This window comes from Allobosea sp. P2_A10 (assembly GCF_056405115.1).
This window is the reverse complement of record NZ_JBFUCS010000007.1, coordinates 174,503-232,173: the sequence shown is the minus strand read 5'-3', so window position 1 is coordinate 232,173 and position 57,671 is coordinate 174,503. Positions and strand designations below refer to the sequence as shown.

Here is a 57,671-nt window from a genome sequence, read left to right as displayed (position 1 = left end):
CGACCTCCTCGGGCAGCAGGAAGCGCCCACGCGGGATCTTGGCGAGCATGTAGCCGATATGCTCGTCCGTCATCTGGTCGAAGATCCGGGTCTTGGCGGCGGCCGGCGTGATGCAGTTGACCGCGATGTCCTGCGTCGCCAGTTCCTTGCCGAGCGATTTCGTCAGCGCGATCACCGCCGCCTTCGAGGCCGAATAAGCGGAGGCGTTGGGGTTGCCCTCCTTGCCGGCGATCGAGGCGACCAGCACGAGCCGGCCATAGTTGCGCCTGAGCATGCCGGGGATGACGGCCTGGCAGCAATGCAGCGTGCCGTCGACGTTCAGGCGCATGACGCGGGCCCATTCGTCGAGCGGGTATTCCCAGGTCTTCAGGTTGGCTCCGGCGATGCCGGCGCTGGTGACGAGGATGTCGACGCTGCCGAGCCTTGCCTCGAGCGCATCGGTCGCAGCCTTCACGGCGGCGGCGTCGGTGACGTCCATTGCGAGCCCGGTCGCGGCGCCGCCGATCTCAGCAGCGGCTGCGCGCGCCAGATCGCCGTCGATGTCCCAGATCGCGACCTTGGCGCCGCTCGCGGCGAGCCGTTCGGCGACGGCGCGGCCAATGCCCTGCGCTCCGCCGGTGACGATGGCGACGCGGCCGTTCAAATCAATCTGGTTCATACTGGGCCTCCCGAAGCCAGACGGGACTGCGCCCGTACCCTCCGCTTTTGGCGGATCGGCAACCCCGGCGTCAATGCCGTCGGCAACGCGAAACGGCGCCCCCGGAGGCCGGGAGCGCCGTTTTGTCGTGCTTGCGAAAGGACCGCTCAGAGCGCGTTGCGATAGGCTTTCGAACTGAAGACCGTCTTGAGCAGAATGCCGAGATCGAGCCAGAACGACCAGTTGTCGATGTACCAGTGGTCGAAGGCGATGCGCTCGGCCATCTTCGCGTCGGTGTCGGTCTCGCCGCGCAGGCCGTTGACCTGAGCCCAGCCGGTAATGCCGGGCTTGACGTTGTGGCGGCGCGCATAGAGCGCGATCTTGCGCTGGAATTCATGGTCGTGCGCGAGCGCATGCGGACGCGGCCCGACCAGCGACATCTGGCCGCCGATCACGTTCAGCAGCTGCGGCAGTTCGTCGAGGTTGTAGCGCCGCAGGATCGCGCCGACGCGGGTGATACGGGGGTCATCGCGCGTCGCCTGCCGGACGACGTCGCCGTCGTCGGTCGTGGTCATCGTGCGGAACTTGAAGATCCGGAAGGTCTGCTGGTTGAAGCCGTGGCGACGCTGCAGGAACAGCACCGGCCCGGCCGAATCGAAGCGGACAAGGATCGCGATCACCGCCAGCAGCGGCAGGGTCAGGACAAGGATCGTCGACGCGACGACCACGTCGAAGATGCGCTTGGCGGCGACCTCGATGGCCGAGAGCGCCGGGCGCGTCAGGCGTAAGGAGGCGAGCGAGCCGACACGGACGATATGGGGGTTTTCGAAACGGTCCATGATCTTCTCGGGCGTCAGGTGGATCGCGACGGGAAGGTTCATGAAGGCGTCGACGCAGGCGTCGATGCTCTCCTGGTCCGACCACGGCATCGCGATGAAGACGGCGTCGGGCTTCATCAGGCGGCAGCGCGCGACGGCGGTGGCGAGATCGGCGGCGCGGGCGGCGGCAGGATCGTTGATGCGGCGCTCGTCGCCATCCTTGAGGAAGGCGACATCGACGATGACGAAACCGAGATTCCAGGGCTGGTGCCGCGAGACGAAGGACATCACGTCCTGTTCGCGCCCGATCAGGAAGACCCGCTCGGAGGTGATACGGCCGGTCTTGCTCGCCATCGAGATGGTGCGCACGATGCCCGAGCGCGCCAGCGCGATCAGCGGGATACCGGTGAGATAGGTGACGAAGACGACCGCGCGCGAGTAGTGGTCGACGATCTTGGCCATGAACACGATCGCGATGAAGGCGACCATGGTGATGTTCCAGACCGTGAAGGCCGAGGTCATCTGACCCTTGGTCGAGAGGTAGTTGCTGAGCTGGTAGCGCCCGCGCAGCAGGTTGGTGAAGACGAAGATGGCTGAAATCATCGTCGCGAGTTCGACGGTGATCAGCCGGTCGCCGGAATGACCGTAAGACAGAAGATGATAGGCGAGCGACGCCAGGGCGACGACGCCCAGTACGACGACGGCGTCGATCAGCGCGGTGACGAGACCGATCCAGTGCCGCCATGCATTGGCGCGCTCTTCGGTCGCCGTCGCCGCCGCATAGTTGAGATCGTTAACGCTCATCATCATTCCCGCCACTCCAAACTGGCCTGAACCGGCTGTCCGAAACGGGACAAAGGTGCGGTTCGAGGCGCCTTGGACGGGAAAGTCGCAATCGATATGCCGCTGCGGCATGACCCAAAACGTGGCGTCGCGATGGCCTTCCGGGAAGTGGCGACAAACCCGGAACGCGCGCCGTGCCATTTCGGGACGAGAGCCTCCCAGGCCGGCTGCGAAGCCTCTTCATCTTCTCTCGAATATCGCGGGAAGGCGGCGTTCACCTTTCGACCGGGTTCGCCTTGACCGGCCCGGTGCTTCGGCCAAGTGATGCTGTCCAACCCCTGTGGAAACGACGGAAAACCGTGACCGACATCCTCGCCTATCACCGCGCTACCGCAGCGCCGGCACCCGTGCCGGCCCGCATCGCGACGCGTGATATCGGCGGCGTCGTCGTTGCGGCGCTGAGCACGCAAGGCGCGCTGGCCGAGCTGTCGGAGGCCTTCGCCAACGGCCGCCACGTCAAGCTCGCCTTCTGCAACGCCCACCTCGTCAATCTGGCGGCACATGAGCCTGAGCTGCGCGACCAGCTCGCCGGCTTCCTGATCCTGCCCGATGGCATAGGCGTCGATCTCGGTTCGCTGATGCTGCACGGCGCGGCCTTCCCGGCCAATCTCAATGGAACCGACTTCACGCCCGCTCTGCTCGCGGCGGAGGCCCGGGCGCTGCGAGTCGCGCTGGTCGGCGGCAAGCCTGGCGTCGCCGAGCGCGCCGCGGCGAAGCTGGCGCAGGACTACCCGCGCCATCGCTTCGAAGCGGTGAGCCACGGCTTCTTCACGCAAGCCGAAGAGGTCGGCGTGCTGGCGCGGCTCGCGGCGGCCCGGCCCGACCTCGTGCTCGTCGCCTTCGGCAACCCGCTGCAGGAGCGCTGGATCGCGCAGAAGCTCACGCCCCTGCATGGAACGGTCGCCGCCGGCGTCGGCGCGCTGTTCGATTTCCTCGCCAACGAGGTTCCTCGCGCACCCGACGCGATCCGCGACTTGCGGCTGGAATGGCTTTACCGGCTCTGGCTCGAGCCCGGACGGCTGTGGCGCCGCTATCTGATCGGCAACCCCGTCTTCCTGATGCGGGTTCTGGGCCAGCGTCTGCGCCGCCTCGGCGGCCGCCGCGCGCCATGAGGCTGAGCCACGCCATCGCAACGCCAAGCTATGCCGGCGACATCGAGCGCTGCCGGCTGCTTTGCGCCAGTATCGACCGCTTCGTCACTGGTCATGCGATGCATTACATTCTGGTCGAGGATCGGGACGTCGCGCTGTTTGCGTCCTTTGCCGGCCCTCGCCGCCAGATCATCGCCGAATCCGCGCTGCTGCCGTCCTGGCTCAAGGCCTGGCCCGATCCGCTCAATTTCGGCAAGCGCCGGGTCTGGACCGGATTGGGCGCGCTGCGGCGCGGCGTACCGCCGTTGCGCGGCTGGCATGCGCAGCAGTTGCGGAAATTCGCGCTCGCCGGGGCCATCACCGAGGACGTGATGCTCTTTGCCGATTCCGACATGATGTTCCTGCGCCAGTTCGATCTCGGCGAGCTGGAAGTGGCTGGTGGCGTCCGCCTTTACGTCAAGCCCAATGGCATCACCCCCGACATGAGCGATCATGTGGTCTGGTGCGAAATGGCGGCACGGCTGCTCGGACTGCCGGCGCCCGCCATGCCCAGCGCCGACTACATCAACAATCTGGTGAACTGGCGGCGCGACTGCGTGCTGGCGATGCTGGCGCATATCGAGGACATGAATGCGCGCGACTGGGTCAGCGCGATCGCCTCGCAGCGGCATTTCTCCGAATACATGATCTATGGCTATTTCGCGGAGCGCGTGCGCGGACTCAAGGCGTCGGGCCATGTCGCCGACCGACATGAGCTGTGCAAATCCTACTGGGGCGGCGACGGCTCGGAGCTGACCGACCTGCACTCCTTCGAGGAGGTGCTCGACGACGGCCAGGTCGCCGTCGGCGTGCAATCCTTCATCGGCGAGCCGGTCGAGCGGCTCAAGGCCCTGTTCGAGGCGCAGTAGCCAGAAGCCGGTACGTCGTCGCAGCCGAGACGACATAGACCAGCCCGAACACCAGGTTGAGCCAGAGCGCCCAGGCGTCGCCTGCCCCAAAGCGCATCATTACCCAGGACATCAGCCCGGCCTTGAGCGCGGTCACCACGCAGAGCAAAGCGATGCGCGAGCCGGTGCGTTCGCGGGCATAGAGCAGTTCGGCATGGTATTCGACCAGATTGCGGAAGGCCGGCACCGCCAGCATCGGCAGGAAGAGATAGGCCGCTTCCGAGACGTTGCGGCCAAGCGCGCCCGGAAACGGCTGCAACAGCAGGATGATCGCCGCCAGCCCGCCGACCGAGACCGCAGCGATGCCGAGCTCGACCAAAGCGCGCCTGCCGACGCCGCCACCCAGTCCGCGCTGCTGCATGATCTTCTGCACCAGCATCTGGTTGAAGCTGCGCACCGGCATGGCGGTGAGGTCGATGACGCGCATCGCGATGGCGTAAAGTCCCGCGATACGCTCCCCGGCGAGCGCCAGCATCAGGATCTTGTCGAGCTCGGCCTGAATGTAGAAGACGATGTCGGCCGCGGCGGCATAGAGCGCATCGGCCATCCGGCGCGGATAGAGCCTGCGCGTGAAGCGCCAGCGCAGTTTCGGCATGAAGAACGCCAGCGCCAGCACCGCCGTCGCCAGCGTCGAGGCGAGATAGCCCCAGCTCCAGAGGCCGAGGCTCGCCTGTCCCGACAGATAAAACAGGATCGCCGCGAGCGTCCGCAGCGACGAGCCGATGATGACGAGCAGCGCCGCCTCCCTGAAGCGCCGCAGGCCGTTGTTGACGATGGCGACGACCTCGACCAGCCGCCAGCCGAGGATTTCGGCGAGCACGATCAGCGCGAAGGGCAGGACCGCGAGCCGGCCCTCGAACAGCGCCCAGTAGGCGCCCGCCGCCGCGAGCGCGATCAGCGGAGCCGAGAGCAGCGCGAGACCGGCGAAACCGGCGGCGTATGACCCCAGCAGACGCGGCTTCACCGTGGCCACACGGTAGAGCGGCGAGACGAAGCCGAAGGCGAGCAGCCGCGACAGGATCAGCCCGGTCGCGGAGGCGGTCGCGAAAAGACCGAATTCACCGAGGGTCAACGTATTCGCAACGATGAGGAAGTAGACAAGGGAGATGACGAGCCGGCCAGCCGAGCCGCTCAGGATCGTGAGGTAGGCGAAGATGGCGTTGCGATCAGGAAGCATGGGGCCCGTTTGCGCGGAAATGGCTGGCCCGGCCCATGCCTGCTCCATGCCGCGTATGCCGACTTCCTTAGCCCAGAGGCGTTGAGCGACCCTAAACGAAACGGAATTGTCCCGCCCGATGAACCCGCCCGCCCCTACCCGAGACAGGACGTCAATGACGCGGCGCGACGCGCTGCGCGCCGGCGCGGGCCTCGTCGCGGCCGGATTTGGCGCGACGCAGGCGCAAGCGAGCCGCGCGGCGATCCCTTTCGGTTCGGCGGCGCAGATCGAGACCTTTCGCGCCGACCCGCTCTATCGCGAGGCGCTGAAGCGCCATTGCGACGTGATCGTGCCGATGAACGATCTCAAATGGGAGGCGCTGCGGCACGACCGGGCGACATTCGACTTCTCCGGCGCCGACGAACTCGTCGGCTTCGCCCGTAAAAACGGGCAGGCGCTGCGCGGCCACGCCCTGCTCTGGGGCGAGGCGCTGCCGCCCTGGGCGAAGGCGATGACCAGCCGGGCCGAGGCCGAGCGCGAGCTGGTGCGCCATATCGAGGTCGTGGTCGACCGCTACAAGGGCAAGATCGCGACCTGGGACGTGGTCAACGAGGTCATCAAGCTCGTCCCGACCCCAGCCGAGTCCTATCGCGACACGGTCTGGCAGCGGCTGCTTGGACCGGAGCATATCGAGATCGCCTTCCGCACCGCCGCCGCCGTCGACCCCAAGGCCCGGCTCGTGCTGAACGACTTCAACTTCGAGCAGGTCCATTCCTCAGCCCCCGCGCGGCACAGAGCCGCGCTCGATATCTGCCGGAGACTGCGCGACAAGGGCATTCCGGTGCACGGCATCGGCATGCAGGCGCATCTCTATGCCGAAAAAGCGATCGATGTTGACGGGCTGCAGGCGTTCATGCGCGATCTCGCCGCGCTCGATCTCGATGTCGAGGTGACCGAGCTCGACGTGATCGACTGGAAGCTTCCGGCCGACCCCGCTTTGCGCGACCGCACGGCCGCGAACCTGGTCTCGACCTTCCTGGAGGCGATCGTCGCGGTTCGCCAGCCGAAAGCGGTCGTGACCTGGGGTTTGAGCGACCGCTATTCCTGGATCCACGAGACCTTCCCGCGCAAGGACAGCGCCCGAGCGCGCCCCCTGCCGCTCGATGCGAACTACAAGCCCAAGCCGATGATGACCGTGCTGGACCGCTACCGGCGGAGCGCGGGCTGAACGACCCTTGAAAAGTGAAGCGTAACTGATGTTCACGACCGAGGCGGTCACTGGTGATGCCAGCGAGAGACCCGAGCGGCGCAAGCCACCGGCCGCACCTGGCCCGGCGCCTGCGCCTGCGCTGGCGCGGCTGGCCGATCCGTCCTGGCTCGGCGCCACTCTATGGAGCCGCAAGGGCCTGATCGTCCTGGCGGCGATCCTCGGCGCGGTTCTTGCCGCCGCCGCGAGCCTGTTCCTGCCCCCGAAATACGTCTCGACCGCCCAGCTCTTCATCGACCCGCGCGATCTGCGCGTGCTCCAGAACGAGGTCTCGCCCAACGCGGTCAGCGGCGACCCGACTTCGATCACCGGCTATCTCGAAAGCCAGGCGCGCGTCATCGCGTCCGACAGCATCAAGTCGCGTGTCGTCACCAGCGAGGGCCTCGACAAGGATCCCGAATTCGGCGGCGAAGCGCCCAGAGGCGGGCTGTCTCGGCTGATCTCCGGCCTGCTGCCCAGCAGCGGCGCGCCCGAGCACGACGGCATGCTCTATGCGCTCGCCGCACTCGACAAGAACGTCGCTGTCCGCCGCGGCGAGCGCACCTTCGTGATCGACATTTCGGTGACGGCGCGCGAGGCGGCCAAGGCCGCGCGCGTCGCCAATGCGCTGGCCAACGCCTATCTCGACGATCAGGCTTCGGTCAGGGCCGACGCCGCCCAGCGCGCGACCAGTGCGTTGACCGGACGCCTCGAGGAGTTGCGCAACCGCCTGCGCATCGCCGAGGAGAAATCGGAGAAATACAAGGAAGCCAACAACATCGTCGGGGTCGGCGGCGGCAAGTCGATCACCGACGAGCAGCTTGCGCTCAACAACGCCCAGCTCGTGGCGCTGCGCACGAGGGTGACCGAGGCCAAGGCGAAATACGACCAGACGCTGGCGACGCGCGCCACCAGCATCGAGGCCGGCGCGGTGCCCGAGGCAGTCGCCTCCAACACCATGACGGCGCTACGCGCCCAGCTCGGCGCGGCGTTGAGCAAGGAGGCCGACCTGCTGGCTTCGCTTGGCGCGCGCCATCCGGCGCTGGCCGCCGCGCAGTCGCAGGTGCGCGACGCACGCCGCCAGATCAGCGACGAGCTGGCGCGGATCGCCCGCGCAGCCAAGGTCGAGTATGATCGCGCGGTCGAATCCGAACGCCAGATCGCGCGCCGGGTGCAGCAGCTGACGACCTCGCAATACGCCGCCGGCCGGGCTTCGGTGGAGCTGCGCGAGCTCGAACGCGAAGTCGAATCCTCCCGCGTCGTCTATGACGCCTTCCTCCGGCGCGCGCGCGAAACCGGCGAACTCGCCGGCATCGACACGACCAACGCCCGCATCATCAGCCAGGCCATGCCGCCGCTCGAAAAGAGCGGCATCACCCGGCGCACCATCGTGGTGCTCGGCGGCATCGGTGGCGGAGCGACCGGGGCAGCACTCGCCATCGGCCTGGCGCTGATGGCAGGCGCGCCACGCCCTGCCCGCGCTCGCGTACCCGCTCCGACTCCGGCTCCAGCGCCAGCCCGCGCGCCGATCGCTCCTGCCGCCGCTTCCCCGAAATCTGCCCCTCCGCCCAGACCTGTACCCGCGCCTGTTGCGCCGCCTTCGCCCGGGCATGCGCGCCGGTCGCGCTTCGAGGCCTGGCTTCGCCGCGACACGGATGAACCCGCCGAGGCGGCGGGGGCGCCCGAGATCAGGGCCTCGGTCCCCGCCACGATCCCGCAGCAGGTCGCCGCTTCGCCTGCGCCCGCTGGCAAACTCACAGGCTGGCGACGCTTCACCGCGATCCAGGGCGGGCAAGGCGAGCGCATGCCGGCCATCCTGCAGGCGGCCGCGGCCCCGCTTCTGGCGACGCTGCCAGCCGTACGGCATCGGCGCTGGCGGCGCAGCCAGGACGAGGCGCGCTCGGTCTTCCAGTCGAAGGCGCATCTCGTCGATGTCATCGACAAGCCCGATGCGGGCTTCGCAAAGGCCGTCCGCAGCGTCCGCTCGGCGCTCGCGCCCGACGACGCGTCGGCGGCGCGCCGCATCCTCGTCCTGGGCCTGCGCTCCGGCGCGGGGACCTCGACGCTCGCGCTCAATCTCGCATTGGACGCAGCGCTTGCCGGCCTGCCGGCCATGCTGGTCGATGCCGGTCTCGGCGAGAACAGCCTGACGAGCGTGTTCGCGCCCGACGCGCAGGCCGGGCTGCACGAGATCGTCACCGGCGCCACCGGGCTGGTGCGCGCCGCGCTTCAGGACGAGGGCACCGGCCTGTTCTTCCTGCCGCGCTTCGGGCGCACCGATCTCGTCACCTCCGAGCAGATCGCCGGCAGCTTCCTCCCTGCGGCGCGGCGCTTCGGGCCGATCGTGATCGATGGCGGGACGGTGGGCGCAGACGGGCTCTCGCAGCTTTTCGTCGAGGCGATCGACGATATCGTTCTGGTCGTGCGCGAGGGCGCGGTCGGGGCCGCCGATCTCGAACAGGCCAATGCGGCGCTCGGCCCCCACGCCGCCAAGATCCGCGGCTTCGTCGTCAACGCCGCCTGATGAGCGCGGCCGGCATCGAGGTCTCCGCGCCTCCCGTCGCTGGCGATGCCGGGCTCTATCTGCGCAGCGCCGTCTTCGTCGCGGCGCTGCTGCTGGTCTGGGTTTCGACCGGGCCGTTCAAGGGCACCTATGAGGTCGCCAACGACGACACCGCCAATGTCCTCAACCAGGTCAGCTTCTCGCTGGTCGCCGTGCTCGGCGTCGCCTGCGCGGCGCTGTCGGGGGGCGGACGGGCGGCGATGGCCTATCTCCGGCCAAGCTGGATCCTGCTGATCGCGTGGATGACGTTCGGCGTGCTGCAATCGGCCAACCCCGACGTCTCGATGCGCGCCTTCCGTTTCACGCTGGTCGTGCTGGTGATCGCCGGATCGATCATGCTGCTGCCGAAGGGGCGAGCCCATTTCGCGAGCCTGACCGGCAGCGCGGCCATGATCGTGCTGGTGATCTGCTATGCCGGCCTCGTGATCTATCCCGATATCGCGATCCATTCGGCCGGCGACGCGCTCGAACCCGAGCATGCCGGGGCATGGCGCGGCCTGTTCGACCACAAGAACATCGCCGGCGCGATCATGGTGATCCTGGCGCTGATCGGCATCTTCGTCACCACGACGTCGCCGCGTCTGGGGTGGGCGGTTTTCGGATTGGCCGCCTTTTTCCTGTTCTTCACGGGCTCGAAAACCTCGATGATGCTTGGCCCCCTCGTCGTTCTGATGGGGTACGCCTGCGCCCGCATCGGGAGCCTGTGGCTGCGGGCGTTGCTGGCGCTCGGCCCGCTCGCCTTGCTGGTGACGGCGACGATCGGTTCCGTGCTGTTCAAGCCGGTCGACGACATCCTGCAGGCGGCGAGCCCCGGCCAGACTTTCACCGGCCGCACCGAGATCTGGAAATTCGCGCTCGACCGGCTCTGGAACCGGCCGATCACCGGCTATGGCTTCGAGGGCTTCTGGCGCAGCGATTTCGTGATGTTCGCCGAGATCGGCGAGCGCGAGACCGGCATCGCGCAGGGCATGGTCCATGGCCATAGCGGCTATGTCGACCTCGCCATCGGGCTTGGTATTCCCGGGATGCTGCTGGCGCTGATCGTGCTGATCCTGCTGCCGCTGCGCGACCACCACCGCGTCCTGAAGACGCCTGAGAACAGGGCGCTGGCCGAGCTGTTCTTCCGGATCTGGCTGTTCTCGGTCTATTCAGCCTGCCTGGAGAGCTTCTTCTTCCGGCGCGCCGATCCGGTCTGGTTTGCGCTGCTGCTCGCCGTGATCGGCCTCAGGCTGACATCGAAATACCGGGTTGCGCCTTAGAGCAGTTCCGCGTTTCTCCGAATCGCGGAACTGCTCTAGCCTTCTGTTTTATCGCATTTTCTTCACGCGAACCGGTGCCCACTTCGCTCGAAAATGCCTTAGTTCTTTTCCGGTTTGCGATACTGCTCGCTGGAGACGCCGAACTCCGACATCAGCCGGCCGACTGCTACCTGCGCGTGATAAAGCCCGATCAGGCCCGAGCGCGTATGCAAGGCGAGCATCAGCCCGCGCGGGACAGAGGCCGCCAGAAGCGCCAGCGACTTCGCCAGCACCCGCAATCGGCCCACTATTCCCGGGTGCTCGCGCCGCTCGATCGCCGCCGAGATCGCGCCATTGCGCAGAGCGCGCGCGACGATCCAGCCTGTCTCGCTGCGCCGCGCCGGCATGGTCTCGCGCTGGGCTGCATCCTGCACCCACCAGAACCGGAAACCCGCCGCTTTGGCACGGGTGAAGAAATCGCTGTCGCCGCCGCCGGTGAAATCGAAGCTCTCATCGAGGAAAGGATGGCCGAGCCGCTCCAGCACCGCGCGCCGGATCAGATAGTTTGCGCTGGAATAGAGGATCGGGACCTCGCCGGAACGAGCGTAGTGCGAGCGAAACACCGGGTGGGCGACGAGCCAGGCTCGCGAGACGTCCTCGAAGCGCGGCGTCACCGATCCCCCGAAGAGCTCGGCGGGAGCCGTCTTCGCCGCCTGCAGGAAAGCTTCGAGCCAGCCGGGTTCGGCCTGCTCGTCGTCGTCGATGCCGAGTATCTGCTTCAGCGCTGGCAGCCGCGTCAGGGCGCAGCGCCAGGCGGCGTTGTAGGCCTTGCAGTTGCCCTGGCGCGGTTCGACGATGACGAAACCCTTGAACAGACCGGCTTCAAGCAGCGCCGTAGCGCGAACGGCCCCCTCGCGCGCGACGCCTTCGTTCTCGACGACGATCACCGCGAAATCATGCCCGCCGGTCTGCGCCGCCAGCGAGCGCAGCGTCGCTTCCAGCATGTCCGGGCGCTTGAAAGTGGGCACGCAGACGACGCTTTCGACCAGGCGAAGTTCGCTCTCGGGCGAGCGCGCCACGATCTCGAAGGTTTCGGGCACATCGAAGCCAGCGACCGGCTGCGACGCAGCGGCCTTCTCGACATTCCCGGGCTCGGTCAGGCTCGGCAGCATGAGCGCGAACCTAGCCGAAAGCCGCTTAAGGTTCGGTGTGCGCGGGCTCAGACAGGGGCGGGTATCGCGCGAGGGAGCGGTTACCAAGAGTGATGCCGGCGCTTGACCCGTCGTCGCGATCTGCGCCTCTCTCGCCCGGCATTCTCCCCGAAGGGCCGCCCGCCTTGCGCCTCGCCTTCCTGACCTCGCTGATCCCCGTCGCCAAACCCGATACCGGGTTCGAGATCGCCAATGCGGCGATCCTGAGCGCGCTGCGCACGGCCGGCCATGAGGTCACGGCGTTCGGTTTCACGCGGCCGGGCGAGACCCCTGCCGAGCCGATTGGGGCTGTCGTGATCGACGCCGTCGAGATCGAGAACGCGGCCGTATCGACCGGGCGCAAGCTGGGCTGGATCGGCTCCGCGTTGGCAAGCGGACTGCCGATCGCCTGTGCCAAGCTCAAGCTCGCCGGCCAAGGGCGGCTGGTCGAGGCCGTCAGGTCGCGCGGGCCGTTCGATGCGATCATCCTGAACTCGGTGATGCTGCCGGGGGCCTTTCCGGAGCTTTTGACGCTCGGCCCGTGCGTTCTCGTCGAGCATAATATCGAGCATGTCTCGGCACGGCAGAGCGCTGAACATGCCGGCAACCCGCTGCTGCGATGGCTCTTTGCCCGCGAGGCGAGGCTGCTGGAACGGATCGAGCGCAGGCTCTGGGACGAGGCGCGCTTCGTCTGGACCCTTGCCGAAGAAGACCGGGCCGCGCTGGGGCCGAGCCGCCAGACGAAATCGGCCGTGCTGCCGCTGGTGTCGGGCGCAGCGCGCGCGATCGATGCCGGCGCGCCGGAACCGATCGCCCATGACATCGGTCTGATCGGAACCTGGACCTGGGCGCCGAACTTCATCGGGCTCGACTGGTTCCTGCGCGAGGTCCGCCCGCTGCTGCCGCCCGACGTCACGGTCGCGGTCGCGGGCCGCCTGCCGGCCGAGATGCCGGCCCTGCCGCCGCAGGTAACGCTCGCCGGCCGGGTGCCCGATGCCGACGCCTTCCTGCGCTCATGCCGTATCGTGGCGCTGTCGAGCCGGGCCGGCACCGGCGTCCAGCTCAAGACGGTCGAGACCATGCAGCTCGGGATGCCGGCCGTCGCCACGACATTGTCGTGTCGCGGCTTCAGCACGATGCCGGACAACGTCTCGCGCGCGGACACACCGGAGGATTTCGCCCGCGAACTGGTCGCGCGTCTGGCGGCGATCCGCGCCGGCGACCCGCAGCGGCTCGATGGCGGCGCCTTCATGGAAAAGCAGCTTGCCGCCCTGTCCGCCGCTCTGGAGCAGGGTCTCGCCGCGGCGCGCGGCTGAGCGCTATTCGGCCGGGGCTGCGTCCGGCGACGGCTTGCGCCCGATGATCAGCCCAAACAAAGGACCGGCGCAGACCATCACCAAGAACACGCGGATGATGTGGTGGGCAGCGACGAAGGCGACATCGGTGTGCAGCGCCAGCGCGATCAGGCTCATTTCGGGCAGGCCGCCAGGCGAATAGGCCAGGATCAGCGGAACATGGCCGTGCGTCGAGACCAGTGCGACGAGCCAGGCGAAGGCCAGCGTCAGCGCCAATAGCATCGCCGTCGAGCCCACCGAGAGCGCCAGCACGCGCAGGATAACGCGCGGCGGCGTGCCGATGAAGCGGCAGCCGACAGTGACGCCGAGCACGAGCTGGGCCGCATTGACGATCTCGAAGGGCGGCGCCGAATCGCTGAAGCCCAGCATATGGACGAGCGCGCTGACCAGCATCGGGCCGAGCAGGAATTTCGCCGGCAGCCGCAGCCAGTGCCCGACGACGATGCCGGCGAGACCGCAGGCCAGCAGCGAGAGCTCGGCGAAAAGCGGCGTTTGCGAGATCGAGGGTCCGGCGACCCGCGTGCCGCCGAGCGGAACGCCGCCGAGCCATTGCACGATGAAGGGCAGCGTCATCACCACCAGCAGGATGCGGGCGGAATGGATCAGCGCGATGATGCGGGCGTCGCCGCCCTTCTCCTCGCCGACCGTAACCATCTCGACCAGTCCGCCGGGCATGCCGGCGAAGAAGGCCGTGACCGGATCGAACCCGGCGAAGCGCCGGAAATAGCCGACGCAGCAGACCGCGCAGGCGCACATGAACAGCACGAGGCCGGCGATTGTCGGCAGCCAGTTCGGGATCTGCGCGATCACAGAGGGCCTGAAGCTGGCGCCGAGCATCACGCCGATCACCATGGTCATCGGCGGACGGATGACCGGCGGCGCTGCGACCGGCAGGCGCAGCAGCGCGGCCGTCGTGCAAAACACCATCGAGCCGAGCATCCACGGCAAGGGCAGCCGCGCCTGCACGAAAAGCCAGCCGCCGAGACCACCGAGCAGCAGCGCAAACATGAAACGACGATAAGGGAAGCGCCCCGGCGCGAGCGCGGCAAATCCGCCCGACAGATCCGACAGCAACGCCCTCATCCGGCTCGACCTGCCCTTTGCAAAGGAGGAAGCGGGTCGCTGCCCGCATGCTTGGCCCGGCTCCTACACCGCTTTGCAGCGCAGCAACAGGCCGGGCCGCGAATGCCGCCCCTGCCCTGCCGACGCATCGGCGGCCCGGCTGGGACAACCCCGGCATGTGTCGCAGCCTCTGGCCGCGACGATGCCGACACGGCAATGATTTACACCGGTGGAAACGCAAAGACCGGGTGAAGCTGAAACCCCGGCGGATGGTTGGGGCGATGAGCGAGGACCGGCAGGCCGGGCGGGATAACCGCTCGGGGTTCGATGGCGACACGGCCGAAATCGCGTGGTCCCGCCCGCAGGCCGACGTCATCGCCGCGCCGGAGGCTCCCGACGCGCACGCGCCGATCGTGTTGACCGCAATTCCCGATGTCGTCGCGCCCGCCCCGCTCAACTGGTTCGCCGGCCGCTCGAACCGCCTGAAGCATTGGTGGCGCGGCGCGAGCGGCAATCTGCGCGGCTCGCTCTACATGATGTCGGCGATGCTGTTCTACGCCGTGATGGCCGGCGCGATGAAACATGTCGGGGCCGCGATCCCGCTGGTCGAGATCCTGCTGATCCGCCAGATCATCATGAGCGCGATCATTGCGGTTTTCGCCGGCGCCGCCCTGCCGGTGATGCTCAAAACCACGCGCCCGGGCCTGCAGGTCCTGCGCGCTCTGGTGACGCTCGCCTCGATGCTCGCGGGCTTTGCCGCGCTCATCCACATCCCGCTGGCGCAGGCGACCGCGATCGGCTTCAGCCAGATCCTGTTCGTCACCATCGCGGCGGTGGTGGTGTTGAAAGAGAAGGTCGACGGGCGGCGCTGGGCCGCCACAGCGTTCGGTTTCGTCGGCGTGCTGATCATGCTGAACCCGTCGAGCAAGGGGCTCGACTTCTATGCGCTGATGTCGGTGGCTGGAGCGTTGTTCGGGGCGGTGATCACGATCAGCGTCAGGATGCTCGCCGCGACCGAACGGACCGAGACGATCCTGCTCTATCAATGCATCGTGCTGGTCGCGGTGCTCGCTTTGCCGACATGGTGGTGGTGGGTTTCGCCCAACGCCGAGCAATGGTTCTGGATCGCCGTGCTCAGCCTGTTCGGCACCGCCGGGCAATGGCTGATCACGCGGGCCTATCAGGTCGGCGAGGCGGCGGCGCTGGCCCCACTCGATTTCACGAGGCTGATCCTGTCGTGCTTCACCGGCTTCGTCTTCTTCGCCGAGATCCCGGCCTTGACCACCGCGATCGGCGCGGCGATCGTGATCGGCGCGACGCTCTACACGATCCGCAAGAATTCTTGCCGCAAGAACGCCCGGCCGGTGATCGCGGCTGCGCCCTGAAAGGCTCCCCGTGACGCACCATCTGCTCGAAGCTGGTCTCGACACCTGCCACTGGGGCTTCTTCGAGGCCGCGCTCAAACCGGTCCTGACGATCGAAAGCGGCGACAGCGTCACCATCCGCACCGTCACCGGCCCGGCGGAGGCGCAGCCGACATCGCATTTCAATGTCCTGCCGGAAATCCACGAAATCCACGCCCGAGCCGAGCGGATGTCGCCCGGCCATATCCTGACCGGCCCGGTGGCTATCAAGGGCGCAAAGCCCGGCCAGGTTCTGGAGGTCCGCATCCGCGAAGTCAGGCTCCGCACAGACTGGGGCTACACGCTGATCAAACCGCTGGCAGGCACGCTGCCCGAGGATTTCGACGCGCACAGCTTCGTGCATATCGGGCTCGATGCCGAGGCGAACATGGCGCGGCTGCCCTGGGGCATGGATCTGCCGCTCGCGCCCTTCTTCGGCGTGATGGGAACCGCGCCCCCGGCGCATTGGGGCCGGCTGACCTCGCTGATCCCGCGCGCCTTCGGCGGCAATCTCGACAACAAGGAGCTCGTCGCCGGCTCGACGCTCTATCTGCCGGTCTTCGTCGAAGGCGGGCTGTTCTCCTGCGGCGACGGCCATGGCGCGCAGGGCGACGGCGAGGTCTGCGTCACGGCGATCGAGACCGCGCTGGAGGGCACTTTCGAGTTCATCCTGCGCGAGGATCTGTCGTTCGCGACGCCGCGCGCGGAGACACCGACGCATCACATCACGATGGGCATCGACCCCGATCTGAACCTCTGCGCCAAGCAGGCGCTGCGCGAGATGATCGGGCTGATCGTGGGCCGCACCAGGCTCACCCGCGAGGAGGCCTACATGCTGTGCAGCCTCGCCGCCGACCTGCGGGTGACGCAGACGGTCAACGGCTCCAAGGGTATCCACTGCATGCTGGCCAAGAGCCTCGTGCCGTGAGCCTCTTTCGGCCCCACGGCCCTCATCCTGAGGAGCCGCGAAGCGGCGTCTCGAAGGATGTTCCAGCAGATACCGGAGCATACTGAACCATCCTTCGAGACGCGCCTGCGGCGCTCCTCAGGATGAGGGCTGGCGGGCGACGCCGCCAATCAATTCAGGCGCTACCGCTTCCGACGCTGCTGTTGCATAGTCGCGGACAGCGGCCCGAGAGCCGGCGAAGCAGACGGGGACTGACATGAAAACGATTCTAGGCGCGGCGGCGATCCTCGTCGCGGGGACCACGCTTGCGGGCGCGCAGCAGCTTGCGCCGAGCCCGACGCTGGACGCCATCAAGGCGCGCGGCCATATCGAATGCGGCGTGCACCTCGGCCTGCCCGGCTTCTCCTTCGCCAACGACAAGGGCGAATGGACCGGGCTGGACGTCGACTACTGCAAGGCGCTGGCGGCGGCCGTGTTCGGCGACGCCACAAAGGTCAAGTTCACGCCGACCTCGGTGCAGCAGCGCTGGCCGATCCTGCAATCGGGCCAGGTCGACCTGCTCGCGCGGAACTCGACCATTACCTTCTCCCGAAACGCCTCACTGGGCCTGAACTTCCAGGGCATCAACTTCTACGAAGGCCAGACCTTCATCGTCCGCAAAAAGGCCAACGCCAAGACGGCGGCCGATCTCGACGGCGCCTCGGTCTGCGTCGCCGCCGGCTCGACCGAGGAAAAGAACGCCGCCGACTGGTTCCGCGAGCGCAACCTCAAGGTCACCATCACCAATTTCCAGAAGAACGACGACGCGATCACGGCCTATGATTCCGGCCGCTGCGACGCCTACACCGCCGGCGTCGGCGCCCTCGCCGGCCAGCGCGCCAAGCTCAAGGTGCCCGACGAGCATGTCATCCTGACCCAGCCGATCTCAAACGATCCGCAGGGGCCGGTGACGCGCTGGGGCGACGACCGCTGGCAGACCATCGTGCGCTGGGTGCTGAACGGCCAGATCGCAGCCGAGGCGCTCGGCGTCACCGCCGCCAATGTCGACGAGATGAAGGCCAACTCGAAGAATTCCGAGGTCCGCCGCCTGCTCGGGGCCGAGGGCAATTTCGGCGCGATGCTCGGCCTGCCCAATGAGTGGATGTACAGCGCCATCAAGCAGGTCGGGAATTACGGCGAAAGCTTCGAGCGCACCGTCGGCATGGGTTCGACGCTGAAACTCGAGCGCGGCCAGAACGCGCTCTGGACCAAGGGCGGACTGCTGTTCACCCCGCCGTTCCAGTGAGAGCGGCTGCGATCTCAGACGCCTGACGGCGTCCAGTTGAAACGCGACCGTCATTCCGGACCAGCGGCGACGCCGCGCCGATCCGGAATCCATCATAGCGCACCGTCGTGCTCGACGATGGATTCCGGGTCTACGCTTCGCTGCGCCCGGAATGACGCGGTGTTTCAGGATACAACCTGCCCAAGGCCGTGACGCCGTGACCAAAGCCTTCGCCCTCCTCAACGACAAGCGCGTCCGCGACCTGATCTATCAGGCTGCGGTCGTCGTCGGGCTCGTCGGCCTGACCATATATTTTGTTCGCAATGCGTCCGAGAACATGGTCAAGGCCGGCATCGCCTCGGGCTTCGACTTCCTCTGGCGCAATTCCGGCATCGACGTGCCGTTCGTGCTGACGAGCTATACGCAGTCGGACACGATCTTCGCGCTGTTTTGGGCCGGCGTCGCCAACACCCTGCTGGTCACCGCGCTCGCGCTGGTGCTGGCGACGGCGCTCGGCTTCGTCATCGGTATCGCCCGGCTCTCGTCGCACTGGCTGCTCTCGACGATCGCGGGGGCCTATATCGAGTTCGTCCGCAACATCCCGCTGCTGTTCTTCGTTCTGTTCTGGTATTTCGGCGTTATCGCCGCCCTGCCCGCCCCGCGCGACAGCCTCAGCGTCTTCGGCGTCGCCTTCCTGAACAATCGCGGCCTGACCATCGCGCTGCCCGACGCGCCGGCGAATTTCCGCATGGCCGCGATCGTGATGCTGCTGGCATGGCTGGCGCAATGGCTGTTTGCGCTGTGGGCGCGCCGGCGCAAGGACGCGACCGGGCGCGACGCGCCGGTGCTGTTGGTCGGCGCCGCCCTCGTGGTGCTGATCCCCATTCTCGCCTTCACATGGGCTAGCCTGGCGACGCGCTGGGATATCCCCGTACTGCGCGGCTTCAACTATCGCGGCGGCTTCGTCGTGATCCCGGAATTCGTCGCGTTGCTGGCGGCGCTGGTGACCTATACCGCCGGCTTCATCGCCGAAATCGTGCGCGGCGGCATCCAGGCGGTGCCGCATGGCCAGATCGAAGCGTCCTCGGCGCTCGGTCTCCAGCGCACGCAGACGCTGCGGCTCGTCACCATCCCGCAAGCGCTGCGCGTGATGATCCCGCCGCTGACGAACCAGTATCTCAACGTGCTGAAAAACTCGTCCTTCGGCGCGGCGATCGCCTATCCCGACGTGGTCAGCCTGTTCATGGGCTCGGCGCTGAACAACACCGGCCAGGCGATCGAGATCATCGCGATGACGCTGGCGGTCTATCTCGTCATCGGGCTTGCCGTCTCCGCCTTCATGAACTGGTACAATGCCAAGATCGCACTGGTGACGCGATGAGCGCAGCCGCAATGAGCACCGCGGCATTGCCGCTCTGGCGCCAGCGCCTGTTCGCTACGCCGATGGCGGGCGTCGTCACGCTGCTGATCGCGCTTGCCATCGTCTGGCTGGCGATCCCGATCATCCGCTGGGCGCTGATCGACGCGACATGGGTCGGAACCTCGCGCAACGACTGCACGCCCGGCGGCGCCTGCTGGGTCTTCATCAGCGCCCGCTTCGGGCAGTTCATGTACGGGCTCTATCCGCCGGACCAGCGCTGGCGCGCCGACCTGACCGGCATCGTCTTCGTGCTGGCGGCGGCAGCGATCGTGTTTGCGCCGCAGCGGCTGAAGCTCCGGCTCGGCCTCGCCGCGCTCGTCGTGCTGCCGCCGCTCGGCATCTGGCTGCTGGCCGGCGGCCTGGGCTTGCGTCCCGTGGAGACGCGCGAATGGGGCGGGCTGATGCTGACCCTGTTCATCGCGATCTATTCGAGCCTGATCGCGATCCCGCTCGGTATCGTCTTCGCACTCGGGCGGCAGTCGCAATTGCCGCTGATCCGGCTCGTCAGCGTGCTTTTCATCGAGTTCTGGCGCGGCGTGCCGATCATCGCGGTGATCTTTCTCGCCTCGCTGCTGCTGCCGCTGATCATGCCCTCGGGCATCGGCGTCGACAGGCTGGCGCGCGCCGTGATCGGGCTCGGCTTCTGCATCGCCGCCTATATGGCGGAGGCCATCCGCGGCGGCCTGCAGGCGCTGCCGCAGGGCCAGCGCGAGGCTGCGACCGCACTCGGGCTGAACTACTGGAAGGCGACGGGGCTGATCGTGCTGCCACAGGCGCTGCGCATCTCGCTGCCGGCGATGACCAACGAGATCATCGCGCTGCTGAAGAACACCACGCTGGTGCTGGTGGTCTCTATCCTCGATCTGCTCGGCATCGCACAGGCCTCGCTCGCCGACCCGAACTGGGTCGGCATGAGCATGGAGGCCTATGCCTTCTCCGGCTCGATCTACTGGCTGCTCTGCTACGGCCTGTCGCGCTGGAGTCGGCATCTGGAGGCGCAGGGCGGGAAGCGCAGCCATTAGCGTTGCTTATCCAGCGCGCCAAAGAAAAAGCCGGCCTTTCGGCCGGCTTCCTCAGATCCTGCGTTGAACCGTCTTCACACCCGCGCGGCCATCCGGCTACGGTCGCGCCTGCGATCGGCGGCGGGCTGGTAGGCGATGCGGGAGTGGTAGGTGCAGTAGGGCATGCCGGTCTGCGAGCGGCCGCCGCAGAAGCGGAATTCCGGCGTCGTCGGATCGCCCATCGGCCAGCGGCACATATACTCGCGCAGATCCATGATGGTGACGCGCTCGGAGAACGGCACCACGACATCCTCCGACAAAGCGGGCGCCGGCTGCGTCTCGATCTCGGCTTCGGTGGCGAATTGCGGCGCGAGCGCATTCGCGCCGCGGGTCATGCCGCCTGCGCCCTGCCCGGTCATCGGGTGGCTGGGCGAGCGGGTCGTCGGCTTGCGCACGGGAGTGGCGCGGGGCGCGCTCGAGGCGGCGGCCGGATTCTTCGCGCGGCCCGACAGGCCGAGGCGATGCACCTTGCCGATCACGGCATTGCGCGTGACGCTGCCGAGCTCGCCCGCGATCTGGCTGGCGCTCAAACCGTCGCTCCAGAGCTTCTTGAGAAGCTCGACCCGGTCTTCCGTCCATGCTCCGGCTTCATTCATCGGCTTCACCTGTTCTTTCCGGCCAGCGCCTTGCGGGCTGGCTTTACGGGCGGATCATGGCGGAATCCGATACCGGCAGCGCCCGTCGCAAAACGGAAGCCGTTACAGCAAAAACTGTCGGTACAGGGGACGCCGCACGAGATGTCGTATCTGACTGACGCGACCCTACAAGATGGCGCGACTCGGCGACAAGAGTCGCCGAATCAGAAAACGGCTTTTCCCCAGTCCATTTGCGAAAGTCGCGTCAAGGTGAATCTCTTCTGCAACGCTGACGTTGCGGCATACAACGGCCGTGTCGCATGAGGGCGCCAGGCTGCTTCGCCAGATGGGCGCTCGCGCTTTCTGCTCGTCACGGGCCGCGATAAGGCCGCGGGGGTGGCCGCGGCGGCGCAGGCCGTTGCGGCGCGGTCTGCACCGTCTGCGCCGGCAGGGGCCGGGGCGTTTGGGGCGGCGCGCGAGGAGCGGGTCTTGGCGCCGTCCCGCGCGTCACCTGCAGCTGCTGCGGCCTCGGCGGAGGAACGACGGGCAACGACGCGTAGCTTGCCGTGATGCTGTGCGCCGCCGCATGAACGGCGCTGGCCGGCGCATCTCCCTTCACATGCCCGGAGAATTCGATGAAGTCCGCTGTCGTCCCGATGGCATCGCCGACCACCGTCGCGGTCAGCGAGCTGATCGAGGTGGCGGACCCGGCATTGATAAGGCCGACGGATTCGGAATCGAGCCCTGCTCCGTAGCCAGCGCCGATATAGGCGAGTTTGCCCAGGATCTTGATCACCCCGCGAATGATTTCGACCTGGCGGGGATGGGTTTCCAGGCCCTGCAGCTGCTGGAACTGCGTGGTCAGCGTCTCGTGCGCCTGCATCCCGGCCTCGTAGCGCGAATAGGCACCGGCGATGGTGAGCTTGTCGCGGAACATGAATTTACGCACGCCGGAGTCGAGCAGCTGGTCGATTCTCGCTTCGACCTTGGCCAGATTCGGCATGGTCTGACCGGGATTTTGCCGCTTCCACTCGTCGATCTGGTCGAGCAGCTCGAAGAGCTGGCCGGAGAGCCGGTTGGCCTCGACATAAAGATGCCCGAGCTTGCCCTTGTGGACCTCCATGTCCGACTTGATCCTGGAGACGTTCGGCATCAGCTGGTTACGCACGAAAGGGAGCGCCTCGGCGACGGTCAATATACCGATCGTGTCGATGACCGCGCCGGTGATCTGGATCGCACGGCCGCGATGAACGCTCTTGAGATAGGCATCGAGCAGCACCTTGATGGAAGTCTCGACCTTCTTGCGCTGCTCATCGGCGGTGCGCCAGCATTCCGAGAGCTTCTTGACCGCCTCCGCGACGGATTTGGCGCCGGCGGCGATCGTGATCCCGATGCTGACCCCGCCCGTCGGCACGACGAGGGCGACGCTCGCAACCGTCAGGCCGATGCCGATCGCGGCAAAGATCAGGTCCTTGCGCTGGCCCCGGAAATACTTGCCCCACGCCTGGTCCATCTCGGCATGGCGAGCCAGCAGCCGTTCAACCCGCCTGCCCAGTTCGATCCCACCTTGCGTCAGCACGCCTTCGACACGCGTGCGGAAGCTGCGGTTCTGGGCCTGACCCGTGCTGGCGAAGCCCATCACGCGGGTACGGACGAGATCGTTGACGACCGTGACCATCTCCAGAACGAGTTGCTGGCCGACCATGGAGTTGCGAACGATGGCGAACGCCTCCGGACTCAGCTCGAGGTCGAAGCGCAGCGGAAGGCGGTCATATTCGGAGAAGCGCGTGTCCGGTCCCGTCGCGGAGGCCGGGCGAGGCTGGAGATGCCGCAGGACACTGCCGAGATTGCTCTCGTAGATGACGAGCTTGTGGGGAAGCGGCATGGCGCGGAAGCATCCGGAGGAAGGGCTGAGAGAAGTAATGCATCCATCCGGTAAAGCGATAGGAAATCGCGTGCTGCAGCAACGGCCTATGACCTGAACCGGGCCGCGCCAGAATTGACAGTGCCGCGACCCTCCCGCATAGTTATCACATGCAGCCGCCCCGCCTTGGGCGGCGCTTATGTTTTTGAAGGATCGGGACGTTGGTCATGATGACGGCGATGCGACGAGAGGCTGGGCTGCGACGATGATGTCGCCGGCAGGTCGCATGGGCATGGCACATTCCCGCCCGGCGTCATCTGCCCCCCGCTTATGCATCAGCCCCTTCGATCCTTCGCTTTTCGTCACGAGGATACCCCTCCCATGACCGCTGTTTCCGCATCACCCTCCGTATTGCTGCCGACCTATGCGCGCGCGCCCGTCGCTTTCGAGCGCGGCGAAGGCCCCTGGGCGATCACGGCTGACGGCACGCGCTATCTCGATTTCGGCGCCGGCATCGCGGTCAATGCGCTCGGTCATGCGCACCCTCATCTGGTCAAGGCGCTGACCGAGCAGGCGCAGCGCATCTGGCACACATCGAACCTCTACACGATGCCCGACGGCGAGAAGCTGGCGCGGCGGCTCTGCGAGGCGACCTTTGCGGAACGCGTCTTCTTCACCAATTCGGGCGCCGAGGCGAACGAATGCGCGATCAAGATGGCGCGGAAATACCATGCCGCGAAGGGGCATCCCGAGCGCTACCGCATCATCACCTTCGAGGGCGCATTCCACGGCCGGACGCTGGCGACGATCGCGGCCGGCGGCCAGCAGAAATACATCGACGGCTTCGGCCCCAAGGTCGCCGGCTTCGATCAGGTAGGCTTCGACGACGAGACGGCGCTGAAGGCCGCGATCGGCCCTGAGACCGCAGCCCTGATGATCGAGCCGATCCAGGGCGAGGGTGGCCTGCGCTCGGTGCCGATGCGCTTCCTCAAGCTGCTGCGCGAACTCTGCGACGAGCACGGCCTGATGCTGATCTTCGACGAGATCCAGACCGGCGTCGGCCGGACCGGCAAGTTCTTCTCCCATGAGCATTACGGCATCGCGCCCGACATCATGTCGATCGCCAAGGGTATCGGCGGCGGCTTCCCGATGGGTGCGTGCCTCGCGACCGAGGACGCGGCCTCGGGCATGACGCTGGGCACGCATGGCACGACCTTCGGCGGCAATCCGCTCGCCATGGCGGTCGGCAACGCCGTGCTCGACGTCATCCTGGAGGACGGCTTCATCGAGCGCGTCGCGCAGCTCGGCCTGCGCCTGCGTCAGTCGCTGGCGCAGCTCAAGGACCAGCACCCGGACGTGATCGAGGAAATCCGTGGCGAAGGCCTGATGCTCGGGCTCAAGCTGCGCACCCTCAACACCGATTTCGTCGCGGAAGCGCGTGCGGCGGGCCTGCTCGTCGTCGCGGCCGGCGACAATGTCGTGCGCCTGCTGCCGCCGCTGATCATCAGCGACGCGGAAGTGGCCGAGGCGGTCTCGCGGCTCGACCAGGCGGCGCGCGGCATCGAGGCCACGCTGAAGCGGCCGGCCGCCGAGTAATCACGCCAGACCCGTCTCGTGACGTGAAGGAAGCGCCCGTGACGCGCCATTTCCTCGACCTTTCCGATTTCTCCGCCGGCGAACTCCGCGCCATCCTGCGCGCCGGCGAGCAGATCAAGTCGCGCCGGCGCACGCCCGACGCGGCCGGAGACCGCCTGCTCGAAGGCAAGGTCATCGCCATGATCTTCGAGCAGCCGTCCTTGCGCACCCGCGTCTCCTTCGACGTCGGCATCCGCGAACTCGGCGGCTCGCCGATGATGGTGACCGGGCAGGAGATCGAGCTCGGCGAACGCGAAACCATCGCCGACACGGCGCGCGTGCTGTCGCGCTATGTCGACGCGATCATGATCCGCATGCTCGATCATGATTCCGTGGTCGAAATGGCGAAATACGCCACCGTGCCGGTGATCAACGGCCTGACCAAGCGCCAGCACCCCTGCCAGGTCATGGCCGATGTGATGACGTTCGAGGAGCGCAAGGGGCCTATCGCGGGCAAGCGCATCGCCTGGACCGGAGACACCAACAACGTCCTGACATCCTGGGTGCATGCCGCCGGCCGTCTCGATTTCGAACTCGCCATCGCGACGCCAGACGAGTTGGCGCCGCCGCCGGGCCTGATCGACTGGGCCCGCGATCAGGGCGCGAAAATCCGCCTGACGACGCGTCCGGAGGCTGCCGTCGAAGGCGCCGACTGCGTCATCACCGATTGCTGGGTTTCGATGGGCGACGAGGAGGGCACGCGGCACAATCTGCTGCGGCCCTATCAGGTCGACGACAGGCTGCTGGAGCGCGCCGAAAAGGACGCGATCTTCATGCACTGCCTGCCCGCCTCGCGCGGCGAAGAGGTTACCGACGCCGTGATGGACGGGCCGCAATCGGCCGTGTTCGACGAGGCCGAAAACCGGCTTCACGCACAGAAAGGCATCCTGGCCTGGTGCTTTGGCGGGATTTCGGCCTGATGGCGGGCGACGACCGAGGCGCGGATATCGCCGCGCTGGACGACCGGGTGGTGCCGTTCACGGTGCCCGATCTCGACGTGCGCGGACGCGTCGTCCGGCTCGGCCCCTCGCTGGACACGATCCTCGGCCGGCACGGCTATCCAGAACCCGTCTCGCGCGTGCTTGGAGAAGCCGCCGCGCTGACCGTTCTGCTCGGAACGGCGCTGAAATTCGAGGGCCGTTTCCAGCTCCAGACCAAGAGCGACGGGCCAATCTCGATGATGGTGGTCGATTTCAACGCGCCCGACAGCTACCGCGCCGTCGCCCATATCGACGCCGCCAAACTGGAGCAGGCGACCGCCAGCGGGGCGCTCTCGACCGGCGAACTGCTCGGCGAGGGCCATCTTGCCATGACGGTCGACCAGGGTTCGGCCACGACGCGCTACCAGGGCGTGGTCGCGCTGAACCGCCAGAGCCTCGAGGAAGCCGCGCATCAGTATTTCCGCCAGTCCGAGCAGATTCCAAGCCGGATCCGCCTCGGCGTCGGCTCGATCGTCACCGGCGAGGGCCGGCAATGGCGCGCCGGAGGGCTTCTGGTGCAGTTCATGCCGCATTCGGTCGACCGGCTGCGAGCCGCCGACATCCACCCCGGCGATGCGCCGGAGGGCCACGAGATCATGGCCAATACCGACCCCGACGGCATCAGCGACGATGCCTGGATGGAGGCGCGTTCGCTCGTCGAGACGGTCGAGGATCATGAACTGCTCGACCCGATGCTGGAGAGCGAGCGGCTGCTCTACCGGCTGTTCCACGAGCGCGGCGCGCGCGTGTTCGAGCCGGTTCTGGTCAACGAGGCCTGCCGCTGTTCGCGCGAGCGCGTGCTCGGCATGCTGCGCGGGTTTTCGAGCGAGGACCGCAAGGCGATGGTCGCCGATGACGGCACGCTCGGCGTGACCTGCGAGTTCTGCTCGCGGCGCTACACCTTCGAGGCGAGCGAGGTCGAGGACGGACTGGCGGCTGAGTGAAAGCGCCTTCCGTGGCGCGGGCTCAGGTGTCTTATCGCCGCCGTCATGCTCGCCCTTGTGGCGAGCATCCACGCCTTCGGCGTAGCGCTCGGCGACCGAAGACGTGGATGGTCGGGACAAGCCCGACCAGCACGGGAGTGGCTAATTCCGGCACTCAGCCATCAGCTTGCGCATGAAGCCCTCGCCGGCGGAAAACTGCTCCAGCGTGATGTATTCGTTGGGCTGGTGGGCCTGATCGATCGAGCCCGGACCGCAGACGATGGTCGGCAATCCCGCGCGCTGAAAATGCCCGGCTTCGGTCGCATAGGCCACCGCGATGGTGCGGTTGCGGCCGGCCAGCCGCATCACTAGTGTCTCGGCCTCCGAGCCCGGATCGGGCGCGAGACCTGGCACGTCGGAGCTCATCACCGTCTCGATCGTGGAGGACGGCGCGGTTTTCCGCATGCGGGCGAGCACCTCGTCGGAGAGCGCTGCAAAACGGGCCGGGACGTCCGCGGTGTCGGAGCCGGGCAGGGTGCGCACCTCCCATGACAGGTCGCAGCGGTCGGCGAGGATGTTGCGGGCGATGCCGCCATGGAATTTTCCGACATGGACGGTGTCATAGGGCGGATCGAAGCGCCCGCTGGCGTCGAGCTTGCCTTCCAGCTCGTCGGCAATCGCCACCAGCCCGGCCGAGAGCCTGATGCCGGCATGGACGGCGCTGGCGCCCAGATGCGGCTTGGAGGAATGCGCCGCAAAACCCGTGATCGTCGTGAAGAAGGTACGGATGCCCTTATGCGCGTCGGCGAGCTCCAGCGAGGTCGGCTCGCCGACGATGACGGCGCGCGGGCGCGGCAGATCTTGTCCCATCCGGGCGATGCCGTCGACGACGCCGAGACAGGTGACCTCCTCGTCATAGGAGAAGAACAGGTGGATCGGCGTCGCGAGCTGCGCGGCGAGGAAATCAGGCACCAGCGCCAGCGCCAGGGCGATGAAACCCTTCATATCGACCGCGCCCCGGCCATAAGCACGGCCATCGGCGATATGCAGCGTGAACGGGTCGCGGCTCCAGGCCTGCCCCTCGACCGGCACGACATCGGTATGGCCCGACAGCACGATGCCGCCGCGATCCTGCGGGCCGATGGTGGCAAACAGCGCCGCCTTGTCGCCTGTCGCATTGGGAATGCGCACGGACGCGACGCCCCAGCCGGCGAGATAGGCCTCGACGAAGGCGATCAGCTCCAGATTGGATTTGTGACTGACCGTGTCGAAGGCGACGAGGCGGGCGAGCATTTCGAGCGGTGCGACGCGCTGCCCGGCAGGAAGATGGGAGGTGTTCAATGCAAGACCTTCTTCACATAGGGCGAATCGAGCGGGAACAGCGGCACCTCGACGTCGAAGATCACACCATCCTCGCCCAGCATGGCGTAAAAGCCGCGCATTGCGCCATCGGGCGTCATCAACGGGCAGCCCGAGGTGTAACTGAAGCTTTCTCCGGGTCGCAGCACCGGCTGCTGGCCGATGACGCCTTCGCCGCGCACCTCATGCAGTTCGCCGCGCCCGTCGGTGATGAACCAGTGCCGCGACATCAACTGCACCGTCTGCAGCGAGAGATTCACGATCTCGATCGAGTAGGCCCAGAAATAGCGGCCCTGCCCGTGCGAGGATTCGCTTTCCATGAATTTCGGCGCGGCGGTCACGCGCACGCCATGCGTCTCCGCTTGATACATCGCAGGGCTCCGTCGCAAAGCGCGCTCCCGCCCGATCATGGCCGGCGAACGCGACTTCTGTTATGGGCGCGCAGGCGCCAGCGTCAATCCTGACGCTGGCTCCATGCAGCCGGGACCAAGCCCCGATGTTCGACGGCCGACTGCGCTCCATCATCGATCCGCCGCTCGACGCCGCCGGGCGAATGCTGGCGCGGCGCGGTTTCACCGCCGACCAGGCGACGCTGGTGGGGCTCGCGCTTGGCGTTGCCTGCGCGCTTGCCGCAGGTTTGCGGCAGGACCTTGTGGCGCTTGCCTTACTGGCCGCATCGCGCCTCTGCGATGGCCTCGATGGCGCGTTGGCGCGGGCGACAAAAGCCACCGATCGCGGCGGCTTTCTCGACATCACCTGCGATTTCATCGTCTACGGCGCGGTGCCGCTCGCTTTCGCGCTGCGCGATCCCGCCGCCAACGCCCTGCCTGTGGCAGTCCTGCTGTTTGCCTTCTACGTCAATGGCGCAAGTTTCCTCGCCTTCGCGGTCATGGCGGCCAAACGCGGGCTGACCACGACGCAACGCGGCGCGAAATCGCTCTACCTCACCGCCGGCCTCGCCGAGGGCGCCGAGACCATCGCCTGCTTTGCCGCGATGCTGATCTGGCCGGGACAGTTCGCCATGCTGGCCTATGGCTTTGCGGCGCTGACGCTGGCGACGGCGGGGAGCCGGATGATTCTCGCGTGGACAACCTTCCGGTAAAGCTCGCAGTCTGGCTGGGATCGCGGCTTATGGGCTACGATCCCTGACAATCCGAAGAGAGCTGCGCATTGCCATGACGGCGTCGCCCAATATGCTGTCCGATCTCGCCGAGCCGTCCGCATCGCTGGCGGGACCCGCCGGCGTCCTGCCGCGTCAGGACATCCGCAAGCTGGTCCAGCGGAACATGATCCGGTCGATATCGGGCGCTTTCGTCGAAAGCCAGTACCAGCCGGCCAGCCTCGACCTGCGCCTCGGGCACAAGGCCTATCGCGTTCGCGCCAGCTTTCTGCCCGGACCGAACAAGAGCGTCGAGCAGGCGCTCTCCGATCTGACGCAGGACGAGGTCTCGCTGGAGCACGGCGCAATTCTGGAAAAGAACGGTGTTTACGTCGTCGAGCTGATGGAATCGCTCGACGACCTGCCGACGACGATCTCCGCCTTCGCCAACCCGAAGAGCTCCACCGGCCGGCTCGACGTGTTTACGCGGCTGATCGCCGACCGCGCCAGCATGTTCGACACCGTGCCCGGCGGCTATTCGGGCAAGCTCTACGCTGAAATCTCACCGGCGAGCTTCTCGATCAAGGTTCGCAAGGGCAGCCGGCTGAACCAGTTGCGTTTCCGGCGACGCAATTCCGGCCAGGAAGAGGCCGCCGGCTTTCGCGTCTCCGACAAGGAACTGCGCGAGATCCACCGGGACACGCCACTGGTCGATGGCGTTCCCGTCATCCAGAACGGCCTGCAGTTCAGCATTCATCTCGCCGGCTCCCATATCGGCGAGACGATCGGCTATCAGGCGCAGCGCTTCACCGACGTGATCGACGTCGACAAGATCGCGAGCTACGCCATCGACGATTTCTGGACGCCGATCCCTGCCCGCAGCGCGAAGCGTCTGATCCTCGATCCGCACCAGTTCTACATTCTGGCCTCGAAGGAAAAGCTGCATATTCCGCCGGGTTTTGCAGCCGAGATGGCCCCGATCGACCCGACCATGGGCGAGTTCCGGGTGCATTACGCCGGCTTCTTCGACCCCGGATTCGGCATCGGCGCCAATGGCGCACCGGGCAGCCGCGGCGTGCTGGAGGTGCGCAGCCACGAGGTGCCCTTCCTGCTGGAGGACGGCCAGATCGTCGGGCGGCTGGCTTTCGAGCGGATGGCGGCGGTGCCCGACGCGCTCTACGGCCAGATCGGCACGTCGAACTATCAGGGCCAGGCGCTGAAGCTCTCGAAGCATTTTCGCGACTGATCGCCACGATTTTGCTGCAGCGCCGCAATTGCACTGCAATCGGCGGGCACGCTCCAGCGATGAGCATGATCCACTATGCCGGTATCGCCGCAGTCCCGATTCTGATCGGCGGCTATCTCGCGGTCATCCGCTGGGCGACGCGCACCGGCGCGCGCTGAACGACGCCGCTCAGCGCACGTCGACGACGTCGCCGTCGCGCGAGATCACCACGCGAATCTCGTCGCCATTGCGATCGGTTCCGCCGACGACCCAGCCACGCGGCGTCGGGCGGACGCGATCGACCTCCTCGACGCCCTGCCGGCGTGCGATCCGGACGGCCTCGCGCTCGTTGATGCCGTCATAGCGCGGCGGCGGCGGACGCCGGTCATAGCGCTCGCGCGGCTCGTAGCCGGGGTTGATCCTGACGCCGCCGGGGCCGAACTCGATGCCCTGCGCGAAGGCTGCGGCGCCCGGCGCGAGCAATGCGAGCGCGATCAGGCCGGCCCGGCAAATCCGTGTCATGCGCATCGCGCGTCCTCCCTCGAAAACCGTATCGCCCGCAGAATCGCGGACGGGGCAGCAAATATACGACATGGTTGCGGCAATGCGCATGAATGGAAGATGACTTCGGCGGGAATCGCGAACCGGGCCTCCAAAGGGAGATGACTCGGTCCGGCGATGCCGCTATGTATCGCTCTCGTCGGCTGCGGGCCTGGTCCCGCGATGCTGGCGCCGCGGGCGTAGTTCAGTGGTAGAACGTCAGCTTCCCAAGCTGAATGTCGTCGGTTCGATCCCGATCGCCCGCTCCATATCTCCTGAATAATTGATCCGGCTAAGCCCTGCGACAGCCGGCCTCTCACGCCGTCTTGCGCGTCATTGCCCGGTCACCGAGCGCGCCGAAGTTGGTCATGCTGATCAGGTGCGCATAGATCGGCGCGATGTAGCCCTTGCTGCGTAGCTCGCAGAAGGCCGCTTCCGGCAAGGCGTTCAGCTTCTCCTCGCTGATCGCGGAAAAGCCGTTGAAGTTCGAGCTCTCGCCCGAGGGCGAGCGGATGTCGACCGAAACCGTCTGGAACAGGTCGAGCGCCTTCAGCGCGGCGGTGAAAGCGGAGGTCGCGCTGGCTGCATCGGCATATTCGCCGACGAAGGCAACGGCGTGCTGGAGCATTCCGCTCGGCTCGCCATCTTCGCCGAAAAGCGGCTCGCCGTCCTGGTCCTGCAGCCCGGCAAAGCCGCCATCGAGGCAGATCACGTGCTGCTCCTGCGAGACCTCACCGCCGATGAAGGGATAGCGCCTGAGATAGGCCGGCGCGTGCAGGCCGGTCCAGCGCCCGGTCGGGTCGACGAAATCGTTCTGGCCGCTGCGCATTCCGACCATGAACAGCGGCGAGACCACGCCTGCTTCTTCCAGAAACAGGATCGGCATATCGCGGCAGCCGAGCACGAACTCGGCCATCAGCGCCGGAACGAGATGGCTGCCCGCCGCGAAGGCATAGGCCCGCTCGGCTGCGGCCAGGCGGGTCTGGCGATGGGTGTTGCGGTCGAGCACGACGATACTCGAAAAGAACAGCGGCAATGGCGCCATGATGGGGCTTGCGTCCTTGATGCGCGGTTGGCGGAGCTTAAGGAGCGGGAACGATCGCCGGTCCGGCAGGACCGTTCGACCGCACCGCCTGGGTGTCTGGTGCATTCTCTTCACCCGAACCGATGTCGATTTCGTCCGGGGACACGCTAGATGCTCTTCTTCAGCGTCAGCCGGAAATAAAGCTCGCGATCGCGCTGCGTCGCGACGACCCGCTCGAGCGGGCGGGCGATGCCGCCCTCCAGCGTCGCCCAGTCGACCGGTCGCCAGGACAGGCCGACGCCGACCGAGGTCGCGCGCGTGCTCTTGGGCGTGATGGCGTAGGTGATGCCGTGATCCAGGAAGATGAAGGGTTCCAGCGTCCGCAGCGGATCGGGCAGGGCGTAATGCAGCTCGGCCTGGCCATAGAAGCCAGAATTGCCGAAAGCCGCGCCGATCGGGTAACCGCGCACGGTGGTGGGGCCGCCGATCTGGAAGATCTGATCGCCCGGCAGCTGCTTCTCGCCGGTGTATTGCCAGGCGCCGACCAGAAGCCCGTAGATGTCCTCGTTCAGACGCAGGACGTTGGCCGTGTTGCCGCTCGCGATCGAGAAATGGCGGGTCGATTGCGCGATCTTGTCGTCATAGTCGATGCGTGCCCAAGTGGCCGCCGAGGAGCTGTTGACGCTCTGCGTGCTGATATTCAGGGTCAGGCCGCCCGAGCTTTTGGTATAGCCGCTATGGGCCGTCGTGATGTCGAGCTGCTTGCTGCTGCTCAGGCCGGTGCCGAGGCTCCCGGTCGCCTGCAGCAAGATGGCATCGGTGGCGAAGACCGGCTGGGACAGGGTCAGCGCGCGGCTTTCCGAGATGCCCTCGGGACGCAGTTCCCGGATCGTGCCGGTGACGATGTGGAAGGCCGAGCGCGTATAGCTGACTCCGAGCCGCGTGCCCCAGGGCGAAACCGGCACCGAATAGCTGCCGGTGCCGAGCAAACTGCCGCGCGAGCGCGAGCCGTAGAAGACCAGCCTGTCGTCGATGCCGAGCAGGTTGTGGTGCTTCAGATAGAGCAGGCCCTGATAGCGCCCGGTCGAGCGCACGCCCTGATTGTCATAGGAAATCTGCGCCAGGTTGCGCGGCGGCTCCGTCGTGGCCAGTTCGAGATCGGTCAGTCCGAACTCGGCTCCGGCGCGCAACTGCGCCCGCAACTGGACCTCGTTGATCCGGTTGAAGATCGAGACCCGACGGTTCAGCTCCGGCGTATCGACCACACTTTGCGGCGTCGCGCGGATCTGGGATTGCAGGTAGAAGGGCAGGGTGCGCGTCGCGCCAGTGACCGTGACCTTGCCGATGCGCCCCTCGATCAGCCCGACCTTGAGGACGCCGCCATCGAGCTTCTGCGGCGGCAGGATGGCGCTGGCGGTGACCTGCCCCTTCTCGGCGTAGAGATCGTTGACCTCCTGCACGAGCTTGCCGATTTCGGCGAGGTCGACCTTCCGGCCAAGATAGCGGGCGCGAACCGCCTCAAGTTCGGCTGGCGTCAGGAATGTCGAGCTGTCGAAATCGATCCGCGTCAGCACCACCGTGGCGCCGCCGGAGGGAAAGGTCAGCTTTGGGGTGGGCGGAGGCGCCAGCACGCCTGGGCCACGCTGGCGCGCCGGCGCATTCTGGCGCTCGATATCGAGGCGCTGGCGCTCGGCCTCGGTTTCGATCGTGCGCGGCGCGATCTGCGCCAGGGCGCTTTCGGCGAAAGACAGGGCCGCCAGCGCGAGCAAAACCTGCTTCAGAACGGATGCCGGCCCGCCCCGCTTGCGCGAGAATGCGATCAAGGCCGTCCCTCGCCGTCCAGATTGACGCGGGGCTGGTTGCTGCCGCCGAGGCTTGCGGTCGTCTCAGGATCGCGGCTGCGCCAGCGCCCGTTAATATCCAGAACGAAGCTGCGCGCGATGTCGCCGAAGCTCAGGCCTGTCGGGAGCACGACACCGAGCCGCTGCATGTCGCGCCCGAGCGAGAAGCCGCCACTACCCTCGACATTCGCGACCTGGCTGTCGAAGCGCACGACATAGGCGTCCGAGGTCAGTTTGGCGCCGTCGACGCTGATGAAGAATGGCCGGTCCTTCTGGTAGAGCTGGATATCGAAACCGTTGACCGGCCTGATGCTGCGATTATTGGCCAGGACCGTCATCGCCGGCGTGGTCAGGCGCAGGGCGCCGGGCACGAAGGCGGAGACGATGTCGAAGCGGCCCGCCGTCGTGCGCAGGACGCCATCGGTGATGTCGAGCCGCAGGGCGCGGAAGCGGGCAGCATCAATCGACAGCTCGGCGGTCGTGGCAGTGCGCTCGCGCGAGCCGGCGAATTCGAGCGTCAGGGGATCGCCAGAAGCGCCCTGCAACTGGACGATGCTGGAGACAATGGTCGTGCCCAGGATGGTGATCCTGTCGCCACCACCGAAACGGCCGATGCGGACATCGTCGGGCGCAGTGACATCGGCGCTGCGAGCCGCCGCCGCGCCGATCCTGATCGAACCCGCGCCGCTGCGCCCGGCCAGAAGCGTCAGGGCGTCGGTCGCCACCAGCGTATCGCCCTCGATCCCGCCAGCACTGAGAAGGCGGGCGGAGCGGCCAGCGTCGAGCGCACCGAACCCGATCGCCTGCGCGTCGAGCACGATATCCTGCCCGGCACGCGCGCTTGCGACCGTGACAGCGCCGTGCGTCGAGGTCAGAGCGAGCGAACCACCAACGACTATCTCGTCAAAGCGCTGGCTTACGGCCGAGGTCAATGTCGTGTCGCGACGGGACGCCAGCGTCCCGAATTCGATGCCAGCCTCGATCGAGGTGACGGAAATCGAATCGCCGCCGCGGGCGCTGCCGACAATGATGGCTCCAGGAGCCTGCAGCATGATTGCGCCTGATGCGTCCAAGGTCGCGGCGCGAATCGTTGCCGCCTGCGAAACGATGGAGATGTCGCCAGACGACGTCAATGCGGACCCGATCCGCACGGCTCCAAAGCCGTTGATGCGGGCGTTTCGGCCTGCGACGACGGTGTCGAGCCCGAGCGTATCGCCGGACGCCACCACGTCACGGCCGCTCTGCAATTTCGTGATCGTGATCGCGGCAGCCGCTGTCAGCAGCACATCGCCGGTCGCCCGCACGTCGCTGGCCACGACACCGGCGCCACTCGATGAAAGCGAGAGCGCGCCAACGGCAACGCCCGTGTCGAGGCTGACAGTTCCTGAGCCCGAAAGTGTCGCGGCCTTGCCCGCGATCAGCGAACCGAAGGCGATGCCGACATCGGTCGAAGTCGTAATGATATCCGCGCCGCTGGTCGCCGTCTTGACCGTGATCGCCTGCCGGGCCGTCAGCAAGATCGAGGCCGCTGCATCGAGCCGATCGGCGACAATGCCCGCGTTGACCGAGGTCGCGGAGAGGTCGCCGGACCGGGTGGTGGCGGAGCCGATCGCGATCGCGCCATCGGCCGCGAGCGACGCAGCGTCGCCCGACACCAGGGTTGCGAGATCGATGCCGCGCTGTCCGGCCGAGAGGGAAGTCTTGCCGCCGCTGGTCAGGCTGTTGATCGCAAGGCCGCCACCGGCCACGATCTCGACAGTCTGCGACGCTTCGAGCAGCGTTGCGCCAATATTCCCGGTCGTGGACCTGACGATCAGGCCACCGCCAGTGCCGAAGACGCTGCCCAGCGTGATGTCGCCGGCCGCCGCGAACGTGACCTGCCTGCCGAAGGTCGCGGTCGTCACGTCGATGGTCGCGCCGGTCGATGCGATCGTCGCAAGACGCGCGCTCTCCAGCGTCTCGACCTTGACGGCGCCCGCTGCCTCCAGCCGGGTCTCGGCGCCGCTCTTCAGCGAGGCGATGTCGAGAGGTCCGGCCAGGACCTTCGCAATGACGGAACCAGTGGTCGTGACGCTGCCGAGCCGGATCGCGCTCATGCCGGTCAGCGATGCCGAACCCGAGGCGAGCAGTGTCGTCACCGACAGATCGGCGCCGGTCGAGGCCGCATCGATGGCCGCGCCGCTCGTCAGATCCGTCACGGAGATGGCGCCCAGAGCCGTGAGCCGGGTGTCGGCAGCCGATGCCAGCGTCGCAGCCGTGATGCCGGCATTGGTCGAGGTCACCGACAGGTCGCCCGCTGTCGTGCGGGCGGTGCCCAGCGTGACCGCGCCGAAGCCGGAGAGCGTCGAGGTCGCGCCAGCCGTCAGCGTCGTGATGCCCAGCGTGCTTGCCGAGGACGTCGCGGTGGTGCCTGTGCCGCTGGTCGTGGTCGTGACTGTGATGGCGCCGCGGGCGGTCAGGCTGGCCGCACCGGCAGCATCGACGGTCGCCGCCGTGACGCCGGCTGTGGTCGAGGCCACCGACAGGTCGCCCAGTGTCGTGCGTGCAGTGCCCAGCGTTACAGCACTGAAGCCGGAGAGCGTCGAGGTCGCGCCAGCCGTCAGCGTCGTGATGCCCAGCGTGCTTGCCGAAGAGGTCGCCGTGGTGCCCGTGCCGCTGGTCGTGGTGGTGACCGTGATCGCGCCGGAGGCGGTCAGGCTCAGCGCGGCAAAGCTGCGCAGGGTCGTCGCCATGATGCCGGCATTGACCGAGGAGATGACGAGATCGCCGGCCGTCGTCGTGGCGCTGCCGATCGTGACCAGACCCGATGCCGAGAGCGTCGCGGTCGCACCGGAGACGAGCGAGACGAGGTCCAGCGTGCCGGCCGAGGAGGCTGCGCGGGTTGTCCCACCTGAAGTGAGCGAGGTCGTGACCGAGAGCGGACCGGATGCAGTCAGCGTGGCCGCACCGGCCGCATCGACGGTCGCAGCCGTGAGGCCGGCTGTGGTCGAGGCCACCGACAGGTCGCCTGCTGTCGTGCGGGCGGTCCCGAGCGTCACAGCGCCGAAGCCGGAGAGCGTCGAGGTTGCGCCGGCCGTCAGCGTCGTGATTCCGAGTGTGCCGGCCGAGGACGCGGCGCCGGTGCCCGTGCCGCTGGTCGCGGTCGTGACGGTGATCGCGCCGGAAGCGGTCAGGCTCAGCGCGGCAAAGCTGTGCAGGGTCGCAGCCGTGATGCCGCCGTTCGTCGAGGCGATGACGAGATCGCCGGCCGTCGTCGCCGTCCCGATCGTGACCAGACCCGATGCCGAGAGCGTCGCTGTCGCGCCGGAGACGACCGAGACCAGGTCCAGCGTGCCAGCCGAAGAGGCTGCGCCGGTTGTTCCGCCGGAGGTCAGTGCGGTCGTGACCGAGAGCGCACCGGATGCGGTCAGGCTGGCCGCACCGGCCGCATCGACGGTCGCAGCCGTGATGCCGGCTGTGGTCGAGGTCACCGACAGGTCGCCCAGCGTCGTGCGGGCGGTCCCGAGCGTGACCGCGCCGAAGCCGGAGAGCGTCGAGGTCGCGCCAGCCGTCAGCGTCGTGATTCCGAGTGTGCCGGCCGACGCAGTGGCGGTGGTCGCGCCACCGGAGGTCAGCGAGGTCGAGACCGAGAGCGGACCGGATGCCGTCAGCGTGGCCGCACCGGCCGCATCCACGGTCGCAGCCGTGATGCCGGCATTGGTCGAGGTCACCGACAGGTCGCCCAGCGTCGTGCGGGCGGTGCCGAGCATCACAGCGCCATTGCCGGAGAGCGTCGAGGTCGCGCCAGCCGTCAGCGTCGTGATGCCCAGCGTGCTCGCCGAGGAGGTCGCCGTCGTCCCCGTGCCGCTGGTCGCGGTCGTGACCGTAATGGCGCCGGGGGCGGTCAGGCTCAAGGCGGCGAAGCTGTGCAGGGTCGCAGCCGTGATGCCGCCGTTGGTCGAGGCGATGACCAGATCGCCGGCCGTCGTCGTGGCGCTGCCGATCGTGACCAGATTTGCAGCGGAGAGGGTCGCGGTCGCGCCCGAGGTCAGCGTCGTCAGGCTTAGCGCGCCGGCTGTCGAGGTCGCGGACGCCGCGCCGCCGCTGCTCAGGTCGTCGATCGTCAGCGCGCCATCGGCCGTGACATTTGCCGCGCCCGCATCGGCCGCCAGCGTCGTGATGTGCGTGGCCGACGCCGTCTCTAGGTTGACGCCGCCAAGCAAGCTGCGGGCCGACAGGCCCGGCGCGTCAAACGTCACCGGCGCGAGCGCCGTGCCGATGCCGGTTCCGGCATTGAGAGCGACGACGCCACCGGCCTGGGCTGCGCCGAGATTGACCACGCCGACATTGCCGAAAATCGCGCCGGCCGCTGTGACCGCGATCGAGGCTGCGCCCTGCGGTGCGACGAGCGCGCTGGTGACGTGGCCGAGCGTGACGTTGGTGGCCGAAGCGAGCGTGACGCGGCCGGCGGCGGAGGCGGTTGCGCCGGCAGTCATCACGATCGAGCCGGCCGTGGCGCTGAGTGCGCCATTGCTCGCGTTCAGGCTGCGCAGCACGCGCAGTTCAGCGTCGGCAATGAGCGTCAGGCTACCGGCAGCCGTCAGCGCGCCGATGCGTTGCGCGATGGCCGTCTGCGTCGCCAGCGTCGGCGTCGAGATCCAGCCCGAACCGCCGATCTGGCCGGAGATTTCGCCGTCGCTGGCCGACTGGACGGCGAAGGGCGTCGTCGCGCTGCCGACATTGCCCGACGCGTTGAGCAGAACGTTCCGCGCCGAGACAGCGACTCCCGGCAGATAGCTGGTGATCGAGCCGGCGTTGGCCGTGATCGAGGCCGTGCCCTGAGCGAAGATGCGGCCGATATCGGCGTTGCCGGTCGGCTTGACGAGGTAAGCGTCGCCCGCGCCAGCCGAAGCGGAAACCAGCCGGCCGCCGATCTGATAGGCCAGAGGCGTCGCGGCCGAACCGATGGAGCCGCCGCCGGCCGAAAGCGTAAGATCGCCGCCGGCATCGATCTGGACAGCGTTGAGCGGCGTCGTCGTGCTCGGCGCGGTCGCGACCGTGATCGCTTGCGGCGCCTGCAGGTTGATCTGGCCCGTAGCGGTGAGGCGGCCGATGTTCAAAGAGCCGCCGCCCGATTGCGCCGCCGTGGTGGATTGCAGGTAGATGTCGCCCTGGGCCGAGCCGGAGAAGACGCCGGTCGCGCTAATGAAGAGCGGGGCGGTCTGGGCGATGTCGACCGAAGTCAGCGTCACCCCGTTGGGGACTGTGCCGATGCTCGCGACATTCACGCGCTGGCCGCTGCCATTGGTGCCGACGAGCTTGACGGAACCCGGCGTCGTCGCGACCGCGAGCGCCTGAAGCTCGGTTGTGGAGAGCGTGCCGTTGCGGATGGCGTCGAGCGAAACGGCGACGTCGGGCGCGAGCGAGCCGATGCTGCCGCCGATGTTCAGCGTCACGTCGCGGCCGACGATGATCGCCGTGCCGTTGCCGACGACGCCCGAGGCAGGCTGCAGGGCCGCCTGGTCGATCGCCGCGATGAGCTGGCCGCTCTGCCAGACGGCATTGGCGGTGATGCTCGAGGCCAGGCCGCTGACCGCGCCGGCTGATGCGGTGGTGAAATTGTAATTGGTGACGAGCGAATTGGCGTCGAACTGCGCCTGGCTGTTCCAGTTCGCGCCATAGGCGCTGGCAAACACGTTGGCGTAGTTCGCGTAGCGATCGGCGGCGTAGGCTTTGACCTCTGCGGCCTCCGCATGACGCCCATAGGCCGCATCGGCCAGCGCCTGGTAGAGCGGGATCGCCGACGTGCTGAGCGTGAAGACGCCGCCCGAGACCGTGCCGTTGGGGATCAGGCTCGCATAGAGCCCGTAGGTCTGGGTAACATTGCGCTCGAAGGCGACGACGCTCGCCTGGGCTGCGGCGTCCGCGCCGTCGGCCTGCGTCAGCTTGAGCTTGGTCTTGATCGTCGTGAGCTGCTCGGTCGAGAGCGACTGGGCCGCCGTCTGGGCGCTGGCCGATTTGAGCGTTCCGCTGACGACGTCGACCCGGACATTGCCGCCACTGCTGGCGATCTGGCCGACGCGAAGGTTGCCCGAGAGCTGCTGGATTCCGATATCGCCCTGCGCCGCGATGTTGACGACGCCGCCTGTCTGGCTGCCATTGGCCAGCGTCGTCGCCATCGCCTGGATGCGCAGCGGCGTGTTGATGCCGCCGACCGCGCCGTTGACGCTGGTGATGTTGATGTTGTTGCCGAGCGCATGGGTGAAGTTCGCCGGCGCGTAGCTGGAGACCTCGAGCCCGCCGGTGGCGCGGATGTTGATGTCGCCATAGCGGCCCGAGGCGGCGTCGAGATCGGCGTTGAAGCGCCAGACCTTGGCGTCGGAATCGATGTTCAGGTTGATGCCGCCGGCGCCGGAATAGGCCGCGATGATGCCGCCCTCGGTCAGCGCCACGTTGATCGGCGCGGCAGTCGACCCGAGCGCGTCGCGTGCGCTGATCGTCAGGTTTTGGCTCAGGATATTGGTCTGCGGAGCCTGCGTGATGCTGCCGGCCGACGCCGTGATGAAGGCCGCGCCTGTCGGGTTGTTGATGTTGCCTTGCAGGCGGATCGACTGGTTGGAGGTGATGTTGAGCTGGCCGCTCGCATTGCCCTGGAAGCTGATCCCGAAATCATAGTCGGCCTTCACCGAGGCGGTGACCTGCACATATGCGCTGGTGACGTAGTTGTAGTTCCAGAAGCTGTTCGCCGTGCTGCCCGGCGTGCCGCGGAAGTTCTCCGAGCAGATGCTGGGATTGCCGCCATTGCAGTCGCCATAGGTCTGCTGCGCGTTGATGACGGTGGTGTGGCCGCCATAGATGCGCTGCTGGAACGGGATGTTGACCGCGCTGGTGTCGCTGACGACGCGTCCTTGCGGCGTCGAGGAGCCGCCCGTCTGCGCGCTCCGCACGAACTCGCTCAAACCCGCCTGTCCCGGCGTCGGCGAACTGACGAACTCCCACGGGTTGTTGGCCGAGCCGGATGCATAGCGCCAGACGCCCTGGGCGTTGCGGTTGCCGGTGATCAGCCCGTCCTTCACCAGGAGCGCCTGCTGCGTCCACTCATAGCGCGTGCCGTCTTTGGTGTCGTAGGTCGTGGTGTCGCCGCCGATATGCTGGCCCGGAGTGGCGTTCGCGCCGCTGAGGATCGGCTGCCGGCCGTTGTCGGTGATATATTTCGTGATGCCGGAGCCGGGCGTGTAGACGTAGACCGTCGTATTCTCGTTCGCGGACTTCAGCCTATCGACGATCGTGATCTTGCTCGTGCTGGCGTTGGCGCCGGCGGCCGTGCCGGTGTTGATCCGGTTGGTGACGAGTTCGAGCCCGGAATTGTTGACGATGTCGACATGGCCGAAGCCGCCATTGATCTTGATGCTGCCGAGCGCGCTGGTGCTGATGATCTGGCCGTCGAGCAGCACCGAGCCGCCGCCCGACGAGGCGTTGACGTCCGAGACCGAAAGCTGGTTGGTTCTGTAGTCGTAGAATACTTTGATTGGCCGGTCGCTGCTGTTCAGCGTCGAGACATGACTGCTCGTCGTGAAATACTGGCTGACGTCGATGACGGGATTTTGGACGGAATATTGGCTGAACGTCTCATAGTTTCCGCGGAAGCCCTGGATCGCCGCCGCCAGTCCGCTGTCGAGCACGACTGACTGGTTCGTGGCCCGGCCGGCCTCGATCGATGCGTTGATGTTGATCACCGACGCCTTGATCGCGACCTGCGCGCCGTAGATCTGAGAGCTGCCGCCGGCCAAAGCGGAGCCATAGCTCTCGCGGTAGAGCGGCACGGTCGGAATCTGGGCGAAGAAGATGTCGTTGTCGCTGAAGCGATAGCCACCGACGCAGTTGTAGCCGACATCGCCGACGCGGCCGATGCAGTTGCCGTAATAGACGATGCTGGTGCGGCGGTCCGGGCCGTCGGTCTGGACGCCGTAGAGATATCGGCTCGGGTCGCTGCTGCCGCCGGTCGAAGCGTTGGCGGCCGCGTTGACCGTGTCGTTGATGACGTACTGGCCCTGCGGCGTGCCCGGCCTGCCGCCGGGATACGAGATCGCGTAGTCCCACTCCGCCTGCGGCGAGCCGCCGGCATTGTACATGCCGTTGGGACCGTTCGAGGAGATCGCGACCGCGCCCTCGGGCACGGTGACGTTGAACTGCAGCGAGTCGATGCGCTGGCCCGAGAAGCCGAACGAGCCCTTGGTGTTGTTGATCGAGACCAGCCCGCCGAGATTGGTGATGTCGTCGGCGATCAGCAGGGCCGGGCCGAAATTGCCGATGTCGCTGCGGGTATAGGCGTTGTCGATGGTGATGCTGGCCTGCGCGTTGGCGTTGGCCGAGGTCCGCGTCAGCCCGTTCTGGCCCTGGGCCGCGCCGGTGAACAGGATCTGGCCGGTCGTCAGGTCGGGGATATAGGCGCCGCCGTCGAGGATCAGATAAGCCGAACTGTTGTTGACGACCTTGATCGTCGGCCCGCCATTGGCCGTCAGCGTGCCATTGCCCTGGATCGTGTCGCCGTTGACGTAGACATTGCCGCCGGCTGCGTAGAGCTGGCTGATCCGGTAGGCCCTGACGAGACCCGAAGCGATGCCGCCGACCAGCGTGTCGGCTACCGCCGTATCGTCGATCGTACCGTTGGTCGTGGTGTAATTGGCGTAGACATAGGCGGCGGCGTTGAACGCGTCGTCGCGGGTGACGGTGACCGGCGCGCCGCCGGCCTTGACGTAGACGGTCGGCAGGGCGTTGAGATCGCAGATCGACAGGCCGCCCGCGCCGCAGCCGATGATGATCTCCTGCTCGTGAAAGACACCGCCGACGGCGCGGCCGTTCATCACGACTGTCGAGGTCGCGGCCGATCCCGGGCTTTCGTCGCGCTGCGTCACCGGGATGAAATAGAGCTGGAAGCCGTGGCCGGCACCGTCGGCATTGGGCGTGACCGTGCCGTTATAGGCGCCGAGCGTGACGTTCTGGGCGCTGAGCAGGGCCGCGCCTGCATTGACGTTCAGCGTGGCGTGGTTTTGCAGGTCGGTCGCGGCGTCGGCGTCGGGTATGGCGATCAGGCCGCGCACATAGCCGATCGCCGTGGCGTCGCCATAGATGCCGGTGATGGCCAGGCCCGAGGCGTCGCGCCCGGCGGTGACGTTGACGTTGTCGAGGCCCGTCAACGTGCTGTTGGCGCCAATGGTGACGACCTGGTCGGTGCGGATATTGGTGTCGGCCTCGGCGACGCCGACGGCGGCGAGGCCGTAGGTCGTGACCAGCGCGTTGGTCTTCACCGTCGCCGTCGTATAGGTGCCGATATTGACCGTTCCGGCCGAGGTCAGGGTGTTGCTGGTCCCCAGCGTGACCTCGTTGTCGACATCGGCCCGATATTGCGAGGTGACGCCCGCACCTTGGAGCGCGCCGCCGGTCGTCAGCGTCACCGTGTCGTCGGCGGTGAGCAGCGTGATCGCCTGGATCGCGATCGGGCCGGGTGAAGCGATGGCGTTGCTGCCGCTTGCGAAGTTGGCGCTGTTGCCGACCACGACCCGCGACGTGCCGTCGATGCCGACCGTCGATTTCGCGCCGACGCCGTTGATGCCGCCGCCCGCGCCGGCGCTGATCGTGTCGCCGAGCGCGAGCTGGTTGAAGATGTTGCGGCTCTCGAGCTCGATGCCCTGGAGGCAGGTGGTGACGTAGCAGCCGCGCGTGCCGTTGCCGATGGCCGTGAAGACGACGCTCGCGCCGACATCGACCAGCACGTCCGACCTGCCGTCGTGGCTGGCGAGCGAGGCGCTGGCGCCCACGGCCGCCGCCTGGGTCGCATCGACCAGGTTGGCGTAGAAATCGGTGTGGCCCGCATTGACGAGGATGGTGTTGGCGCCGATCTGCGTGCGCGCGCCGATGCTCGCCGTCACCGTCGCCGTATTGTCTGTATCGGCGGACGCTCCTGCCCCGGAGATGAGGCCGCCGCTGCCCGAGACCGCCTTGGCGATCTGCGTGTCGCTGCCCGTCGCGGTCAGGCTGAAGCTGCTCGCCGCGTTGCCGCCCATCCGCGCGTCGTCGCCAAGCGTGGCGCGTGTCGTCGAGTTCGAATGCGCATCGGCCAGCACCGCGCCGACCGAATATTTTCCGGCGATCGAGAAGCCGGTCGACGACGCGATCTGGCGCGTGGTGTTGGTCGCGGTGATCGCGACGACGGCGTTGGGCAGGCGGACATTGTCGCCAGCCGAGGCGGTGACGGTCGAGCTCGCGCTTGCGCCGGCGTCCGAGCCGACGGCGCTGGCGTAATAGGCGCCCGAGCCGGCGAAGGACCAGGCCGCAGCGCCGGTGCCGCCGCGGCTGAACTGGCTGGTCGCGCCGGGCGAGCCGCCGATCGAGGTGACAGGCGTGCCGGCGATCGCGCTGGTCGCGAGGATCGAGAGCGCGCCGGCGGTGAGCGCGCGCTGGGTTGCCGCGCCGCCATCCATGGCCGCGATCACGGTCTGGTTGACGGTGGCGCGCGAGATCGCGATTCCGACAGCGAGTCCGCCGGTGACGGAGACGCCATAGGCGGCCGCCTTGGCGTCGGGCGTCGCGGTCGCCGAGACGGTGATCGCGCCGGTGCCGACATTGACGCTGGCATTGTCGCCGAGATGGGCCTCGACATGCGAGGTGTCGCTGGCGCGCGCATCGGCGCCGACGCCGGCCACCAGCAACCCGCCCGCGCCGGCGGTTGCCGAGGCATAGGAGATGCCGTTGCTGCTGGCGGCGACCGACAGCGAGGTTCCGCCCGAGAGCGTCGCATTGCCGGCCAGATTGGCCGTTGCCGTGCCGCTCAGGCTGCTGCTGGCGACCGAGACGCCGAGCGCGCCGCCGCCGCCGGCGGCCGCACCGAGCGCGTCCGCGCGCGAGCCTTGCGTCGTGCTGGCGTTGACCGACGTCGCCCCCGTGACGGTGAGCGTGCCGCCGAGCCGGGCAGTGAGCGTATTCGAGACCGAGCCCTGCGCCACCGCCGCACCGGCCGCAGCCGCGCCCGCTCCTGCGCCGGCCGTGACATCGACGCGCGAGGCCGCGCCGCCCGCGCCGTCGATCGCGGATGCGTTGACCGTGATCGAGCCCGTCGTCACGGTCCCCTGATCGAGCCGGGCGCTGACGGTGTCGGCGACCGTGGTGAAGCCCAGCGCCGCGCCGACGCCGATGCCGCCGACGCCGATGCCGAGCGCGGTGTTCTCCGTCGACGTCTTCGAGGTCGAGGTTACGGATACGGAGGTGGCCGTGATCGCGCCGCCGAGCGCAGTCGCGCCTGTCTGCGAGCCGGTCGAGTCGAGCAAAGCGGTGGCGCTGATCGCTGATGGCGTCGCGGTGCGGGCGCGGTTGCTGGTGAACCAGGCATATTGCGAGGCGGCGTAGTCGCGGACCTCGGTCTGCGTCGCGGTGCGGCCAAGCTGGGCGTCGGCGGCGGCCTGATAGACGGCGACCCCGGAGGGCCGCAGCGAGTAGAGCCCGCTCACCGGGACGCCGTTGGCCAGAAGCGTGGCATAGGCGTCGTTGGCTGCGATCCTGACCTGCGCGTCGGTCGCGGTCGGCGTCGCGACCTGAACGATCTCGCGGTAGGAGCCGAGCCCGGCGTCGCCGATGACATATTGCAGGTTCGCCGCCTTCAGCGCGGTGTAACGCGTCGCGGCGTAGTCGCGCACCTGTTGGTCGGTCGGCGAGGTCTGCCCGAGCGCAGTCGCGGCATTGGCCCGCAATGCCGCGACACCACTACTGGTGAGGGTCAGCACATCGTTCACGACCGTGCCGTTCTGGACCAGCGCGAGATATTCAGCGCCGGCCGCCGTGCGAAGCTGGTCGTCGGTGCGCCCTGCAGCGTTGACGCCGGGCAGGGTGCGGTAGGTCGCAAGCCCACTGGTGCTGAGCGTGAAGCCCGGATCGACGGCGGTGAGCTGGTTGACGCGCGAGAGCGTGCCGTCGCCGCCGATGTTGAGGTCCGCGCCTGACGGAGCGCCCGTGCCCACCGAGATGACGTTGACCGCCGCGCCAAGCCCGATCGAGCCGCCCTGACCGATGGTGAAGGCGTTGGCGTCGACATTGCGGTCGCTGATCGCCTGGACCACGACCGCGCCGGGCGTCGTGACGGTGCTGTTGACGAGGTCGGCCAGCACGCTCGAGTCGAGGCTTGCGACATTGGTCGCCGAGCCGGCGCCGATGCCGGCGCCGCCGATCGAGGCGACGCCGGTCTTGGGCGTGATCGTCGTGGTTTCGCGCGCGATGATGTTGAACGTGCCGTCGATGCTCTGGCCGACCTGCTGCATGAACGGCGGCGTGGTCTGCCTCGAGTTGACGCCGTAGAGCCCGGCCCGCGTGGTGTTGGCGACGTCGATAAGGTTGACCATGCCGGCGACGCTGGCGATGCCCGCCGCCGCACCGCCGGCCGCCAGCGCGGTGAAGCGGTTGGTGTTGGTCGCCAGCACGTTCAGCGCGCCGAACACGTTCAGCGTGGTGACGTCGGCGCCGCCGCCTATCGTCGCCAGCGTGGTGGCGTTGCTGCGGCCGACGACGAAAGCGCTGCCAAGCGCGACGCCGCCGGCGGCACCAACACCGGCGACGCCGTAAAAGCCGTTCGTGCTGTCGGCGCTCACGCGCAGGGAGGCGGCGTTGAGCAGGCCCTGGTCGAGGCTTGCGGTCGTGACCGCCTCGAAGCTGTTGACCAGCCCGCTCGCCGCCGCGCCGAGCCCGCCGACGGAGAAGCCGATGGTCTGGCCGGTCGAGGATTGCGAGGATGTCGCCGCGACCTGGACCGCGCCGACGCCGCCAAGGCCGCCCTGGCTGGTGGCGATGGTGCCGGTGGTCGAATTGTTCAGCGAGGCGCTGGTCCGGCGCCTCAGCGTGGTGTTGGCGTCCGCGCCTGCGCCGGCGACGCCGCCGATCGCGCCGACGACGACATAGCTGCCGGCATAGGAATGGCTCGCCGCATCGACCACGATCGCGGTCGGGGTCTGGCCGCCGGCGAGCCGCGTGTCGATCGTGCTCGTATCGATCGAGGCCAGCGTCTCGCCGCCGAGATTGTTGCGGATGGTGACGTAGCCGACGGCGCCGCTGAGAGGATAGAGCGCGATGCCGGCTGTGACGGCATTCGCCATCACGGCCTGCTGCGAGGTCGCGATCACGGCGAGGCCGCGCACATTGCGCGTGGCCATCGCAAGGTCGGGGAAGGTCGTAGACGGACCGGTCGGGGTGGAGAGATCGGGCGCGGTGACGAGAGCGCCGCTGGTGATGGCGAGCGAGCCCGTGCCGTTGACGCGCGCATCGACCGTGCTGCTTTCGCTGACCGAGGCGACCGTGCTGCCGCCGATCGTGTTGTTGACGACGGAGAGGCCGCCGGCGACGCTTGGCGTGCCGCCGGCAGCGCCGAGAGCGCCGGCCGAGACCGCGATGCGGTCATGATTGGTCGCGATCACGCCGATATTGTTCTCGGCAATGATGTCGGCGCGCTTCACGGCCGCAGTGACGTCCGTTCCGATGCTGCTGGTGGCGACGGAGCCGGCAAAACCGGCCTGCCGCGCGATCGCGATGCCGATGGCGAGCGTCGTGATCCGCGAATCCGACTCGGCTTTCGCGACGACGTCGCCCGAGGCGCGCAGGCGCGCATCCTCGATGGCCACGCCGACTTCGCTGTCGATGCTGTTGTCGACGATCGACAGCCCGACCGCGGCCTGGCCGAGGCTCAGGCCGAGAGAGCCGGCGGTGCCGCGGATCAACGAGGTCGCGCTGCCGCTCAAGGAGATATCGCGCGCGGTGACGATCGCGTTCGTGCCGGTGATGCCGGCGCGCACGACATTGTCGATCGACTGCAGCGTCACCGAGGCCACGCCCGCGAACTTGCCGGTGGCGACGCCCAGGCCGACCGCGACGCCGGTGATGATCGCGCCGTCCTGCGCGCGCACGATCACGTCGCCCGTCGTGGTGATCCGCGCACCCTGGATCTCGGCGATATGCGATTGCGCGACGCGGTTGCTGAGCAGCGCGACGCCGATATTGTTGTCGCCGCCCTGGACGGCGCCGGCGATGGCGAGGATCGACGCTCCGGTCGGGTTGGCCGCCCCGGCATTGGTGACGGCGCCCGTGAAGTCGATCTGGCTGGTGTCGGTTGCCGTGAAGAGCTGGCGCCCGGTGATGATCGCGTCGAGCGCGCTGTCGCGGCTGCCGTCCGCGACGACGACCACATTGCCGCTGAGGGTGATCGTCGGCGGGAGGGCGGAGTCATCGTCGATCGAGGCCCGGACCGTCGGCGTCACGCTGTTGAAGACGAGCGAGCCGGACAGGCCGTTGCCTCCGATTCCGGCGCTGATCGCGCCGGAGACGATGCGGCTGGCGGATGAGCCGGTGACGACGAGCCCATCGACGGCTTCGATGCGCGAGCGCGTCACTTTCGCGCTGACCGCGTCCTGTCCGGACGGGTCGCGGGTTTCGGCATAGGTGATCGCGAGGCCGACGCCGGTCTTCGCGCCGAAATAGGCCGCGCCGCCGCCGATGCCGATATCGGTGGTCTGGTAGGCGTTGACGGTGACGAGGTTCGACAGAACGTTGGCCGCGCCCAGCAGCGTCGAGTCGGAGATCGACGCCGAGACGCGGTTCGTGACCAGCCCGAGCGCCGCCGAGATGGCTGCGGCCCCCGTGCCCTCGATCGCGCCGGCGATGCCCAGGCCCACGGCCGTGACGCGGCCGCCGGCGATCGCCTGGACCTGCGTGTCTGCGACATCGCTCAGGGTCGACTGGGTGATCCGGGCATCAGTGCTGTTGTCGAGCTTGGCGAATGCGATCGCTCCGGCCAGGGAAACGCTCGAACCGCCCTGGAGCCCCAGAACGAGCGCCGCCGAGCCGGAGCCGATCTCGATGATGGTCGAATTCAGCGCGGTTGCGGCGGTGGTGAGGGAGGTCGTCTTCTTCTCGATCCTGGCGCCGTCGATCCAGGCCGACGTACCGAGCTGCGTCGAGGCCACGGCGGCGCTGCCAGCCAGCGCGAAGGACGGCTTGCCACCACCTCCGGCCGAACTCGCGGCCGTCGAGGCCGCGAAGAAGGGATCGTCGGTGACCAGCGTCATCGAATCCGTGCCGTCGACGACGGCCGCCGCGATCGACGCCGCTGTCAGGCGCCCGGTGGTCGCGGCCTGCACCGTCAGCGAGTCGGTGCGGATGAGGCCGGAAGCGGTTCCCGCGCCGTGCAGGCGGCCATCCGACAGATCGTCGGAATTGTCGCCGATATAGGCGCGCGTCACGGTCGTGGCGTCGATCCGTCCGATGGAGACGCCGAACGCGCTGCCATCGGCCCCGGCCAGGACGAACGCGCCGCTGACCGAGAACATCGAGATGAACTGCTCCGCCCTGACGTCCACCACATCGGCAGTGACGAGGGCGCGGTTGCTGATCGAGGCCACGGTCTGGTTGTCCAGCCCCGCCAGGCCGACCATGCCGTTCAGGGCCACGCCCTTGGACTTGCCCGACGAGGTCACGACCAGGAACATCTTGTCCGATGCCGTCGCGGTGACGGCCAGCCCCGACGTGATGATCGTCGCGCCGTCGGCGATGGCGGCGACGGTCTTGCTGGTCCGGCCGCTGGTGATCAGGGTACCGCCGGCGGCCGAGCCCGCCCCGCCGTTGACGCCGCCGGTCAGGCCGAAATTGCCCCCGCCGTCGATGCTGTGGATGGTGGTATCGGCGACGACGCTGACGGCCTGGCTGAAGTTCTGGACGTAGCCATTGGCCAGCGTCGTCGTCCAGGCGGGGCTCAGGGACGTCGTGTTGATCGTGGCGCCACTGGCGACATAAGCCGATGTGTCGTTGTTCGCCCGGAAATAGCCGACCGAACCAGCCAGGCCGAGCTCGGAGGATTGCGAGCTGGCGTTGGCGTAGCTCGTCATGATGTTGTTGACGATGCCGAGATTGCCGTTGATGTGCGAAATCGTCTCGCTGAGACCGGCCCAATTCGTCCAGGTGTTCGAGATCGGCATCTCGTTCGTGGCGGCGACGCCGGCGCGGAAGGCGTTGATCTCGACGCCGGAGCCGATGAAGGCGGTCGAGTCGTGCTTGTAGTTGCCGACGCCGATGCCGAAGGACAGCGAGACCTGAGCCTCGGGCTGCGCCGCGGTCGGGTCCTTCGATTTCGAGTTGACCGAACTATCGGCGATCAGGCGCACGCCGAAATCATACTGGCGGCTCGCAACCGCGACATTGCCTGACGCATGGATCGTCGGCGCGGCTGCGCCGGCATCGGCTGCGATGGAGGCCTTGGCGCTGAGATTGCTGTCGGCGATGGCGACCGCGCTACCGGCCTTGACCGGGACGCTCGACGAGGCGCTCGACAGTTTGCCGAAGATCTGGCTCAGCAGGGTCGAGACGGTCGTGCCTTCCGGGCCCGCGTTGAAGATCAAATTGTCGCCGACCGTGGTCGAGGCGCTGGTCGCGTTCTTGGCCGTGTCGGTGACGGCCGAGACAGTGACGCTCTGGACCTTGTTGGCGCTCGTGCCGAGCGACGCGCCGAGCAAGGCTTCGGATTCAGCTTTGTACTCGGACCAGGCGAACGAGGCGCCGGCAACGCCGCCGGAGGCCGCAACGGCGGTGGCGCCGGTCGAGAAGGAGTTGGTGTTGTACGCGGTGACGCTGACATTGCTGACGCCGCTGGTCGTGATCGTTGCGCCGGAATGGACCTTGGCCGAGGTCGTGACGTCGACATTGCCATAGGCGACGGTCGCCGCCACCAGCGCCGTGCCGACAGTGACGGTGAGCGCGGTGACGCCGAGCTTGACGTCGTTCTCGGACCGGACGGCGAGGTTGCGGCCGACATTGATCGTCGCGCCGGAGGCAATGTCGGTGGTCACAGTGCCTCTGATCTCGCCGATCGAGACCGCGCCGCCGAAGGCGTTGGCCCCCGTGATCGTGATCGCGGGCATCGAGGCTTCCTGCTTGCCCTTGGCGATCACCGAGACGTCGTTCGTCGCCGTGATGCTCGCCCCGTCGACGATGCGGACGCGGCTGAGCACCTCGCTTGCGACATAGCCGCCGTTCAGGCCGAGAGCCGCCGCCACGACCGTCTGCGCCGCCGCCGTCACGATCCCGACGGCCGAATTGGTGTAGGAGGCGATCGCGGTGGAGTCCGTCTTCAGCAAGACGTCCTTGCCGGTGATCGTGCCGTGGATGTCGATGGTCGAGGTCGCGCTGGCGAGCCCGCCGACCAGGATCTGCGATTTTGTCGCATCCAGCGTGACGTCGCCCGCCGCGAACGCGCTGCCCGTGCTGACGCCGGCAAGGAGCGAACCGAAGACGCTGATGTTCGGCGCGGTCAGCGTGATCGAGCCCGACGCGCCGGTCGAGGGGTTGGCGGCCGAGAGCACGCCGCCATTGGCGGCGCGATTGAACTGGCGGGTGTCGATCACGCCGTCGGCGGCGATCGTGATGCTGTTGTCGGCCTGCAACGACACATCCGTGCCGGTGACGTTGATGATGCTGGCGCTGCCGCCCGTGCCGATGATCAGGTCGGTCGGGTCGATATAGAGCAGGCCGGCCTTGCCGGAGCCCGCCGAGAGATCGACATCGACCGCACCGAGCCTGACGGTCTGCCTGGCGCTGAGTTCGGTGAAACCGCCATCGCCGGTCAGACCGCCCTTGCTGCGGAAAACGGCCCCGTCGGCGACGTCGAGATCGGTCCCCGCCAGAACCCTGATCTCTCCGCCCTTGCCGGCCGCGCCCTGCGCCGCGCTGACGTCGAAGCGCGCGCCGCCGGCAATCGATATCGCGGCATCGGAGGTGATGGAAATCTTGCCGCCGTCGCCGGTGTTGACCAGCGGCGCCGTCGCGCCCGGTGCGGACCTGGCGAGCTTCGCCGAGGGCGCCGCGCCGGTCGCGCTCAGCCTGGCCGTCTGCGTGATCGTCGTGCCCTTGCCGGAGCGCACCACGATCGTGCCGGCGGAACGGCGCGCCGTCGCGTTGGCGCGCAAGGTCCCGGAAATACGCGCCGTCCCGGCCGCGACGATCTCGATGCCGCCGCCGCGCCGCGCCACCATCGCTCCGCCATATCTGACGCCCCTGGTGTTGACGCTGGAGGCAAAGGCGGTCTGGTGCCGCTGGCGGCGCTCGCCGATGCCGACGGGCGCGGCGTTGGCCGCGATCTGGCCGGAGACGCTGACGGAATGGCCATGCAGCGTCACGCCGCGCCTGGCGTTGATCCGGCCCTCGATCGTGATCGCGCCATCGGGCGAGATCGGAATGTCGTTGGCCCTGAGTCTCGCCGCCGCCGCCTCGTTGACGACGCCATTGGGACCGATGACCTGATCGAGGAACTCGCGCGTCGGCGTGTTGACGGTGAGCCGGCCGGTGTTGATCACGCCCGACGGACCGACGGTGAAGCCGGCCGAATCCGAGAAGTAGACGTGGCCGCCGATCGAGCCGTTCTTGTAGGAATTCAGGATGCCGTTGACGACGACGGGGCCGTTGCGGACGATGTTGACCAGCGCCGCCGTATTCTGCGGCAGATGCATGTTGACCGTCGTGCCGGCCGACTGCTCGAAGCGCGAGAACGAGTTGTAGCCGGCCCCGCCCGACACGGTCTGGGTGGTGATCGTGGTCGTCGCGCCGCTGACGGCGACATTGGTCTGGGTGCGCCCGTCGGGCGTGATGATGTTCTGCGCGAAGGCAGGCGCGTTCCACAGCGCGAGCGCCATGACCTGCCCGACAAGGCAGCGCTGGCGAAGCGGACCAAGAACCGACGAGCCAGCCCTTGCGGCGGGGTTCGCCGCAATTCTGGCTATCTTTGTCGCGAACGCGGCAGGCATGGCACGGGACATCAGGCGTCGGGCTCAGGTCGCGCTCAACCCGGCCGCGGGGGATGCCGCATCCGGCTCAGGCGCCAAAGAAATCTCGTAACGTCAATCGATCCGTAACGTATGGTTAGCGCTTATCTAACGAATCTGCGAGTCTGCCTATGCCTGTCCGCGCCAAAACCCTTGACTCACGCTGCCAGGATGACGGAATCGGGCGCCAAGGTTAATCGGCGAGCGATTCTGCGGCAAAAACCAACGGGTCCTGACGGATCGTACGGCGCAAATGAGCCAATCGCAGATCGAACGCCCCAGGCGACTGGATCTGGTGCTGTCGCCGGAGAACCGCGACGCACTGGACTGCTACCGCGCCACCCATGCAGAGTTCTTCGACGCAGAGGTGGCCGCGCCGGAATTTCATGGCCGTTTCGAAAAAGTCGACCTGTCGGGAGCGGTGCTCGGGCGGGCGCGCACGGTCGGCCAGACCTTCCGGCGCACCCGCACGCATACGCGGCGCAACGGCGTCGACCACGTCATGCTGATCCACGATGCGAAGGGCTCATGGTCGGGCGATTATGACGGCCGCTCGGCTCGCGGCGGGCCGGGCTGCGTGCGCCTCGTCGATCTGTCGCGCCCCTTCGCCAACACGACCACGGATTACGACGCGATCGGGCTGACCTTCCCGCGCAAGGCGCTCGGCGCGGAATGGGCGAACCGCGACATCCACGGTCTGGTGCTCAACGGCCAGACGCCGGGCCTCTCGCTGCTGACCTCGCATCTGCGCGCGCTCTACAAGAACGCCGACACGCTGTCCCTGCCGGAAGCGGCGGCGGGCGCTCAGGCGGCAGGCGTGTTGCTGACGGGCGCGCTGCTCGGCCAGGCTCATATCGACGATGAACTCCGGACGCCGATCGAGGCGACGCTGCGTGCGATGGCGCACGACTATATCGAACGCAACCTCGCCGACCCCGAGCTCGCACCGGCGGCGATCAGCGCGCATCTGCGCGTGTCGCTGCGCACGCTCTACCGCATGTTCGAGGCCAAGGGCGGGGTGACCGCGCATATCCAGGCGCGGCGTCTCGACCGCGCCTACGACGCCATCGTCCGCCTGCCGGACCGCCGGCTGCCGATCGCCGAGATCAGCTATGCGCACGGTTTCGTTTCGGAATCGCACTTCAGCCGCGTCTTCCTTGCGCGCTTCGGCGTTCGACCCGGCGATCTGCGTTCGCGCGGCGCGGGCTCAGCCGGACGCGATGCGGGTGAAGCCGGCTTCGGACGCACGCTGCTCGGCTGGTTTCACCGCATCTGAACGACGGCGACCCGATCAGGCGAGGTTGCGTCGGGCCGGCTCGGGCGGGCCGGCGAAGACGATCATGATCGCGCTCAGCAAGAGCGTCGCGGTGATGACGCCAAACATCGCGGCAGGGCCATAGCCGGTGAGCAGCGGCAGCAGCGCCAGGGGAACGAAGATCGAGACCAGGCGTCCCACTCCCCAGGCGCCGACGGTCGCCGTCGCACGCAGCTTCGTCGGAAAGATTTCGGCTGCATAGAGCGCCAGAATCGTGCCGTAGACGGCTGCGGTCAGGTTGAATGCGAGGCCGATCAGCACGAGCGGAACCAGCGCCGTCGCCGTGGTAAACGCGGCCCCGAGGCCGACCATCGCCAGCGCGCAAAGCGTCAGCAGCGGGCGGCGGCCGACCCGATCGACGATCAGCGCCAGAGCAAAGTTGCCAAGCGTGGGGCCAAGCATCGCCAGGCCGGCGAACAGCACGGAATCGCCAACCGAAAAGCCCTTCTGAAGCATCACGGCGGCACTGAGCAGGGGGAAGCCGAGCGTCGCCCAAGGGCCGAGCAGGTAGAGCACGGACAGGAACGCGCTTCGACGCAAGAAGCCCGCGCGCGAGTCGAGACGGCCGGCAGGCGCTTCGGCGACGCCAGCGGAGCAGGGCGGCGCCGGCTGAAGATAGCGCCGCGCCCTGTCCGAACGCTCTAAACGCTGGCAAGCCCGGTCCGCGAGAGTGTGACGGCCGCGCGCGGCGAGCCAGCGCGGCGAGTCCGGAACGGCGGAGAACAGGGCCGCCGCCAAAAGCGCGGCCGCGCCGCCGGCCGCGAGCGCCCAGCGCCAGGCCTCGATGCCCAGAGCCGAGGGCGACAGCGCACGCAGCAGCAGGATGACGGCCGGCGCGCCTAGCGACGCAACCCCGGCGCAAGCCAGCATCAGCGCGCCGCGCCGCGCCGGCGGCAGGATTTCCGAGAGATAGCTCGCGGTCAGCGGCGGATAGGCCCCGATCGCGAAGCCGGAGATGAAACGGAAGGCGGTCATGGTGCCGATGTCGCCGCTGGCCGAGGCGGCCAAGGAACTCACCGCGATGGTCGCGAGCGCGCTCTGCAGCACCACGCGCCGGCCATGGCGGTCGGCGAGCCAGCCCGTTACCGGGGCTCCGATCGCGCCGCCGGCATAGACCGAGGCGAGAAGAAGCGAGACGGCCGACTGCGGCGTGGCGTAGGGCGGCCCAAGGAACACGGCGGCGAGCACGCCGCTGAGAACGACTTCCGCGATATCGGCCGCGAAGCCCAGCGCGCAGATGAAGAGAATAGCCAGATGCAGCCGCGAAAGGCCGAGGCCGTCGAGCCGGTCGCCGATGGTGTGCTCGCCGGTGTCGGCTGACGTCGATGCAAGGGATAGCGACGGCCTATCCCCGACATGCGCGGGCGCAAGCCCGGCGCTTCCGCCTGTCCTCATCACGATCGACCCCCGCCGCGTTGCGCGACACGGTTACACGAGGTCACACCGCAATACGACAGCTGAAAAAAGCGGCACACCTCCACCGCAAATCCCCTGCGTCACGGACGCCGCTTCCGGCCGCGGCCGGGCAGGTCTATGTTCCGCCGATGAGCGAAGCGCGCGACGATATCGTTGAGCAGGCCGTCGCGCCCTCGCGCGCCGGCGTTCTGCTGCTGGTGGGCGGCGCGTTCAGCCTGCTGCTGGCCGGCCTGCTGCTGTGGTGGCGCGAGGGCGACCGGCTTTTCACCGACGGCCTCATCGCCACCATCATCGCCTGCTTCTAGGGCAAACCGATCTCCCACGCTTCGGAACTTTACCTGTGAACCGCCGACTCGTCTTGCCTCTCGTCGTCTTCCTGCTGGGCGCGGCCGCCCTCGCGGTGGCCGCCTTCGTCACTTTCGCGCCCAACCGGGCAGGCCAGAGCGCGACATCTGGCGTCGGCGGGCCATTCGCTCTGACGAGCCAGGACGGCAAGGTCGTCACGGACAGGGAGCTGCGTGGTGCGCCCTTCCTGATCTTCTTCGGCTTCACCCATTGCCCGGACATCTGCCCGACCAAGCTGTTCGAGATCTCCGAGGCGCTGCGTGCGGCCGGCCCCAAGGGCGAGAAGCTCAAGGCGTTGTTCGTCAGCGTCGACCCCGAGCGCGATACGCCCGACGTCCTGAAGAGCTATCTCGGCTCGTTCGATCCGCGCATCATCGGGCTGACCGGCGACCGCGCCGCGATCGACGCCACCGTGAAGGCCTATCGCGCCTATGCCAAGAAAGTGCCGCTCAAGGATGGCGACTACACGATGGACCATACCGCGCTGGTCTATCTGATGGACAAGACCGGCAATTTCGTCGGCTCGTTCAACAGCGAGCGGCCTCCTGCAGAGGCGGCGGCGGAGTGGCTGCGGCATCTGTGAGCCGAGACCCGCCGGACGCCGAGCCGGTACTGCGGCGCGACAGCCCGTGCATCGTCTTGTTCCAGCGATGCGGGTCGGTCAGGTACTCATAGAAAGCGAGCCAGGCCGCGACCGAGACCAGGACGTAATAGAGCGGCAGCAGCGGTACCAGCACGAGGAGATGCGGCTTGCCGCCGCGCAGCGCGCCCAGCGCCGGCGGCGCGAGGATCGCGACGGTTCCAAAGAGCGACACGACGATGGCCATGATCGCAGCGGCGTGGCCGAGACCGCCGATCGACAGCCAGAGCGAGCCATCGAGCCAGGCCAGGACCAGCGCCGCCGCGAAAACGGGATAGCCAAGCGCGGTGGCGACAGTGCCGAAGGCGAGCGCCATGAAGGTCAGGCTGGCGGCGAACCCGGCTTCGCGCAGCAACAGGCCGGGTGAGCGCAGATGGGTGACGAGGGTCTGTATATAGCCCTTGATCCAGCGCGAACGCTGCCTGAGCCAGGCCGGCACGGTGACGGGAGCCTCCTCGCGCGTCCGCGACGCGAGATCTCCGATCCGATAGCCGGCGCGGACAAGGCGCAGCCCGAGATCGGCATCCTCGGTGACGTTCCAGGCATCCCAGCCGCCGACGGCGCGCAAGGCGCGGGTCCGAAAATGATTGGAGGTACCGCCAAGCAGGATCGGCAGCCGGCCGGTCAGCAGCCCGGGATTCACGACTTCGAACAGACCGGCATATTCCAGCGCGAACAGTGCGGGCAGGACGCCCTCGCCCGCATGGTCGATGGCGAGCCTGGCCTGCAGGCAGGCGAGTTCCTCGGGCGCGTTCAGGAATCGGGCTGCCGCGAGACGCAGTTGCCGGGGATCGGGGATGTCCTCCGCATCGAAAATGGTGAAGAGCGTCCCCTTGGCCTCGAGCAGCGCGAGGTTGAGCGCGCGCGGTTTCGTGCGTGGCCAGCCGGGCGGGGCAACGACCACCGAGAAGCTCGGCGGCAGGGAGAGCCCGGCCAGCGCCCCGGCCATGCCGGCATCGTCGGCCTCGGTCAGCAGGAGGATGTCGAGCTTGGCAGGGGGATAGTCGAGCGCTGTCAGCGCCGCGACGAGTTGCGGCAGCACCGCCTCCTCGCGGTAAAGCGGCACGGCGACCGTGTAGACCGGCAGGCGGCTGTCATCGACGCGCCAGCGATGGCTGAGCCAGAGATCCGCCGGCACAGGCTCCATGCAGGCGGCAAGCCTGAGATAGATCAGACCGAGAAAGACCGGACCCAACAGCAGCGCAAGCGTGAAGAAGGCGTCCAGCGGCGCGCCTGTCCCGAACCAGGCGGTCGTCACCACGCCGATGCCCGCCGCGATCTTCTGGCCACGGCTTGCGCCGGTGCGTGCGCTTTCGCGGGCGAGCCCGGCGCGATCGAGCCCGGCGATGTGGCGCGCGAGCGCCGGGCCGTTCGCTTTGCGCAGGCTGGCGGCGAAATTGCCCGGTGTCAGCACCGCGATGTCCCGACGACGGCGCGCGCCCGCCTCCAGCAGCCGCCGCAGCGCGCGTCCCTCCGGCGCGATCGCAAACCGGAACGGACCGCCGCCGGCCACCGTCGCCATGCCCTCGCGCAGGATCGCGCCATAACCGCCGCCGGGGCGGAACGGCAGCCGGCCGTCGTGGAAGGCAAGCCCGAGTTCATCGGCAAGCGCGCAATAGAACGCCGCCTCGTCGATCACGCCCGACGCGATGATCTCCGCCGAGGCGTCTACGCCCAGACGCGCGGCGCGGGCGGCGACGACGGCGAGTTCACGCGGCGCAATGCCGTGGCGGGCCAGGAAGGCGATCTCGATTGGAAGTCCGGGAGTCGCCTCGCGCGGCCGCGGCACCGTGTCCTCGCGCCCGCTCACCCACATCGCCGGCCCCGCACGCAACGTCGAGCCGAACGGCTCGATGCAATCGACAACCGAT

34 protein-coding genes and 1 tRNA gene (1 of these 35 cut by a window edge) are annotated in these 57,671 nt (G+C 67.7%); 20 read left to right on the top strand and 15 right to left on the bottom strand.

Annotation, left to right across the window (positions count from 1 at the left end; genetic code table 11):
- A protein-coding gene (locus AC1DZY_RS12780) for an SDR family NAD(P)-dependent oxidoreductase (protein ID WP_476820485.1) crosses the window boundary here: on the bottom strand, positions 1 to 658 show its 5' portion. It extends 89 nt beyond the left edge of the window; only the first 658 of its 747 coding nucleotides appear in the window; it begins with the start codon at positions 656 to 658; its stop codon lies off the left edge, out of view.
- A 146-nt stretch (positions 659 to 804) separates the two neighbouring features.
- Positions 805 to 2,265: an undecaprenyl-phosphate glucose phosphotransferase gene (locus AC1DZY_RS12775; RefSeq protein ID WP_476820484.1), complete on the bottom strand. Its 1,461-nt coding sequence runs from the start codon at positions 2,263 to 2,265 to the stop codon at positions 805 to 807.
- Positions 2,266 to 2,597: 332 nt separating this feature from the next.
- Between AC1DZY_RS12775 and AC1DZY_RS12770 the strand changes: the two genes are divergently transcribed.
- Positions 2,598 to 3,410, top strand: coding sequence for a WecB/TagA/CpsF family glycosyltransferase (locus tag AC1DZY_RS12770; RefSeq protein ID WP_476820483.1), 813 nt, complete (start codon positions 2,598 to 2,600; stop codon positions 3,408 to 3,410).
- Positions 3,407 to 4,297, top strand: a complete 891-nt coding sequence (locus AC1DZY_RS12765) for a DUF6492 family protein (protein ID WP_476820482.1) — start codon at positions 3,407 to 3,409, stop codon at positions 4,295 to 4,297. Before AC1DZY_RS12770 ends, AC1DZY_RS12765 begins: the two co-directional genes overlap by 4 nt.
- Here AC1DZY_RS12765 and AC1DZY_RS12760 read toward each other — a convergent pair.
- The gene (locus AC1DZY_RS12760; RefSeq protein WP_476820481.1) at positions 4,272 to 5,513 is read right to left on the bottom strand and encodes a lipopolysaccharide biosynthesis protein; all 1,242 of its coding nucleotides are present in this window, start codon (positions 5,511 to 5,513) and stop codon (positions 4,272 to 4,274) included. The two genes, AC1DZY_RS12765 and AC1DZY_RS12760, sit on opposite strands and share 26 nt — an antisense overlap.
- A 154-nt stretch (positions 5,514 to 5,667) precedes the next feature.
- Between AC1DZY_RS12760 and AC1DZY_RS12755 the strand changes: the two genes are divergently transcribed.
- The 3 genes from AC1DZY_RS12755 to AC1DZY_RS12745 are packed head-to-tail and all read left to right on the top strand — an operon-like array spanning position 5,668 to position 10,560.
- A complete protein-coding gene (locus AC1DZY_RS12755; RefSeq protein WP_476820480.1) occupies positions 5,668 to 6,720 on the top strand; it encodes an endo-1,4-beta-xylanase in 1,053 nt (350 codons plus the stop codon).
- A gap of 28 nt (positions 6,721 to 6,748) precedes the next feature.
- Positions 6,749 to 9,262, top strand: coding sequence for an exopolysaccharide transport family protein (locus AC1DZY_RS12750; RefSeq protein ID WP_476820479.1), 2,514 nt, complete (start codon positions 6,749 to 6,751; stop codon positions 9,260 to 9,262).
- Positions 9,262 to 10,560, top strand: a complete 1,299-nt coding sequence (locus AC1DZY_RS12745) for an O-antigen ligase family protein (protein ID WP_476820478.1) — start codon at positions 9,262 to 9,264, stop codon at positions 10,558 to 10,560. Before AC1DZY_RS12750 ends, AC1DZY_RS12745 begins: the two co-directional genes overlap by 1 nt.
- A gap of 98 nt (positions 10,561 to 10,658) precedes the next feature.
- On the opposite strand, the gene AC1DZY_RS12740 is transcribed toward AC1DZY_RS12745, so the two are convergent.
- Positions 10,659 to 11,711, bottom strand: coding sequence for a glycosyltransferase family 2 protein (locus tag AC1DZY_RS12740; RefSeq protein WP_476820477.1), 1,053 nt, complete (start codon positions 11,709 to 11,711; stop codon positions 10,659 to 10,661).
- Between the two features lie 92 nt (positions 11,712 to 11,803).
- Here AC1DZY_RS12740 and AC1DZY_RS12735 point away from each other — a divergent pair, with 92 nt between their 5' ends.
- On the top strand, positions 11,804 to 13,045 hold the full coding sequence (locus tag AC1DZY_RS12735; protein ID WP_476820476.1) for a glycosyltransferase: 1,242 nt from the start codon (positions 11,804 to 11,806) through the stop codon (positions 13,043 to 13,045).
- A 3-nt stretch (positions 13,046 to 13,048) separates the two neighbouring features.
- Here AC1DZY_RS12735 and AC1DZY_RS12730 read toward each other — a convergent pair whose 3' ends face one another.
- Positions 13,049 to 14,158, bottom strand: a complete 1,110-nt coding sequence (locus tag AC1DZY_RS12730) for an AbrB family transcriptional regulator (RefSeq protein WP_476820475.1) — start codon at positions 14,156 to 14,158, stop codon at positions 13,049 to 13,051.
- A gap of 269 nt (positions 14,159 to 14,427) precedes the next feature.
- Here AC1DZY_RS12730 and AC1DZY_RS12725 point away from each other — a divergent pair, with 269 nt between their 5' ends.
- The 5 genes from AC1DZY_RS12725 (at position 14,428) to AC1DZY_RS12705 (ending at position 20,162) form a co-directional block, all read left to right on the top strand.
- A complete protein-coding gene (locus AC1DZY_RS12725) occupies positions 14,428 to 15,531 on the top strand; it encodes a DMT family transporter (RefSeq protein WP_476820474.1) in 1,104 nt (367 codons plus the stop codon).
- Between the two features lie 10 nt (positions 15,532 to 15,541).
- On the top strand, positions 15,542 to 16,477 hold the full coding sequence (locus tag AC1DZY_RS12720; RefSeq protein ID WP_476820473.1) for an acetamidase/formamidase family protein: 936 nt from the start codon (positions 15,542 to 15,544) through the stop codon (positions 16,475 to 16,477).
- Between the two features lie 235 nt (positions 16,478 to 16,712).
- Positions 16,713 to 17,741 (top strand): amino acid ABC transporter substrate-binding protein, encoded by a 1,029-nt coding sequence (locus AC1DZY_RS12715; RefSeq protein WP_476820472.1) that lies wholly within the window; start codon positions 16,713 to 16,715, stop codon positions 17,739 to 17,741.
- A 196-nt stretch (positions 17,742 to 17,937) separates the two neighbouring features.
- Entirely contained in the window at positions 17,938 to 19,101 is a 1,164-nt protein-coding gene (locus AC1DZY_RS12710) for an amino acid ABC transporter permease (RefSeq protein ID WP_476820471.1), read from the top strand.
- Between the two features lie 11 nt (positions 19,102 to 19,112).
- Positions 19,113 to 20,162, top strand: a complete 1,050-nt coding sequence (locus tag AC1DZY_RS12705; RefSeq protein WP_476820470.1) for an amino acid ABC transporter permease — start codon at positions 19,113 to 19,115, stop codon at positions 20,160 to 20,162.
- Between the two features lie 74 nt (positions 20,163 to 20,236).
- On the opposite strand, the gene AC1DZY_RS12700 is transcribed toward AC1DZY_RS12705, so the two are convergent.
- Both AC1DZY_RS12700 and AC1DZY_RS12695 read right to left on the bottom strand, forming a co-directional pair.
- The gene (locus AC1DZY_RS12700) at positions 20,237 to 20,797 is read right to left on the bottom strand and encodes a GcrA family cell cycle regulator (RefSeq protein ID WP_476820531.1); all 561 of its coding nucleotides are present in this window, start codon (positions 20,795 to 20,797) and stop codon (positions 20,237 to 20,239) included.
- A gap of 349 nt (positions 20,798 to 21,146) precedes the next feature.
- Entirely contained in the window at positions 21,147 to 22,661 is a 1,515-nt protein-coding gene (locus AC1DZY_RS12695; RefSeq protein ID WP_476820469.1) for a hypothetical protein, read from the bottom strand.
- 360 nt (positions 22,662 to 23,021) lie between these two features.
- Between AC1DZY_RS12695 and AC1DZY_RS12690 the strand changes: the two genes are divergently transcribed.
- From AC1DZY_RS12690 to AC1DZY_RS12680, 3 genes are read left to right on the top strand one after another with little or no spacing between them, the layout of a single operon-like run.
- Positions 23,022 to 24,236 carry an acetylornithine transaminase gene (locus AC1DZY_RS12690; protein WP_476820468.1) on the top strand — a complete coding sequence of 405 codons (1,215 nt, stop codon included), beginning with the start codon at positions 23,022 to 23,024 and terminating at the stop codon, positions 24,234 to 24,236.
- A gap of 38 nt (positions 24,237 to 24,274) precedes the next feature.
- Complete coding sequence (argF, locus tag AC1DZY_RS12685; RefSeq protein WP_476820467.1) at positions 24,275 to 25,195, top strand: ornithine carbamoyltransferase; 921 nt, start codon at positions 24,275 to 24,277, stop codon at positions 25,193 to 25,195.
- Complete coding sequence (locus AC1DZY_RS12680) at positions 25,195 to 26,199, top strand: Hsp33 family molecular chaperone (protein WP_476820466.1); 1,005 nt, start codon at positions 25,195 to 25,197, stop codon at positions 26,197 to 26,199. The genes argF and AC1DZY_RS12680 overlap by 1 nt, the downstream gene beginning before the upstream one ends.
- Before the next feature lie 141 nt (positions 26,200 to 26,340).
- On the opposite strand, the gene argE is transcribed toward AC1DZY_RS12680, so the two are convergent.
- Together argE and apaG are read right to left on the bottom strand one after the other, a co-directional pair.
- Positions 26,341 to 27,519 (bottom strand): acetylornithine deacetylase, encoded by a 1,179-nt coding sequence (gene argE, locus AC1DZY_RS12675; protein WP_476820465.1) that lies wholly within the window; start codon positions 27,517 to 27,519, stop codon positions 26,341 to 26,343.
- A complete protein-coding gene (gene apaG, locus AC1DZY_RS12670) occupies positions 27,516 to 27,908 on the bottom strand; it encodes a Co2+/Mg2+ efflux protein ApaG (protein WP_476820464.1) in 393 nt (130 codons plus the stop codon). The genes argE and apaG overlap by 4 nt, the downstream gene beginning before the upstream one ends.
- A 125-nt stretch (positions 27,909 to 28,033) precedes the next feature.
- On the opposite strand from apaG, the gene AC1DZY_RS12665 reads away from it, so the two are divergent.
- On the top strand, positions 28,034 to 28,639 hold the full coding sequence (locus AC1DZY_RS12665; protein WP_476820463.1) for a CDP-alcohol phosphatidyltransferase family protein: 606 nt from the start codon (positions 28,034 to 28,036) through the stop codon (positions 28,637 to 28,639).
- A 73-nt stretch (positions 28,640 to 28,712) separates the two neighbouring features.
- Positions 28,713 to 29,882: a 2'-deoxycytidine 5'-triphosphate deaminase gene (locus AC1DZY_RS12660; protein WP_476820462.1), complete on the top strand. Its 1,170-nt coding sequence runs from the start codon at positions 28,713 to 28,715 to the stop codon at positions 29,880 to 29,882.
- A 168-nt stretch (positions 29,883 to 30,050) separates the two neighbouring features.
- Here AC1DZY_RS12660 and AC1DZY_RS12655 read toward each other — a convergent pair whose 3' ends face one another.
- Positions 30,051 to 30,383: a PepSY domain-containing protein gene (locus tag AC1DZY_RS12655; protein ID WP_476820461.1), complete on the bottom strand. Its 333-nt coding sequence runs from the start codon at positions 30,381 to 30,383 to the stop codon at positions 30,051 to 30,053.
- Between the two features lie 212 nt (positions 30,384 to 30,595).
- Between AC1DZY_RS12655 and AC1DZY_RS12650 the strand changes: the two genes are divergently transcribed.
- Positions 30,596 to 30,670, top strand: a tRNA-Gly gene (locus tag AC1DZY_RS12650).
- 47 nt (positions 30,671 to 30,717) lie between these two features.
- On the opposite strand, the gene AC1DZY_RS12645 is transcribed toward AC1DZY_RS12650, so the two are convergent.
- The 3 genes from AC1DZY_RS12645 to AC1DZY_RS12635 form a co-directional block, all read right to left on the bottom strand.
- Positions 30,718 to 31,446: a SapC family protein gene (locus AC1DZY_RS12645; protein ID WP_476820460.1), complete on the bottom strand. Its 729-nt coding sequence runs from the start codon at positions 31,444 to 31,446 to the stop codon at positions 30,718 to 30,720.
- A gap of 146 nt (positions 31,447 to 31,592) precedes the next feature.
- Positions 31,593 to 33,248: a ShlB/FhaC/HecB family hemolysin secretion/activation protein gene (locus tag AC1DZY_RS12640; RefSeq protein ID WP_476820459.1), complete on the bottom strand. Its 1,656-nt coding sequence runs from the start codon at positions 33,246 to 33,248 to the stop codon at positions 31,593 to 31,595.
- A complete protein-coding gene (locus tag AC1DZY_RS12635; RefSeq protein WP_476820458.1) occupies positions 33,245 to 51,955 on the bottom strand; it encodes a leukotoxin LktA family filamentous adhesin in 18,711 nt (6,236 codons plus the stop codon). Before AC1DZY_RS12635 ends, AC1DZY_RS12640 begins: the two co-directional genes overlap by 4 nt.
- Before the next feature lie 382 nt (positions 51,956 to 52,337).
- Between AC1DZY_RS12635 and AC1DZY_RS12630 the strand changes: the two genes are divergently transcribed.
- Positions 52,338 to 53,360 carry a helix-turn-helix domain-containing protein gene (locus AC1DZY_RS12630; RefSeq protein WP_476820457.1) on the top strand — a complete coding sequence of 341 codons (1,023 nt, stop codon included), beginning with the start codon at positions 52,338 to 52,340 and terminating at the stop codon, positions 53,358 to 53,360.
- Positions 53,361 to 53,375: 15 nt separating this feature from the next.
- Here the strand turns inward: AC1DZY_RS12630 and AC1DZY_RS12625 are convergent, their stop codons facing one another.
- Positions 53,376 to 54,794, bottom strand: coding sequence for an MFS transporter (locus AC1DZY_RS12625; RefSeq protein ID WP_476820456.1), 1,419 nt, complete (start codon positions 54,792 to 54,794; stop codon positions 53,376 to 53,378).
- 149 nt (positions 54,795 to 54,943) lie between these two features.
- Between AC1DZY_RS12625 and AC1DZY_RS12620 the strand changes: the two genes are divergently transcribed.
- Together AC1DZY_RS12620 and AC1DZY_RS12615 are read left to right on the top strand one after the other, a co-directional pair.
- Complete coding sequence (locus tag AC1DZY_RS12620) at positions 54,944 to 55,120, top strand: hypothetical protein (RefSeq protein WP_476820455.1); 177 nt, start codon at positions 54,944 to 54,946, stop codon at positions 55,118 to 55,120.
- A gap of 35 nt (positions 55,121 to 55,155) precedes the next feature.
- The gene (locus AC1DZY_RS12615; RefSeq protein ID WP_476820454.1) at positions 55,156 to 55,743 is read left to right on the top strand and encodes an SCO family protein; all 588 of its coding nucleotides are present in this window, start codon (positions 55,156 to 55,158) and stop codon (positions 55,741 to 55,743) included.
- On the opposite strand, the gene AC1DZY_RS12610 is transcribed toward AC1DZY_RS12615, so the two are convergent.
- Positions 55,688 to 57,610 (bottom strand): glycosyltransferase family 2 protein, encoded by a 1,923-nt coding sequence (locus AC1DZY_RS12610; protein ID WP_476820453.1) that lies wholly within the window; start codon positions 57,608 to 57,610, stop codon positions 55,688 to 55,690. The genes AC1DZY_RS12615 and AC1DZY_RS12610 overlap by 56 nt on opposite strands.
- Positions 57,611 to 57,671 lie beyond the last annotated feature (61 nt).

What these genes read in the sequence shown, in the direction of transcription:
- AC1DZY_RS12775 (WP_476820484.1), bottom strand. Translation starts at nt 2,265, where the DNA reads ATGATGATGAGCGTTAACGATCTCAACTATGCGGCGGCGACGGCGACC.
- AC1DZY_RS12765 (WP_476820482.1), top strand. Translation starts at nt 3,407, where the DNA reads ATGAGGCTGAGCCACGCCATCGCAACGCCAAGCTATGCCGGCGACATC.
- AC1DZY_RS12760 (WP_476820481.1), bottom strand. Translation starts at nt 5,513, where the DNA reads ATGCTTCCTGATCGCAACGCCATCTTCGCCTACCTCACGATCCTGAGC.
- AC1DZY_RS12755 (WP_476820480.1), top strand. Translation starts at nt 5,668, where the DNA reads ATGACGCGGCGCGACGCGCTGCGCGCCGGCGCGGGCCTCGTCGCGGCC.
- AC1DZY_RS12750 (WP_476820479.1), top strand. Translation starts at nt 6,749, where the DNA reads ATGTTCACGACCGAGGCGGTCACTGGTGATGCCAGCGAGAGACCCGAG.
- AC1DZY_RS12745 (WP_476820478.1), top strand. Translation starts at nt 9,262, where the DNA reads ATGAGCGCGGCCGGCATCGAGGTCTCCGCGCCTCCCGTCGCTGGCGAT.
- AC1DZY_RS12740 (WP_476820477.1), bottom strand. Translation starts at nt 11,711, where the DNA reads ATGCTGCCGAGCCTGACCGAGCCCGGGAATGTCGAGAAGGCCGCTGCG.
- AC1DZY_RS12735 (WP_476820476.1), top strand. Translation starts at nt 11,804, where the DNA reads ATGCCGGCGCTTGACCCGTCGTCGCGATCTGCGCCTCTCTCGCCCGGC.
- AC1DZY_RS12725 (WP_476820474.1), top strand. Translation starts at nt 14,428, where the DNA reads ATGAGCGAGGACCGGCAGGCCGGGCGGGATAACCGCTCGGGGTTCGAT.
- AC1DZY_RS12715 (WP_476820472.1), top strand. Translation starts at nt 16,713, where the DNA reads ATGAAAACGATTCTAGGCGCGGCGGCGATCCTCGTCGCGGGGACCACG.
- AC1DZY_RS12705 (WP_476820470.1), top strand. Translation starts at nt 19,113, where the DNA reads ATGAGCACCGCGGCATTGCCGCTCTGGCGCCAGCGCCTGTTCGCTACG.
- AC1DZY_RS12700 (WP_476820531.1), bottom strand. Translation starts at nt 20,797, where the DNA reads ATGAATGAAGCCGGAGCATGGACGGAAGACCGGGTCGAGCTTCTCAAG.
- AC1DZY_RS12695 (WP_476820469.1), bottom strand. Translation starts at nt 22,661, where the DNA reads ATGCCGCTTCCCCACAAGCTCGTCATCTACGAGAGCAATCTCGGCAGT.
- AC1DZY_RS12690 (WP_476820468.1), top strand. Translation starts at nt 23,022, where the DNA reads ATGACCGCTGTTTCCGCATCACCCTCCGTATTGCTGCCGACCTATGCG.
- AC1DZY_RS12680 (WP_476820466.1), top strand. Translation starts at nt 25,195, where the DNA reads ATGGCGGGCGACGACCGAGGCGCGGATATCGCCGCGCTGGACGACCGG.
- apaG (WP_476820464.1), bottom strand. Translation starts at nt 27,908, where the DNA reads ATGTATCAAGCGGAGACGCATGGCGTGCGCGTGACCGCCGCGCCGAAA.
- AC1DZY_RS12665 (WP_476820463.1), top strand. Translation starts at nt 28,034, where the DNA reads ATGTTCGACGGCCGACTGCGCTCCATCATCGATCCGCCGCTCGACGCC.
- AC1DZY_RS12660 (WP_476820462.1), top strand. Translation starts at nt 28,713, where the DNA reads ATGACGGCGTCGCCCAATATGCTGTCCGATCTCGCCGAGCCGTCCGCA.
- AC1DZY_RS12655 (WP_476820461.1), bottom strand. Translation starts at nt 30,383, where the DNA reads ATGACACGGATTTGCCGGGCCGGCCTGATCGCGCTCGCATTGCTCGCG.
- AC1DZY_RS12645 (WP_476820460.1), bottom strand. Translation starts at nt 31,446, where the DNA reads ATGGCGCCATTGCCGCTGTTCTTTTCGAGTATCGTCGTGCTCGACCGC.
- AC1DZY_RS12635 (WP_476820458.1), bottom strand. Translation starts at nt 51,955, where the DNA reads ATGGCGCTCGCGCTGTGGAACGCGCCTGCCTTCGCGCAGAACATCATC.
- AC1DZY_RS12630 (WP_476820457.1), top strand. Translation starts at nt 52,338, where the DNA reads ATGAGCCAATCGCAGATCGAACGCCCCAGGCGACTGGATCTGGTGCTG.
- AC1DZY_RS12625 (WP_476820456.1), bottom strand. Translation starts at nt 54,794, where the DNA reads ATGAGGACAGGCGGAAGCGCCGGGCTTGCGCCCGCGCATGTCGGGGAT.
- AC1DZY_RS12620 (WP_476820455.1), top strand. Translation starts at nt 54,944, where the DNA reads ATGAGCGAAGCGCGCGACGATATCGTTGAGCAGGCCGTCGCGCCCTCG.